The organism is Rhodopirellula sp. MGV, from assembly GCF_002251265.1.
Taxonomy (GTDB): Bacteria; Planctomycetota; Planctomycetia; order Pirellulales; family Pirellulaceae; genus Stieleria; species Stieleria baltica_A.
In genome coordinates this window covers 57,672-115,342 of the sequence record NZ_NPDI01000002.1, presented here as the reverse complement: position 1 = coordinate 115,342, position 57,671 = coordinate 57,672, and the positions used below count along the sequence as shown (strand labels likewise).

At 55.6% G+C, this 57,671-nt stretch carries 48 protein-coding genes (2 of these 48 cut by a window edge); 34 read left to right on the top strand and 14 right to left on the bottom strand.

What is annotated here, in order from left to right; genetic code table 11:
* The 7 genes from CGZ80_RS01375 to CGZ80_RS01330 all read left to right on the top strand — a co-directional run.
* On the top strand, positions 1–11 hold the 3' portion of the coding sequence (locus CGZ80_RS01375; RefSeq protein ID WP_094410983.1) for a head maturation protease, ClpP-related. 739 nt of this gene lie to the left of the window's left edge; 11 of the gene's 750 nt are visible here — the last part of the coding sequence; its start codon lies beyond the left edge, outside the window; the stop codon is at positions 9–11.
* A gap of 337 nt (positions 12–348) precedes the next feature.
* Positions 349–2,871, top strand: a complete 2,523-nt coding sequence (locus tag CGZ80_RS01370) for a tape measure protein (RefSeq protein ID WP_094410982.1) — start codon at positions 349–351, stop codon at positions 2,869–2,871.
* Positions 2,868–3,242, top strand: coding sequence for a hypothetical protein (locus tag CGZ80_RS01365; RefSeq protein WP_143543687.1), 375 nt, complete (start codon positions 2,868–2,870; stop codon positions 3,240–3,242). The genes CGZ80_RS01370 and CGZ80_RS01365 overlap by 4 nt, the downstream gene beginning before the upstream one ends.
* A 1,047-nt stretch (positions 3,243–4,289) precedes the next feature.
* The gene (locus CGZ80_RS01345; RefSeq protein WP_143543686.1) at positions 4,290–5,069 is read left to right on the top strand and encodes a hypothetical protein; all 780 of its coding nucleotides are present in this window, start codon (positions 4,290–4,292) and stop codon (positions 5,067–5,069) included.
* 114 nt (positions 5,070–5,183) lie between these two features.
* Positions 5,184–5,699: a hypothetical protein gene (locus CGZ80_RS01340; RefSeq protein ID WP_094410976.1), complete on the top strand. Its 516-nt coding sequence runs from the start codon at positions 5,184–5,186 to the stop codon at positions 5,697–5,699.
* A gap of 413 nt (positions 5,700–6,112) precedes the next feature.
* A complete protein-coding gene (locus CGZ80_RS27475) occupies positions 6,113–6,361 on the top strand; it encodes a hypothetical protein (protein ID WP_143543685.1) in 249 nt (82 codons plus the stop codon).
* 43 nt (positions 6,362–6,404) lie between these two features.
* Positions 6,405–7,061: a hypothetical protein gene (locus tag CGZ80_RS01330; protein WP_143543684.1), complete on the top strand. Its 657-nt coding sequence runs from the start codon at positions 6,405–6,407 to the stop codon at positions 7,059–7,061.
* Positions 7,062–7,466: 405 nt separating this feature from the next.
* On the opposite strand, the gene CGZ80_RS01325 is transcribed toward CGZ80_RS01330, so the two are convergent.
* On the bottom strand, positions 7,467–9,044 hold the full coding sequence (locus CGZ80_RS01325; RefSeq protein ID WP_094410973.1) for an anthranilate synthase component I family protein: 1,578 nt from the start codon (positions 9,042–9,044) through the stop codon (positions 7,467–7,469).
* A gap of 155 nt (positions 9,045–9,199) precedes the next feature.
* Between CGZ80_RS01325 and CGZ80_RS01320 the strand changes: the two genes are divergently transcribed.
* The gene (locus CGZ80_RS01320) at positions 9,200–9,778 is read left to right on the top strand and encodes a class I SAM-dependent methyltransferase (RefSeq protein ID WP_233148160.1); all 579 of its coding nucleotides are present in this window, start codon (positions 9,200–9,202) and stop codon (positions 9,776–9,778) included.
* A gap of 47 nt (positions 9,779–9,825) precedes the next feature.
* Here the strand turns inward: CGZ80_RS01320 and tsaD are convergent, their stop codons facing one another.
* A complete protein-coding gene (gene tsaD, locus CGZ80_RS01315; RefSeq protein WP_094410972.1) occupies positions 9,826–10,848 on the bottom strand; it encodes a tRNA (adenosine(37)-N6)-threonylcarbamoyltransferase complex transferase subunit TsaD in 1,023 nt (340 codons plus the stop codon).
* A 105-nt stretch (positions 10,849–10,953) separates the two neighbouring features.
* On the opposite strand from tsaD, the gene rpsL reads away from it, so the two are divergent.
* From rpsL to CGZ80_RS01285, 6 genes are all read left to right on the top strand, one after another.
* Positions 10,954–11,319, top strand: coding sequence for a 30S ribosomal protein S12 (gene rpsL / locus CGZ80_RS01310; protein ID WP_094410971.1), 366 nt, complete (start codon positions 10,954–10,956; stop codon positions 11,317–11,319).
* Between the two features lie 74 nt (positions 11,320–11,393).
* The gene (gene rpsG / locus CGZ80_RS01305) at positions 11,394–11,870 is read left to right on the top strand and encodes a 30S ribosomal protein S7 (RefSeq protein ID WP_094410970.1); all 477 of its coding nucleotides are present in this window, start codon (positions 11,394–11,396) and stop codon (positions 11,868–11,870) included.
* Positions 11,871–12,048: 178 nt separating this feature from the next.
* The gene (fusA, locus tag CGZ80_RS01300; RefSeq protein WP_094410969.1) at positions 12,049–14,145 is read left to right on the top strand and encodes an elongation factor G; all 2,097 of its coding nucleotides are present in this window, start codon (positions 12,049–12,051) and stop codon (positions 14,143–14,145) included.
* 5 nt (positions 14,146–14,150) lie between these two features.
* Positions 14,151–14,747, top strand: a complete 597-nt coding sequence (locus tag CGZ80_RS01295; protein WP_094410968.1) for a DUF456 domain-containing protein — start codon at positions 14,151–14,153, stop codon at positions 14,745–14,747.
* A gap of 219 nt (positions 14,748–14,966) precedes the next feature.
* Positions 14,967–15,665, top strand: a complete 699-nt coding sequence (locus CGZ80_RS01290) for a LuxR C-terminal-related transcriptional regulator (protein WP_094410967.1) — start codon at positions 14,967–14,969, stop codon at positions 15,663–15,665.
* 219 nt (positions 15,666–15,884) lie between these two features.
* Positions 15,885–16,709 (top strand): hypothetical protein, encoded by an 825-nt coding sequence (locus CGZ80_RS01285; protein ID WP_094410966.1) that lies wholly within the window; start codon positions 15,885–15,887, stop codon positions 16,707–16,709.
* Between the two features lie 16 nt (positions 16,710–16,725).
* Here the strand turns inward: CGZ80_RS01285 and CGZ80_RS01280 are convergent, their stop codons facing one another.
* Positions 16,726–17,436 carry a YggS family pyridoxal phosphate-dependent enzyme gene (locus CGZ80_RS01280; RefSeq protein WP_094410965.1) on the bottom strand — a complete coding sequence of 237 codons (711 nt, stop codon included), beginning with the start codon at positions 17,434–17,436 and terminating at the stop codon, positions 16,726–16,728.
* Entirely contained in the window at positions 17,433–18,329 is an 897-nt protein-coding gene (locus CGZ80_RS01275; RefSeq protein ID WP_143543683.1) for a hypothetical protein, read from the bottom strand. Before CGZ80_RS01275 ends, CGZ80_RS01280 begins: the two co-directional genes overlap by 4 nt.
* A gap of 199 nt (positions 18,330–18,528) precedes the next feature.
* Here CGZ80_RS01275 and CGZ80_RS01270 point away from each other — a divergent pair, with 199 nt between their 5' ends.
* The 5 genes from CGZ80_RS01270 (at position 18,529) to CGZ80_RS01245 (ending at position 23,487) form a co-directional block, all read left to right on the top strand.
* On the top strand, positions 18,529–19,485 hold the full coding sequence (locus tag CGZ80_RS01270; protein WP_158222501.1) for an RHS repeat domain-containing protein: 957 nt from the start codon (positions 18,529–18,531) through the stop codon (positions 19,483–19,485).
* Complete coding sequence (locus CGZ80_RS01265; protein WP_094410962.1) at positions 19,475–20,119, top strand: hypothetical protein; 645 nt, start codon at positions 19,475–19,477, stop codon at positions 20,117–20,119. Before CGZ80_RS01270 ends, CGZ80_RS01265 begins: the two co-directional genes overlap by 11 nt.
* Positions 20,120–20,696: 577 nt before the next feature.
* Positions 20,697–21,707, top strand: a complete 1,011-nt coding sequence (locus CGZ80_RS01255; protein ID WP_094410960.1) for an RHS repeat domain-containing protein — start codon at positions 20,697–20,699, stop codon at positions 21,705–21,707.
* Complete coding sequence (locus CGZ80_RS01250) at positions 21,704–22,528, top strand: hypothetical protein (protein ID WP_143543681.1); 825 nt, start codon at positions 21,704–21,706, stop codon at positions 22,526–22,528. The genes CGZ80_RS01255 and CGZ80_RS01250 overlap by 4 nt, the downstream gene beginning before the upstream one ends.
* Before the next feature lie 629 nt (positions 22,529–23,157).
* Complete coding sequence (locus CGZ80_RS01245; protein ID WP_143543680.1) at positions 23,158–23,487, top strand: hypothetical protein; 330 nt, start codon at positions 23,158–23,160, stop codon at positions 23,485–23,487.
* An 828-nt stretch (positions 23,488–24,315) separates the two neighbouring features.
* Here CGZ80_RS01245 and CGZ80_RS01240 read toward each other — a convergent pair.
* Positions 24,316–25,236 carry a rhodanese-related sulfurtransferase gene (locus tag CGZ80_RS01240; RefSeq protein ID WP_094410957.1) on the bottom strand — a complete coding sequence of 307 codons (921 nt, stop codon included), beginning with the start codon at positions 25,234–25,236 and terminating at the stop codon, positions 24,316–24,318.
* Between the two features lie 13 nt (positions 25,237–25,249).
* Complete coding sequence (gene tpx / locus CGZ80_RS01235) at positions 25,250–25,765, bottom strand: thiol peroxidase (RefSeq protein WP_094411033.1); 516 nt, start codon at positions 25,763–25,765, stop codon at positions 25,250–25,252.
* A 257-nt stretch (positions 25,766–26,022) separates the two neighbouring features.
* Here tpx and CGZ80_RS27805 point away from each other — a divergent pair, with 257 nt between their 5' ends.
* The 3 genes from CGZ80_RS27805 to CGZ80_RS01225 all read left to right on the top strand — a co-directional run bounded on the left by CGZ80_RS27805 (position 26,023) and on the right by CGZ80_RS01225 (position 29,879).
* Positions 26,023–28,170: a cytochrome c3 family protein gene (locus CGZ80_RS27805; RefSeq protein WP_158222500.1), complete on the top strand. Its 2,148-nt coding sequence runs from the start codon at positions 26,023–26,025 to the stop codon at positions 28,168–28,170.
* Between the two features lie 47 nt (positions 28,171–28,217).
* Entirely contained in the window at positions 28,218–29,033 is an 816-nt protein-coding gene (locus CGZ80_RS01230) for an ABC transporter ATP-binding protein (RefSeq protein ID WP_158222499.1), read from the top strand.
* 78 nt (positions 29,034–29,111) lie between these two features.
* Positions 29,112–29,879, top strand: coding sequence for an exodeoxyribonuclease III (locus CGZ80_RS01225; RefSeq protein WP_094410955.1), 768 nt, complete (start codon positions 29,112–29,114; stop codon positions 29,877–29,879).
* Positions 29,880–29,882: 3 nt separating this feature from the next.
* Here CGZ80_RS01225 and CGZ80_RS01220 read toward each other — a convergent pair whose 3' ends face one another.
* Positions 29,883–31,151: a hypothetical protein gene (locus tag CGZ80_RS01220; protein ID WP_094410954.1), complete on the bottom strand. Its 1,269-nt coding sequence runs from the start codon at positions 31,149–31,151 to the stop codon at positions 29,883–29,885.
* A gap of 125 nt (positions 31,152–31,276) precedes the next feature.
* Complete coding sequence (locus tag CGZ80_RS01215; protein WP_094410953.1) at positions 31,277–31,486, bottom strand: hypothetical protein; 210 nt, start codon at positions 31,484–31,486, stop codon at positions 31,277–31,279.
* A 3-nt stretch (positions 31,487–31,489) separates the two neighbouring features.
* On the opposite strand from CGZ80_RS01215, the gene CGZ80_RS01210 reads away from it, so the two are divergent.
* Together CGZ80_RS01210 and can are read left to right on the top strand one after the other, a co-directional pair.
* On the top strand, positions 31,490–33,352 hold the full coding sequence (locus CGZ80_RS01210) for a redoxin domain-containing protein (RefSeq protein ID WP_094410952.1): 1,863 nt from the start codon (positions 31,490–31,492) through the stop codon (positions 33,350–33,352).
* A gap of 125 nt (positions 33,353–33,477) precedes the next feature.
* Positions 33,478–34,125: a carbonate dehydratase gene (gene can, locus CGZ80_RS01205; RefSeq protein ID WP_094410951.1), complete on the top strand. Its 648-nt coding sequence runs from the start codon at positions 33,478–33,480 to the stop codon at positions 34,123–34,125.
* Here can and CGZ80_RS01200 read toward each other — a convergent pair.
* The gene (locus tag CGZ80_RS01200) at positions 34,106–35,347 is read right to left on the bottom strand and encodes an AGE family epimerase/isomerase (protein WP_315851395.1); all 1,242 of its coding nucleotides are present in this window, start codon (positions 35,345–35,347) and stop codon (positions 34,106–34,108) included. The genes can and CGZ80_RS01200 overlap by 20 nt on opposite strands.
* 201 nt (positions 35,348–35,548) lie before the next feature.
* Between CGZ80_RS01200 and CGZ80_RS01195 the strand changes: the two genes are divergently transcribed.
* Entirely contained in the window at positions 35,549–36,013 is a 465-nt protein-coding gene (locus tag CGZ80_RS01195) for a hypothetical protein (RefSeq protein ID WP_094410949.1), read from the top strand.
* A 7-nt stretch (positions 36,014–36,020) separates the two neighbouring features.
* Here the strand turns inward: CGZ80_RS01195 and asd are convergent, their stop codons facing one another.
* Together asd and CGZ80_RS01185 are read right to left on the bottom strand one after the other, a co-directional pair.
* A complete protein-coding gene (asd, locus tag CGZ80_RS01190; protein ID WP_094410948.1) occupies positions 36,021–36,914 on the bottom strand; it encodes an archaetidylserine decarboxylase in 894 nt (297 codons plus the stop codon).
* A gap of 49 nt (positions 36,915–36,963) precedes the next feature.
* Complete coding sequence (locus CGZ80_RS01185; RefSeq protein WP_094410947.1) at positions 36,964–37,395, bottom strand: Fur family transcriptional regulator; 432 nt, start codon at positions 37,393–37,395, stop codon at positions 36,964–36,966.
* Positions 37,396–37,742: 347 nt separating this feature from the next.
* Between CGZ80_RS01185 and zigA the strand changes: the two genes are divergently transcribed.
* The 4 genes from zigA (at position 37,743) to clpB (ending at position 46,101) form a co-directional block, all read left to right on the top strand.
* Positions 37,743–38,996, top strand: coding sequence for a zinc metallochaperone GTPase ZigA (gene zigA, locus CGZ80_RS01180; protein WP_094411032.1), 1,254 nt, complete (start codon positions 37,743–37,745; stop codon positions 38,994–38,996).
* Between the two features lie 216 nt (positions 38,997–39,212).
* A complete protein-coding gene (locus CGZ80_RS01175; RefSeq protein ID WP_094410946.1) occupies positions 39,213–40,853 on the top strand; it encodes a sulfatase in 1,641 nt (546 codons plus the stop codon).
* Positions 40,854–41,287: 434 nt separating this feature from the next.
* Entirely contained in the window at positions 41,288–43,228 is a 1,941-nt protein-coding gene (dnaK, locus tag CGZ80_RS01165; protein WP_094410944.1) for a molecular chaperone DnaK, read from the top strand.
* 197 nt (positions 43,229–43,425) lie between these two features.
* On the top strand, positions 43,426–46,101 hold the full coding sequence (gene clpB / locus CGZ80_RS01160) for an ATP-dependent chaperone ClpB (RefSeq protein ID WP_094410943.1): 2,676 nt from the start codon (positions 43,426–43,428) through the stop codon (positions 46,099–46,101).
* A 116-nt stretch (positions 46,102–46,217) separates the two neighbouring features.
* Here clpB and CGZ80_RS01155 read toward each other — a convergent pair whose 3' ends face one another.
* Positions 46,218–46,928 (bottom strand): low molecular weight phosphatase family protein, encoded by a 711-nt coding sequence (locus tag CGZ80_RS01155; RefSeq protein ID WP_233148159.1) that lies wholly within the window; start codon positions 46,926–46,928, stop codon positions 46,218–46,220.
* A 323-nt stretch (positions 46,929–47,251) separates the two neighbouring features.
* On the opposite strand from CGZ80_RS01155, the gene CGZ80_RS01150 reads away from it, so the two are divergent.
* The 4 genes from CGZ80_RS01150 (at position 47,252) to CGZ80_RS01135 (ending at position 51,808) form a co-directional block, all read left to right on the top strand.
* Positions 47,252–48,178, top strand: a complete 927-nt coding sequence (locus CGZ80_RS01150) for a glycosyl hydrolase family 18 protein (RefSeq protein WP_094410941.1) — start codon at positions 47,252–47,254, stop codon at positions 48,176–48,178.
* A 40-nt stretch (positions 48,179–48,218) separates the two neighbouring features.
* Positions 48,219–49,079 carry a ThuA domain-containing protein gene (locus CGZ80_RS01145; RefSeq protein ID WP_198953601.1) on the top strand — a complete coding sequence of 287 codons (861 nt, stop codon included), beginning with the start codon at positions 48,219–48,221 and terminating at the stop codon, positions 49,077–49,079.
* A gap of 15 nt (positions 49,080–49,094) precedes the next feature.
* Positions 49,095–50,960 (top strand): glycoside hydrolase family 9 protein, encoded by a 1,866-nt coding sequence (locus CGZ80_RS01140; protein ID WP_094410939.1) that lies wholly within the window; start codon positions 49,095–49,097, stop codon positions 50,958–50,960.
* A gap of 62 nt (positions 50,961–51,022) precedes the next feature.
* Entirely contained in the window at positions 51,023–51,808 is a 786-nt protein-coding gene (locus CGZ80_RS01135) for a ThuA domain-containing protein (RefSeq protein ID WP_094410938.1), read from the top strand.
* 116 nt (positions 51,809–51,924) lie between these two features.
* Here CGZ80_RS01135 and CGZ80_RS01130 read toward each other — a convergent pair whose 3' ends face one another.
* Together CGZ80_RS01130 and CGZ80_RS01125 are read right to left on the bottom strand one after the other, a co-directional pair.
* Complete coding sequence (locus CGZ80_RS01130) at positions 51,925–52,377, bottom strand: hypothetical protein (RefSeq protein ID WP_094410937.1); 453 nt, start codon at positions 52,375–52,377, stop codon at positions 51,925–51,927.
* A 174-nt stretch (positions 52,378–52,551) separates the two neighbouring features.
* Positions 52,552–53,793, bottom strand: a complete 1,242-nt coding sequence (locus CGZ80_RS01125) for a M48 family metalloprotease (RefSeq protein ID WP_094410936.1) — start codon at positions 53,791–53,793, stop codon at positions 52,552–52,554.
* 404 nt (positions 53,794–54,197) lie between these two features.
* On the opposite strand from CGZ80_RS01125, the gene uvrA reads away from it, so the two are divergent.
* Positions 54,198–57,671, top strand: the 5' portion of a protein-coding gene (gene uvrA / locus CGZ80_RS01115; protein ID WP_094410934.1) for an excinuclease ABC subunit UvrA. The gene runs 2,913 nt beyond the window's last position; 3,474 of the gene's 6,387 nt are visible here — the first part of the coding sequence; the start codon lies at positions 54,198–54,200; its stop codon lies off the right edge, out of view.

Genomic DNA, 57,671 nt, shown 5'->3' with positions numbered 1-57,671 from the left:
GCCGTCTCTAGCGAGTCACCCACACCAACCTTTCGCGGAACGGCGACCCGTAGTCGCTGGGCCTGATCGGGGCAGCGTCGTCACCGCAGTCGAACGGCGCTGTCCCTATCGCACACACCCCACCATGACCACCCAGGGGCAGCAGGGTACCGGGGGGGGCGTTTTTTTCTGGGGGTCGAATGGCCACGACCTATCGTTGGCCCTTTCCGTCCGTGCGTGCAGCAAAATGATTTTTTTGAGAGCAAGTGTTCACGTAGTTCTGACCCCCTTTTGACCCTGTTGAAACGAGCGGAATCGTAACGAAAAACGCCGGAAACCGCACAGAAAAACAAAAAACGGAATGAAACGATGACAAACCTGAATGCCCTAACTCTCCGCATCAATGCGTCCACCGAGGGCGTGTCCAACGCCGTCCGTGTCGTGCGTGGCGACGTGAGCCGCATCAATGGCATCTTGCGATCGACCGCGACAGCGAGCGACAAAGCCAAACAGGCCCAGGAGTCGCTTGGAAATGTTTGGCACACCGGGGCCATCACTGCGGAAGAGTACGAGCGAGGTTTGGCGGCAATCAACAAGCGATATGGAGAGCAGTCCGAAGCTTCTAAGCGGGTTGACCAGTCTTTTAACCGAATCAAAGGTCTGATTGCTTCGACGACTCCGGTTATCGAGACGGCTAAAGGTCAGTTTCGTGACCTGCACACGGCGCTACGCAATGGCAAGATTACCCAAGAGGAATACACACGGGCACTCGCCAAAGTCAAAGAAGAAACGAAGCGAGCGAAGGACGAAGCTTCGGGAGCAGCCGAGGCGGCACGTCGGCAAGAAGCTTTGCAACAGCGGGTGCAAGCGGTTCTCGATCGTGCAGCACCAGCGGCGCATAAGCTTTCCACGCAGATGCGCGAATTGAGCTCGGAGTACCAGGCGGGGCGGGTATCGGCAGCGAATTATCATCGCGCGAGTCAGATGCTTTCTGCCGAGATGCGGACCGCCGCGCAGGCGTCGAAACAGGCCCAGTTTGCGAACCGGCGGCAGTCCGAATCGTTGCGAGAGCTTGCCGTGAAGGCGGGCGTTGTGACGTTGGCCTATCGCGGCGTGAGCAGTGCTCTCGGGGTTTTCAAGCGAGCGGGATCAACTGCACTGGGCCTCGAACAGACAGCGATTCAATTCGAAGTCTTCACCGGTTCAGCCGAGAAGGCCAAACGAATCCTAAACGACTTGAAACGTCTCGACGCCGATTCACCCATCTATGGCCTGCCGGAGTTGCAGCGTGCGGCCCAAGCGATGCTTGCCTATGGAGTTCGCGCCGATGGCGTAACGAAGCGAGTAGGACAGCTTTCGGCGATCTCGGCTGGCAACGCAGATGCCATGCAAAGCTTGTCACTTGCGTATGCCCAGGTGACCGCCAAGGGCAAGCTTATGGGTGAGGAGGTCCGTCAATTCGTCAACGCCGGATTCAACCCACTTCAGCAAATCGCCAAAGACACTGGGCGTTCGATGGATGACTTGACGTCCGCGATGGCGAGAGGCGAAATCTCGTTAGCGATGGTTGAAACAGCGATGGATAACGCGACGAGCGCGGGTGGGCGATTTTTCGGCATGAACGAAAGGCTGGCACAGTCAACTGGTGGCGCAATCGCAAGGTTGCAAAACGTCGTCGAAGTCACCGCGATGGACTTCCAGGCGAAGTTTCACCCAGCGGTACGGATGGCATCAACCTCGCTGGCCAACTCGATCGAACGAACACGGGACTGGGCTAACTCGCTGAGCCGAGGACAGCGGAACATGATGCTGTTCGTCGGATCGGTTGGCCCTTCCGTTGTCGTCGTCAGCAAGCTCGTCACCGTCGTGCAGCGGATCACAGCAGCGGTCAAAAACTGGACGAAGGCTCAACTGGCCCTCAATTCCGTGCTGGGCCCAGGCGGCTGGGTCAAGGCACTTGGCGGGCTCGCACTTGCGGCGGGATCGGTTATCGCCATCGACTACGCTTTGGAAGCGACGACTTCGACGGCGGAGGAGTTCGCAGTGGCGACCGCGAAAGCAGAGGCATCACTTAAAGGTGCAGCGACCGCAGCGACGGCAGCAGCAAGAGCCCAGAACGCTTACACGACGAGCCGCGGTGGCGGGAATGACATCGAACGAGGCAAGCTCAATCGGTGGTTGCTGGAACAAGAAACAGCGAAAGCGAGAGTTGCGCAGTCCACGCTCGACACAATGGAGCGGGCGAACGACCTTTTGCGAGAAGAACAGCGACTTCGAAAGCTTTCCGAGACTGACCGTGAGCGTGAAAAGCTGATTGCCCAGGGGGCAACAAAAACGCAGTTGCTCAACCTCGCCCATCAGCAAAAAGAGCGTCAGGTTCTGCGCGAAATCGAGGCGGCTGAAAAACGCCGAGTAGAGCTTGTAAACAAGCAGCTTGACTTGACCAAGCAGCGACGGGACTCGATTCTCGGCGAACGCAAAAGCCTTGCCGACGAAGCGAAGCGGGTGGCCGAATCTGTTCGGAGCCCGATTCAGCGAATCACGGACGAGTTGACGCGGTTGGAGACCATGCGGCAGTCCGGTTTGCTCGATCAAAGGACTTTCAACGCGGCGGCGGGGAATGTTGCTAAGGATTTCCGCCAATCGCAAGAGATCAAAGTTGAGTTACCGCCGACGATTGGCAAAGGCAGTCGCGAAGAGTATCAGATGATCGCTAAGGCCCAGAACGCGGCGGCACAGAAGCAGGCGAACGAGCATACGCAAAGGATGGCCCTTGCCACCGCACACAAACAGGCGGCAGTCGAAGCAACAAAGGCGATCCACGAAAGCAACCGGCTGCTCAGTCGGTTGGAAGAAGCTATTGAGAGGCTGGACGTGGGGGGTTCGGTTTGAGCGGACTATCCATCGCTGCACCGCAACCGGAAACGTTTTGCTCATCGCGTTACAACATGATCCTTGAAGCGAACTATCTGGTTCGCGTGGCCCAGTGGAGCATCGAGGATGCTTGCGACCTGATTGGGATTCCAAGCGAATCGTTCTACGTCTCCACCGAGACGCGACTGCCGTACACGCCGACGCCTGACGAGATCGAAGAAGCGATCGCAGCGATACAACGCGGTGAAGCCGACATCGACGGCAGAGCCGTGAAACGCCGACGAGAGGATGCGGCGTTCCGAGAATGGAATGAGTCGATCGACGAGTACGACCTGGGCGGTGATATCGAAGAAGATCACTACACGATGCCGAGTTGGTTTCGCGGGTGATCCGAAGGTGAAAACCCTAAAGCTGCTTTAGGGTTTCGTGACGCGATGAAGAAGCCAGGCAGGCGGTCAGACCTCGGTGACAATGTAACCGAGGTTCCACAAGCAAAGGGCAACAGCAAAGCCTACACGTTGTCCCGTCGAAGTGCATCGCGGTGCAGGAGGCTAGGGCGAATCCTGCGATGAAGCAGGGGCGACCATCAAAGGAGTCTATCGAGAAAGGTAGCGACACTACCTTTTCCGGCGAGCGTGGTTCCGACTATCTGCTCCGCCGTCTTGCCCGTGATGGGTTCGATGAGTTGCTCGACGCTTTTCGTCGGTCAAGTGAAGGTAAAAAACCCTTCACCCGCCGAGGGTTTTAGCTCGACGTCACGGTTCACCCACGGAGGCGACCCAAACTAGAAAACTCTAGTTTGCATCTGGCGAGCGAAGCCCAGTACCGACTTGCGAAAAGACGACGGCCTGACCATCGGGTTTAACAACTCCCACCACGTCTATGGGAATCCCCGTCGACCACAAAGGCATCTAATTATGGGAATCACCATAAATAGAATCGCCGGTCGTGCTCGTGATCTTTACGAAGAGCAGGCCAAGGAGCGGATGATGTCGGGGGTTAACCAACACACAGACAGCCCTCCGGTAAATTTACCGGAGGGCTCAAAAGGCGATGCCCGTGACCAAGCCGGCAGAGCATTCGGCGTCTCCGGCAAGTCGGTCGACTTCGACCCTGACCACCCCGGCGGATCGAGCTTGACGTTTTCGAACCGATCAGGCACATTGTTGTCTCTGTCAGGCCGTTGCGATTGCTTCAAAACAATCACGACTTGATCGACCGGTTGTTCACCCCGGCGATGACGAAGCCTAAGTCTAACCTCTTGACGATCAGGAAATGATTCAGTCCAGCGATGCGTGGACGGTGCGCAGAGCACTGACCCGCAATTGTGCGGATAGCAAAGCCCCATCCGGTCGGGAGTTAGACCCCGGCTTTTGAAGCGTGTCGCTGGACTGAATCGTGCGCACTCCGAACCTGAGTGCAGGGAGCAAATCCCAGTGTCCCAAGTTACAACCACGCAACTTCACAAGTTGCCCGCCCCGTTCGTTTCCATCGCGACGGCGGCCCAGCAATGCGGCGTTCATCGTCGCGTAGTCAATCGCCTCCTCGATCGCGGCCAGATCACCGCCCATGCGGTTGAAGGATGGCCGCACCGGGCGATCCACCGCGATGACCTGCCGACGATCACACGATTGACGGCAGCCCAGGCCCACCGCGACGTGGTGCGAAGTGAAACGCCCACCGCGACACCATCGGCACGGTTAAAGGGGCTCCAACGCTTTGAACAAGCTGCGGAGTCGTGCGGAGTCGGCACCGGCACTTTGATGAACTTCATTCGTCGCGGTCAAATCAAGCCCGTGATGATCGCCAAGGCGTCTCACATCCGTGTGCGTGACTTCGATCGGATTCGGGAGCTCGCATTCGACCTGCCTGCCCCTGGTGATCCGACGCCGGAAGAAATCGCCGAACGTTGTCGTCTGGTGCGTCAACGTGGATGCAGTGCCGATGCAGACGTCGAATCTGACGTCCTTGCGATTCTCGCCAAGCGATCGCTGTCTATCACCGAGATCAAGACACGGTTGAGCCGCAAACAGGCGGACACCCGTAGCACGCTCGAGCGATTGGTGTCATCCGGTGCAGTCATCAAAAGCGATGGCCCGCTCACCCGGTACTGCCGTGCCGGTTCCGATTCGATGCTGGAGTCCGCCGACCAGATTCTTTGCCGGTTCAGGCAGCGAGCTTGCACGAAGTCGAGAAGACGCTGCGTTGCGGCGTAGTGCAAGGAGTCAGAATCCTGACACCTTAAATGTGTCCCATGGGGCACAAAACCAACTGCGCACAATTGTGCGCAAATCACCCAACAACAACCAATTCAAACAACTGATATTCCAATGACCACGATCACCGCACCAAAAGCAAAGAACAGAAGATCAATTCAATTCACCCGCGACCAACGCGATGAACGGACCCGCATTTACGTCGCCACGTCGATCAACACCATGCACGTCTACCGGCACAGCGGCGCACCACACTTGGGGCTGCTGGTCGGGCGATCGGTTTTCCCGATCCTCGTCGGCTGGATTCATCACCGCATGGTTGCACCGACCGGCGGGGCTGGAACGTCACTCAACGCCCAACTCGAATCGCTTTACTCTCGCGACATCATCGACGAGGTGACTCACCTTGCCCTGCGTCGCGCTGCAGCGGCCCTTGGCGAATTCGGTAGCGGGCGTGACTTGGCTGACGTCATGGCGGCGTGCGACCTCTTGAACGCCCTCACGAAGACCGAAGCGTTCAGGGAGGCGGAAGCGAGAAGACTTGCCCAGGCCCAGGAGGCGGCATCGAGAAGACCGAAGCTCCTTCGCTGGGCAACTGCGGCGTGTGCGTTGTTCGCATTCGCCCGGTAGACGTCCGAAATGTCCACAATTGTGGACAAACAACCTAACCCACCGCAGGCCGGTAGCTGGCGTTTCGACGCTGGCACCGGCTTGTGGGCGTAGCGGCTAAATCCGTCGACACCGGTCGACACTTCCCCTGTTTTTACGGGGTTTTAGCCGCAAGTGTCGACTGTCGACCACGGTCGACACTGGTCGACAGAAATTGAATCACGACGCTGGGCGGCTGGTAACTGTCACCCAGGATGGCCGAAGGCCGCGCGACGACATCACGCCTTGCCGGCCACCAGAAGTATGTGTATACCCTTCCACGCAATTGCCGGCAGTGTGACTTCCGACCCGGCAACATGTTTGCATGTCAGCGAAATGCAGTAAAAATGCACCACTGGCAGCTAGATCGTGCCCATCACCTTTTGGAGAACTTCATGTCGTACGAGATTAAGCAAAAGCTCATCGCTGCCGCAGAAGAACTGCTGGACCGAAAGTTAACACAAGCCGAGGCGGACGAACTTTACCGCCGCTTTGAAAACGCTTTTGGCTCAAAAATTGAGCGAGCGACACAGACTCTCGGCTTAACCACCAACATGACCCCTGCCCAGATTCGGGCAAAACGCGCTAGCGATGATAACTGCGATCGCGTTATTGGTGACTTGGAAAATGTCCTGAGGAAGTAAGTTCATGTCCGGCCCTTTCTGGGAAAAGCTAGGCGAACCAGGCTTGTTAGGGTTCCTTGCGATTGTTGTTTTTATCGTAACAGTCGCAGGTAACGCTTATTTGCTTGTTGAGCGATTTTACAAGCTTCTTCCGGAAGTCAAAAAACTGAACTCAGAGATAGCTTCTGCAGCGGCTACAACGCTCAAGATGCTGCAGGACAGCAGAAAGGAATACGACGAGCAGCTTGAGAAATTCACAAGTGCTGCATCGACAATGGTCCGAATCATCGAGCGACAGAACCAAAGCCCAAGCGACAGTGACGCGGCAGAGCTTGATGAAGCACGGGAACAGTGTTGTGAATTGTATGGCAAGACGGTCACGTCACACTTGCGGTATGTCGAATTCGAGCACCTATATCACAAAGGCTCAGCTGAAAACCTTCAAGACTTCATTTACGATGACCTGCGTGAAGACCTCGACCGCTTTATTCATCGACTAGCCGTCCTGAACTCACCTGAATTGATTTCCCGAATTGGCGAACACCGTACGCCCCTCAAGGTAAGCCGCATCACGGTAAAGCCCTACTACCGCCTTGCGAATTCACTGCCTGAGCAATTACAAGAAGATGCAAAGGAGCGAATTTGGAGCAGCCTTCGAAAGCTCTTTGAAGCAGGGGGCGAGGACTTCGATCAGCCAAAATTTCACCCAATTGCTCAATGATCCAGTAGCACTGATTGCGACTCACGCAAAAGTGACTACAACCGCTACAACCAAAGACCACAAACTACAACCGTTTTTCGCTTTTGGAGCGGTTGCCCTAAGTGCTGAAACGCGGGAAATACGGGGCTAAAGAAAATCCCGAAAGCTTTAAGAGTCAGTTGCTCTACCAACTGAGCTATAGGGGCGTTTCGCTTGGTGAGCGTTCCGGCTGGTTGTAGATGGGAACGCTCGCGATTGGTTGATGACGCTTGGTCATCGTCGCGTGGGCAAGTTGGATGATTTGCCTGCGACGGGCGAGGTTTTAGCAAATTGATGGTGCTCGCGGAAGTCGTTTCGGCAGATTTCCCGGCGCCCAGTCCGCTTCCCGAGCGACTCACCCGCGAAAACCGGCCTTTTACGAGCGTTTTACGCCCCGCCGGACTCGGACAGCTGCCGCTTGATGATCGAATACGGGCCTAGCGAACGGAGCATTCCCTCCGCTTTCGCCCAGGTTTCGGCCTCTTCGGCCGCCGGCTCGCTGCGTGCCGTGATGCCGCCGCCGACGGGTATTTGCAGCTGGCCGCCGGTTGCGGTGATGGTGCGAATCAGAATGTTAAAGTCTGCTTGCCCCGAACAGCTGATGTAGCCCATCGAGCCACAGTACGGCCCGCGCGGGTTGGGCTCCAGCCGGGCAATGATCTTCATCGCTTCGATCTTCGGCGCTCCCGTGATACTGCCGCCAGGGAAACAGGCTCGGAGACAATCGACAATGCTGGATTCGGGCCGCAAGTCGCCTTCGACAACGGACACCAAATGCTGCACACATTCGTACCGTTCGAGCTGGCAAAGCTGCGACACCCGAACGCTTTCGTCGGTGCAAACCTGCGAAAGGTCGTTGCGCATCAGGTCCACGATCATGATGTTTTCGGCGCGGTCCTTTTCACTGGCCAACAGCTCTTCGCCATACCGTCGGTCGACGGCTTCATCGCCCGTCCTTGGCCGTGTGCCTTTGATCGGGCGAGTTGACACGTGGCTGTCGCGGATTTGCAAAAAGCCTTCCGGGGAGGAACTGAGCACGTGAAAGCTGCCGCCGTCATAAAAGCCCGACTGCGGCGCAGGGTTGGCTTGACGAAGCGACAAATAAAGCTGCTCCGGCAAGACGTTCTCCGGAGCGGTCAATCGCTGGGCCAAGTTGACTTGGAACGAATCGCCATTGCGGATCCCAGCGACGATCTGTTCTACCGCTTCACAGAACTCGCCTTCGGCAAAGTTGCTGGTGATTGGCACGGTGTAAGTCTCACCTGTTTCGTTGGCTTGCGAATCGGGAGTCGCGGCCTCACACCATTCGTCGTTCAACAAGGCAAGGATTTGATCGCGGCGTTCGGATGCGTTCTGTGCGAGTTGCTCGGTCGACAAAGTCGGCGGTGCGTCTGCCAGATCGCCAGCGAACATGTCACGATCCCAGCCTTGGCAGATCAACCAAGCTCGATGGGTGAAGTGATCGATCGCGATCGTCCAGTCGAACACGCCGAACGACATCGCGGGCGTCGGCAAGTCGTCTTGTTGGTTGAGGTGGCAGGTCGCCAGTTCTTGCGGCTCGATCCAGCGTGACGCTTCGTAGCCGATGATGCCCACCAGACCGCCTTGGAATGGAGGCAGCGAATCCTCGCCGCTACAAGAGCCGTCCGCTTCGACCAGGCAGCGCGGTGTCAGTCGGCTGTCAGGTAATCGCGCGGCAAGCTGACTGAGTGCGGGCCAGGGATCGGGGTCGTCAACGTGTGCGACCAGTTCGAGGATCGGGTCGGCGGTCAAGAACGAGTAGCGCGCGTGCGGGTTCAGGTTCAGGCCGACTTCGGTAGCTTGCTTGTCTGCTTTTTCAGTTTCCGGTTCCCCAGCCGATGAATCCAACCACACACGCCGGCCGAGCGGAGCCAGCCGCTGAAAGATCGCGACGGGATCAAGTGGCTTGTCGAGCGAGGTGACGAGCTGGGTGACCGAGGGCATGCAGGAACCGGCTGAAAAACTTGCAGGAAAATCTGGTGGCGTTTGCCTATAGGTTGACGTCTGAAACGAATGTTCTCAAGTTGTGACCACGGCACCTGGGGTCACGCACGCCAGACTGGCCGCATCTAGACGCATTCCCATCGGTAGGCAAACGCTTGAAAGATTCGATCGCATTCCTGAAAGAGTTTGCCAAGAACCCCACCAAAGTCGGCGCGATCGCCCCGAGCAGCCCTGGCTTGGTCCAGGCAATGGTCGACAGTTTTGACTGGTCGTCGGTCCGCGGGGTGGTGGAGTTCGGACCGGGCACGGGGGTGTTCACCGAAGGCGTGCTCAAACGATTGCACCCGGACGCCAAGTTCGTGGCGATCGAACGCAGCCCCGAGATGGTCGCGATCGCACGGCAGCGTTGCCCGCAAGCAAACATCGTCGAAGACAGTGTGACCAACCTGGACGCGATCTGTGACGCGGCGGGCATTGGCGAAGTTGACGCGGTGCTGTGTGGATTGCCGTGGGCATCGTTTCCTGATTCGCTACAACGCGAAATCATGAACGTCACACTCAACCGCATGGCCCCCGGGGCACGTTTCGCGACGTTCGCCTATTGGCAGGGCGTCGTGCTGCCTGCCGGACGACGATTTTCGCAGCTCTTGCGTTCCAGCTTTCAAGACGTCGGACGTTCGCACACCGTGTGGCGGAATCTGCCTCCGGCGTTCGTTTACCGCTGCGTGAAATAAAGCCGCTTGAACACGTGGCTGCCGCGTTGAATCGCCACGTGTGACGACTAATAACCGCGTTGCAGCCCGGCGGTGATGTCGAGATCCAGTTCTGCGTATTCGCCACGACGGACTTTCTCCAGCGCGATCGCTCCCATCGCCGCGTTGTCGGTACACAGTTCTGGTGGGGCGATGACCAAACGGAAACCGTGCTTGTCGGCGGCGGCTTGCAATTGGCGACGCAGTTCCGGGTTGGCCGCGACACCGCCTCCGACGATCAAGTGCGATGTTTTGTATTCCTTGACCGCACGCGTGCTTTTACGGACCAGAACGGCGACGACGGCCGCTTGGAATGAGGCACAGATATCGGCTTTGGCTTGCTGGTCTAGGTGACTGGCCGAGACGGTTTTGGCAGGCGGTGGTGCGATCGTGTAGCGGACGGCGGTTTTCAGCCCGCTGAAACTGAACCGATAATCGGGTGCGCCGATCATCGAGCGTGGGAAATCGTGCGCCTTGGGGTTGCCTTGCTGGGCCAGTTTGCTGACGGCGGGGCCACCGGGGAACCCGAGGTCCAACATCGCGCCGACCTTGTCGAAGGCCTCGCCAGCGGCGTCATCGATTGTGCCACCGAGGTATTCGAGGTCGAGGGGACTGGTGCAGTGATAGAGACTGGTGTGCCCGCCGCTGACGACCAAGCCGATGGATGGATAGACCGCTTCCTCGCTGGCCATTTGGCAGGCGTACAGGTGAGCGTGCAGGTGATTGATCGAAACGAGTGGCTTTTGCCAGGCAACGGCCAAAGTTTTGGCAGCGACAACGCCGACCAACAAGGAACCGGCAAGTCCGGGACGGTCGGCGACCGCGATTGCGGACAAATCATCGACCGACACACCAGATTTAACGATGGCGGTGTCAATGACGGGCAGGATTCGTTCCAAGTGGGCCCGTGCGGCGACCTCGGGGACGACCCCCCCGAAGCGCTCATGCAAGGTTTCTTGCGTCGCGATACACTGTCCCAAAACGGCCCCGGAGTCGGAAATTACGGCTGCCGCGGTCTCGTCGCAAGTCGATTCAAGTGTGAGAATTGTCATACTGAGAGCTTACCGTGAATCAGGCCTTGACACCAACGGGATTGGCCCGATACTTGCACGCTTCGAAACACGGAAAACGTACGGAATAACTACCAATCCAACCTCATGCCAACGATCAACCAACTCGTCCGAAAACGACGCAAAACCAAACGCAGACAAAGTAAGTCGCCCGTTCTGGAGAAGTGCCCCCAAAAGCAAGGGGTGTGTTTGCAAGTCCGGACGATGACACCGAAAAAGCCTAACTCGGCTCTTCGCAAGATCTCGCGGGTCAAATTGAGCAACGGGAAGGAAGTCACGGTTTACATTCCCGGTGAAGGCCACAACCTTCAAGAACACTCGATCGTCCTGGTCCGCGGTGGTCGGATTCGTGACCTTCCAGGTGTTCGCTACCAAGTCGTTCGCGGAAGCCGCGACGCATTGGGTGTTGACGGCCGTAAGCGTTCACGCAGCCGTTACGGGGCGAAGAAGTAATTCTTTGCCAGCGTTCGCAAACGCATTCACAATTCACCATCCGACACAACGCAAACGTTTAGAAAAGATCTGATATGGGACGGATCACTGCAAGTAAGAAGCAGATGAAAGGTGACCCGCGGCACGGGTCGCTGTTGGCAAGCAAGTTCATCAACTGCCTGATGCTGGACGGCAAAAAAACCGTCGCACAGAAAGTTTTCTATGACGCCTTGGAAGAAATCTCCAAGCGTGATGAGGCTGAAGGCCAAGAGCCAATCGAAGTTTTCGAGCAAGCACTTGAAAACATTAAGCCCTACATCGAAGTTCGCAGCAAGCGAGTCGGTGGTGCGAGCTACCAGGTTCCAATGCAAGTGAACCGTGCTCGTCAGCAAAGCCTGGCGATTCGCTGGATTTTGGAAGCTGTTCGCAGCAAGAAAGGTCGCCCAATGCACCTGAAGCTGGCCGACGAACTGATGTCCGGCTTCAAGAAAGAAGGCGTTGCCTACACCAAACGCGAAAACACGCACCGTATGGCCGAAGCCAACAAGGCGTTCTCGCACTTCGCATGGTGATCGGTTTTCCGGTCACAACCCACGCGACACAACTGTAAAGACATTCAACCGCGACCTCGGCATCCCCATGCCGGTGTCGCGGTTTTTTTGATCCCAGACAATCGACCAACGCATTCGCCTTCGACATGGCGGCCTCGGTCCAATTCCTATTTCCCATCCAGCTCGCTGATCTGCCCTCATGTCCGCTGACATTACCAAACTGCGCAACATTGGAATCATCGCCCACATCGATGCCGGCAAAACGACGGTCACCGAACGGATGCTGTTTCTGAGCGGGGCGAAGCACCGCGTCGGACGCGTCGACCACGGTACCACCGACACCGACGACGATCCGGAAGAACAAGAACGCGGGATCACGATCTTCAGTGCCTGTGTGAAGTACCACTGGGAAAACCACAACATCAACCTGCTGGATACCCCCGGACACGTCGACTTTACCGCCGAAGTCGAACGCTGTTTGCGAGTCCTCGACGGCGCGGTCGTTGTGTTTTCGGCACGTGAAGGCGTCGAGGCGCAAAGCGAAACGGTGTGGCGACAAGCTGATCGATACCACGTTCCGCGGATCGTCTTTATCAACAAGATGGACCGCGAAGGAGCCGATTTTGAATCGGTCTTCAACGACATCGAACCGCGTTTGGGAGGACGCCCCGTCGCAATCGAACTGCCCGTGGGGCAAGGCCCGGCGCACGTCAACGATCCCTTCCGCGGTGTCATCGACTTGGTCGACATGAAAGCCCTGCAGTTCGATCCTGAAACCGAAGGCAAAGCGGTTACCGAGACCGAGATCCCCGAGGAACTGATGGACGACGCGCTGCTGTGGCGCGAACAGCTTTTGGAAACGATCTGCGAAATCGACGAACACGCCATGGCATTGGTCATGGAAGATCAGGAAATCCCCGTCGACATGATCCGCAAAGCACTGCGCAAGGGCTGCATCGACCAAACGATTCAGCCTGTCCTTTGCGGTTCAGCACTTCACGGCATCGGCGTTCAGCCGCTGATGACCGCGGTCGGGCATTACCTACCAAGCCCGCTCGATCGTCCGCCGGTTGAAGGCTTTGATCCGAAGAAGCCTGAGAAGAAGGAAGTTCGCAAGCCTGATCCAAATGAACCGTTCAGCGCACTGGTCTTCAAAATCCAACCAGCCAAGACCGGCGACAATTACTGGATTCGAATCTATAGCGGCACGCTGAAACAGAACTCGCGTGTTTACTGCCCCAACCGTGACAAGAAAGAAAACGTCGCGCAGCTGTGGCAGATTCACGCATCCAAGAAAGAACGCGACGGCCAAGTCGAGTCACTCGGTGCGGGTGATATCTGCTGTGTGATTGGACCACGCTTCGCGATCACCGGTGACACGTTGTGCGATACGTCGAAGGACCAGATCGAACTTCCAAGCATCAAGTTCGCCGACACCGTCTTGTCGATGGCGATCGAACCCGAGAACACGGGCGACCGCAAAAAACTGGAAGACACGCTGGACATGCTGCGACGCCAAGACCCGACCTTCAAGGCGGTTGATAACGAAGAGCTTGGCCAAACGCTGATCAGCGGGATGGGCGAACTGCACTTGGAAGTGATTCAGCACCGACTGACGCGTGACTTTGGTTTGAACGTCAAGTTCTATAAGCCGCGCGTAAACTATCGCGAGACGATCGGTGGCAAAGCGGACATCACCGGTGCATGCAATCGCCAGATAGGCGCGTCGCAAATGTTCGCACGATTGAAAGTCCGCGTGCAACCGACCGACGATCCGTCATCGGCGCCGCTGGTATTCGATCGTTTGCCGCCGGATTGCCCGCTGTCCAATGACGTGCGAACCGCGGCGATCCAAGAACTGCGTGACCGAGCGGAAGGCGGCGGCGTATTGGCCGGTTTCCCATTGTCGGGAATCAAAATCGAAGCCTATGACGCCGAAGTCCACGAAGAAGGCAGTGACGAAATCGCATTCCGCATTGCAGCGGGTGACGCGTTCGACAAGGCACTGCACGAAGCTGGCCCGGTTTTGTTGGAACCGGTAATGAAGGTTGAAGTCACCACGCCGGATGAATACATGGGCGAGCTAGTCGGTGACTTGCAACAACGTCGTGCCCTGATCGCGGCGACGGAATCACGTGGTGCGATGACAGTGATCACGGCAAACGCGCCCCTGAAGGAACTATTCGGTTACTCGAGTGCCGTTCGCAGCCTGAGCCAAGGCCGCGCCGGTAGCAGTATGGAACCGTTGGGTTATCAACCGGCGCCGAAAGAAGACCTCGAAGCGTTCCAGTACTAATCAACGTGATCCAACTCCCAACCGAATCAACCGCCATAATTGCCGAGGCATCGCTGATGACAGACATCGGCGTTCCGATTGCGGCAATGGGGTTGGTACTGGCATGCGTGGTTAGTTGGCTGACCAATTTGATCACATTGCCAGGCAACTGGATTTGCGTCGTGATGATTGGATTGTGGGTTTGGCTTGGCCCTGAATCAGGCCGGCTTTCAATTGGGCTGGTGACACTTGGCGTCACCTTTGCGATCGCGTTTTTCGGTGAAGTCGTCGAGTTCATGGCGTCAGCCGCTGGGGCCAAGAAAGCGGGTGCGAGTACCAAGTCGACGATTTACTCGATTGTTGGATCGCTCGCGGGTGCGATTTTTGGTGGGATCATCGGAGTGCCAGTTCCTGTCATTGGACAAGTGATCGCAGCCATCTTGTTTGGCGGACTCGGTGCGGCAGCCGGCGCGATGTACGGCGAGTGGACTGACGGTCGAGACTGGCGTGAAAACTGGACCGTGGGCAGAGCCGCATTCCTGGGCAAGCTGTTTGGGACGGTGGGGAAGTTCAGCGTTGGATTGATGATCATCGTCGCGACCGTGATCGCGCTTTGTGTTTAGTCTTGCGCTCATTTCGTTGAGACAGACACGCCGCCGGTGACTCCTCCTGGCACTGAGGTCCTCTGAACTCACGTCAACACCCCTCCCTAGAGCCACACGCACCTTCTGGAGAAAGCGAAAGGCGTTTTTTTCGCAAATGTTCCGTAGCTAAGCGGCGGGATCTGGCCATCAGCATTGCTCCTCCTTGGTAGAGAGAAAGCCTGCCGATTGAGGAATGCCATGGCATACATTGGAGCGACATCAGATCTGCCACGAATCACCGACTTCGTGGCCCCAATCGTCTTCTTTTCGCAAGACGCCACCGGTGTGATCACATTAGTCAGCGACTCGGTCCAGGAAGTTCTCGGCTTCCATCCGGATAACCTGATCGGTCGACCACTAACGGCGATCCTAAATCCGGATTGCCAGATCAATGAGTTCGCGGGCATTGGCAGCGACAGTCCGTCCACTCATGTCTTGATGAGCGTGATTCGTGCGGACCGCCAGTCGCGGATCTTGTCAATGCGACGCAACCGCGTTGTCCCCAGCGACCTCGAAGTCCGCTTTCACAATATCGTGATCGACGTGACCGACGAAGTCCGCCAGTTCCAAACGATGAGCACGCGGCTGCAAACTCTTAACGCGATCGACAAACGCCTGAGTGAACAGGAGCACCAGGTTGCCGAGCGCATCGTGATTGGAATGTTGAACCGCGAAATTGCGGACGACTTGAAAGTTTCTGAACGTACCGTCGACCGACGCCGCGCGTCCATCATGGAACACTACGGTGTCGACTCTGCGGCCGAACTGGTTTCGCAACTTGCCGAGCAGTCTTTGCTGAAGACGCTTTTACAAACGGCCAGCCAGTCGAGTTGGCGGAACGCAAGTAACGCGCACCAATTGTCGCCTGGCGTCGCACAGCTTAGCCGCAGCGCCTGACAAACTTAGAATCGCCAGCGTTTTTTCGACGATACTTTCACGTCCAGTCTGCGGATTGGCGTGGATTGATCTGGATATCTCTTGAGACGAGTTTGCGGTAAAACAGAGCGAACTGTCGGACAGACGTCGTATGGCATTTCTGTCAGCGCCGAATTCTCTGTCTACGCCAGATTCACGGCACAGCAAACTCTCGATTACCTCGTGAAGGGATTCGTCTCGATGTCAAACGCATTTGAACCTCAATTTACCGATGAGCCGGTCCAAATCCAGCGTTCTGGCACCGGTAAAGGCTGCCTGATCGGCTGTCTGATCGCAGGGGGCTTATTCGCCGCCGCTTGTATCTGTGCCGGTGTTGGGGCGTGGATGTTTTTCACCAACGTGCGTGATCAATACACATCGACCGAACCAATGGATCTGAAAACGGTTGAGTACAGCGACGAAGAGATGAAGACGCTGAAGAACCGCATTGAAGGATTTCGACAAAAGCTGAATGCTGGTGAGACGCCCGAACAAGATCTCGAATTGACGGCGGACGATATCAACGCATGGATCTCGGCAGACGAGAAATTAAAAGGCAAGGTATTCGTACGGATTGAAGACGATCAGGTCCGCGGTGACGTCAGTATGCCGCTGGACGGGCTGCCAATGGGATCGGGCCGATATTTCAACGGCTCGGGAACATTTGATGTGTCGATGGAAAACGGCGAGCTGAACGTTCGGATGCAAAAGGCCGAAGTCAACGGCGAGCCAGTTCCCGAACCCTTTATGGAAGGTATGCGTGGCGAGAACTTGGCCAAAGAGTTCAGCAAGCAGCCGGAAAACGCGGAGTTCCTCAAGAAGTTTGAAGACATCAGCGTCAAAGACGGCAAGTTCATCCTGCGAGCGAAACGTGACACCGGCGAGAACGATGAATCGGTTTCGCCCAACGAAATAGAAGCATCTGTTGAAGCGGAAGACGACACGGAAGGCAGCGATGAAACCCCAGCAACGGATGCTGACACATCATCGGATACGACTGAACCAGAGCCAGCGACAGCAAGTTAGCTCGAAGGCCGCTCGGTCAATGTTTTGCCAGACGCGGCACGCCTTCGAACAATGCCGATCCGATGCGAACCAAGGTCGCACCGGCGGCAATTGCTTCGGGGTAATCGCCGCTCATTCCCATCGACAGTTCGGGAAGTTCCAAGCCCAAGTCGCTTTGTAAGTCATCACGCAGTTTGGCAACTTCGGCGAACTGTTTCCCGGCTTCGTCAGCTTCGGTCCCCCAGCCTGCCATCGCCATCAACCCGCGAATCCGAATCGCGTCCCATTTCTGCAACGTGGCGAGACGTCGGACCTCATCGGGTGGCAGCCCGGTCTTTGCTTCATCACCACTGATGTTGACTTCCAGCAAGACATCCGTGGTACGGGATTGCAGCTTCGACTCATCCTCGATTGCCAACAACAAACGCTCGCTATCGACCGAATGAATGAGCGGCGAATGCTTGAGCAAACGCCTTACCTTATTGGTTTGCAGGTGACCGATCATGTGCCACTGAAAATCTTGTGGCACGACAAGGGATTCTGCTTTTTGCCAGAGCACCTGCGGCCGATTTTCGCCCAGGTCACGGCAACCCGCATCGACGAGACATTGCGTAGTAGGAGCGTCGACGTACTTAGAAACGCCGACCAAGCGGACCGAGTCTTGGGGGCGGCCAGCGGACCGAACCGCTTCGCCCATTTCAGTGATCACGTTCTGATAGTTGACTAGGATCTGTTCGGAGACATTCATGTCGATTCTTCGTTTCCTTCGACAACGATCAATTGTTCCCAGCTTTGATCGTGAGCTTGAAAGCGGGCTGCAAAAAAGTCGGTGATCATCTGCTTGCCGAAGAAGGATCGGGGACCACCTTCATGAAGCGAGCGATACAGGATCCATTGTGACGTGCCACATTGAATCCGAAAGGACGCGGCGGCTGATCGCGGCAGCGTGTTCAAATTTTCTCCGACGGCCAACTGTCGCCAAGTGCGCCGCGACTGGAACCGCTTCTTTGCGAGATCGATCCAAAGGGGCGAATAGAGTTGCCCCGAGGCGCTATCAGAAAGCAACAAATTGCCTTGGTTGGTCACCGTCAGTTTTTGGGCACTTCGGCTTGTCCGCCATTCATCAGCCTGGAGCGGCAATAGCAAAGCCTGTGGCGAGTCATGATGCAGGAACACTTCATTGACATCGTCATCGGGTTCACAGCGGACGTCATCGCAAACCGGCAAGCGGGCGAAGTATTCGATCTGACGGTTGGCGTTGTCAGGCTCGCCTAAATAGTCTTGCTGAATCACTGCGTCGGCGAACATGCAGCAACGGTCTTCCCGTAGCAACGCGATTTGTCGCTGCACCGAAAACCCGAGCTCGTACGCTTGCTCGAACTCGAGATAGTGGACGTCTTCGTCGCTGTACTCGCACGTGAGCTCCCAATCCGAACCAGGAACGAGCGACTGCCCATCGACGACCAATTCACATTCGAAATGCCCCGACAACAATGCTGATTTCCCGGTGGCCAATTCCAAGTGCATGTCTTGGCCGTGGTAGCGGACAAACACACGGCCGCGCCGAGCATCCCAATCGGGCAGCATGCAGGCCAGCTTTGCATGCTCGTGATGCAGCATCGGGTCGGGCAGGTTTGCCATCCAGGTTAGTCGCCGTGACGTACTCTGTTTGCCCAGCAACGCATCCAGCGCGGGCTCGAATGTCTCCCGGTCAAATTCCGTCGCCTGTTGCAACAGACCACCGGCGCCGAAGTCGGACGCGAGTTGACTGTCTGGACGCTTGCCTTGTCACGAGGTGAAGGAAGTAACGCTTGGACCGCTACCACAGGTTCGCATGCGAATGGTTCGCGACGAGTCGACATCGGCGCCGGTGGCGTCTTACATCGACGAACCGGTCATGCGGTCAGGAAGCGGCGGCAACAGGTACTACCATCGCAACCAACAGTACAGCATCACCGCGCTGACGGATTCGTCGGGTACGATCAAAGAACGCTATGCCTACGACGCCTATGGCAATCTGTCGGTGTTCGATGGGAGCGGGACGGCACGTACGGCGACGGCCGAGGGCAACCGCTACACCTATACCGGCAGGGAGTGGGACGACGAACTGTCGCTCTATCACTATCGGGCTCGGATGTACGACCCGATGTGCGGGCGGTTCTGCTCCAGAGATCCAATTGGGTTTCGCGGAAGCGCGCACAACTTGTACCAATTCATCGACTCCGATCCGCTTGCAAGTACCGATCCATCTGGCCTTGTTGCGTGCAAATGCCAGGTTACGTTCTCGGCGAACCTCTTTTACAAAAAAAAGGGTAAGTGGGTTCCTGATGACCCCGCTTCAATTGGTCCGTATACCGCAGGCTCAAAACCGTTCTTTGGAGTGGCCACTTGTTCGCTTGCAGCGAAGACTACCGTTTACGGAAAATCTGCATATGGACTCAAAAAGGGCGGAGTAGCTCTTGGTAAGTTTGACCAAAAGTTCGACATTTCCGTTTCGGTCACTTGCTACAAGAAACCATGTCCGTGCAATCATCTCACGGTCGACGCATCTTTGACAAATCTAGATTTCTGGTTTGTAGATGCAGTGAATAGTTGGGGGAAGGGAGTCGGAACATATATTTACGGAGGCTTATTTAGTCCGAAACCTGCAAACTTCCACTTGTCGTCGATCGTTGGACCTGCGCCGAATCCAGTAGGCGCGGATTGCACTGACACGATCAAAGTGCCGATTAGCGACGGACTTCCGCTTGTTTACGGTGTTTCTGGAAATGTTACGGTGGTAATAAATGTTTTCTAAACTGACTCTTTGGTTTGTCATTGGATGCTCGGCGGTGAGTTGGTGCACGACCGCGAAAGCAGAAGATCAAGCCATTCTGGTATTGACAGTGGATCCCTTCGAATCGGCGAGAGCGAAACCGCCCGATGAGATTTTTGGGCGATGGGAGAAAAACGTGCAGAGTCCTGACGGTTTAGGGTCTGTTAAGCTTCTTGTTACCCCAGGGCCAGACAATCTTGTTTCGATTCGGCTTGAAAGTATCGCATGGTCATTGGATTTTTGGGTGTCTTTCTACAGGTTGGAAAGAACGACTATTGGTGTTGCACAAATTGCATCTTCTACCTCGGATGCATTTCATTTACGGTACACTCACCTGCCCGCTGTTCATGTTTTAAAGATTTCAGCAGAGGGCGAGGAGCTTAAGATTGCTGCCAGTAACAAACGGGCAGTCGATGATTTGCACGGTGACAACGTTATGACCGTTTCATTGTCGGCGGGTAGGGTGTTGTTGGCAGGCGAAAACAGTGATGTTGAAAAGGCTTTGAACAGGAGTCTTTCCGCAAATTCCTTTTCGGAAGCGACATTTACGTTCGTTCGGGAGAAATCAAACAGGACGGCGGGAGTTTCGGAGAAAGGACCGGGTGAATCGGAGTGAAGCGACGCTTCAACAAACGAATGGCCAATTGGTGCCACTCAAAAACTTGATGCGTCGTGACGCGAACAGCGATGGAAAAGGAAAAAGGTGTCAGGACTCTTAAAAGAGGATTCCGGCTAATTTGCGGATGATGCCACCCACAAAACACGACGGAGTCAAGTTAGCTCGTCGGTAGCCGATCGGTCGCGATAGCGGTATTGCCACCTCAATACCGGACGGGATGCTTGCACTGCTGGATCAGATCACCCTCGCTAAGTCGATTTGGGCAACAGTCTGCTACAATCTCGGTACCTGCCGTGCAAGAAGATAAACAGGCGCGGACGCAATATCACTTGGCTCGGCGTCGAGGGAAATGAGCTATTCTTGCAAAGGTGATCGCCAGGCTGTCTGTGTCGGTGATAGCGAGGTGTAGCCCAGGTATAGCACCGGCGAAATTTATGAAAACAGCGTGTTTTGCCGTGCGAACCGCTGCGACAGCAGCTTTCAACCAGGATTGGCACTGGACCTTGTTGGTCATAGACGAAATTTGAGAACTCGATAGAAAGCTCGAAAATCCAGCATCGGCTAAACTGGTGTAATGGTCGCGCTCAATTCATCCAACCGAAAACCAATTCGCCGAACAGGCAGCGACGCCCCCGTCGTTCGCGCAACCAATGGTGGGCGGTACTACCATCGCAACCAACAGCACAGCGTCAATGCGCTGACTGATTCGTCTGGTGGGATCGTTGAGCGGTACGCCTATGATGCCTATGGCGGATTGTCGGTGTTCGACGGGAGTGGGACGGCACGTACGGCAACGGCCGAGGGCAACCGCTACACCTATACCGGGCGTGGGTGGGACTCTGAATTGTCGCTCTATCACTATCGAGCCCGGATGTACGATCCGATGTGCGGGCGGTTCTGCTCCAGAGATCCAATCGGGTATGAAGCTGACGATTCTTTGTATCGTTTTGTTGGCAATAGGCCACTCATTATGGTTGACTTTGACGGTTTGCAGGCGGTGCAAGTTCTCGATGAAGGAACGGGCAATGAGAGCGGGTGCACAGCAGGGGAGAATGCATGCATCACCGATATAAAGAATCGAGTTAAACAGCTGGTTCAACAGCGAGTCGCAGCAGGTGGAAGCTGTTTCGTACCTCACCGACCAAGCGAACGCGAACTCGAATGCCGGAAGAACGTGGATCAGTGTCTTTTAAATACGATTGATAAAATTTCGTTCGAGTGCCGAACGGACACCCCATGCAACAAAGATGCGTATCGAGCCGTGGAACGACGCTCGTACGTCAAAGGAAAAGACGAAGTCCGTAAAAAGAAAGACTGTAAACCAAGGCAGAAGGACTACACGGTTTTCCCTGATCCCGTTCTTTCAGAAAGCAAGATCATCTTATGCGTCAGCTCGCCAGGAAGCAGCGGTGCATGGCCTCGACGTTCGACAGACATTGTTGTTTGGTGTCGCAATGCTGGCTTGAGGCGTGATCTTGCCCGCACAATTGCACATGAGATAATGCGCAATTGCGTTGGAGATCACATGAACACACCAGGGGATTGCCCCGCTCGGACGTCCGGATGCAGGTATCCTTGGCAATGACTTCATTCGAAACTGCGGGAGGTAAGGCAGTGCTGAAAAATGTTTGCATTTGTGCGTTTTTACTAACTGGGCTTGTTGAAATTGGCCATAGTGATGAGCGGTCACCAGTAGTTCCAGTTCGATATGAACGGAAGGAAGGTAAGAGATTTGTTTGTGCGCAGCCTTCTTCCCTTGCTCAGAAAGCTGGAGATGCAACGCTATTCGTTGCAGGAACGAATGCGAGGATTAACAGCAACCAAACGGTATTCGGAGATGTTGAGTCGTTCGACCTCGAGGACGGATCTGTTGTCTATTTGACAAAGTTTTCGTCGGCATGGCTTTGCGATCGAGACAAGGTTGACTTGGTCGTTAAAACGAAATTGCGAGCAAAGTTCTGGCACTTTGATTTGGCAAGAAGGCGTCTTGTGCTTACCGCTGGTGTTGATGAACACTCTCGCGACTTCGCCGTGCGAATTGTTTTAGAGGATCAGAAATTAATGGGTGAGCTGAACAAGCAACTCGCAAAAATTGATAACACTGAGCTAGGCAAGATCATTGCGGATGGGCAGATAGTGCCAATCTACGACGAAGCGGTTGGGTGCTTGAAGTTCACGGATGCAAATGGCGAACTTTTTGAACTGCCACTACCTCAAGGGAATGCGAAAAATCCAAGTCGGAATGCTTCTGTTTGGGTTCCGTTGCAGCGTCCGCTTCAGGTTGACGCCACCTATGAAGTGGATGGGACGCGCGGCAACCAAAGCGATGACACGAAGTCATCAGGCTGGATGCCCGCCACTCTTGACGACCGCGCATCTTTGGTGAATGCAGGACAGGCCAGATGATGCCGCCCACAAAACACGACAAGGGCAAGTCAAATTGTCGGTAGCCGATCGCTCACGATTGCGATGTAGCGGCCTCAACACCGAACGGAAAGCTTGAATTGTTGGATCGGTTCGCACTCGCTGAGCCAAATTGAACATCAGTCTGCTAAAAACACGATGCTCGCATGGCAAGAAGAGAACGGGCGCGGACCCAACACCACTTGGCTCGGCGCCCAGGGAATGAGCTATTCTTGCAATGGTGATCCCTAGGCTGTCCGTCGGTGATAGCGAGTTGTAGCCCACGTACAGCATCGGCGATAGATACAAAAAGCGCGTGTTTTGCGGTGCGAGCTGCTGTACTAGCAGCCTTTGACTAGAATTGGTACTGGACCTTGTTGGACTTAGACGACGCCTGAGACCTCGATAGAAAGCTTGAGAACCCAGCATCGGCTAAACAGGTGAAATGGTCGCGCTTAACCCATCCAGCCGAAAACCAACTTCCCCTACGATCGACCACGCCTCCGTCGTTCGCGCCGGCAATGGCGGGCGGTATTGCCATACAACCCGGAGCTAGAGTGGACGAACGAATAATTTTCCTTCAAGAATTGTGTCAAAGAATAGGCATAGTTCGGAATTGCGCATTCGATTTGGTGTCCAGAGATGCCGACTGGGATTTGCGAGTTGGCCCTTTCCAATACTTTCGCATCATTCATTCAGAAGAACTCGCCGAAGGCCCTGTCCTTTGGTCGAGTGTCGTACTGACGGCACCTAAGACCCTGCTGAAAGAACGATGCAGGCACATCCCAGTGACGCTGCTTCATTTCTTTGAGAATGGCGAAAGCATTGGCGGGGCGACAATTGACTGGAACTCCGCGAACACAATCTATGCGATTGATGAAATTGCATATCAGAGGAGGTTTGATCCTGACGATCGAAGTGTCAAGAAAGCCATGATGAAGATGAAACTGGCAAATGAATAAGAAATGAAACGGTGTCAGCACTCTTGAATGGGGCGTTCAGCGGCGGACGCAGCACTTGACTGTTGAACCAGGGCAACTTCTGCCGCAACCAAAGGGGCGATTTGCCTTTCCGATTGATTAGTTTGGCGGCAACGGTTACTACCGCCAATCAATAGGGTGTGATCCATCGGGCTCAGCGATGCGGACAATGTCCCTTCGGGTGAGTTTGTTTCGTCCATATCCGGCTCCGTTGTGTTCGCTCTCGTATCTCTCATGATTCATGCGTGCCTTGTCACAACCGATCACTCGTGGCGCGCAGGTCCCATCGCCGGCGTTTTACCTCAAGCCAGTCAGCACGGAAGAGGCGGGGAGGGAAAAATGAAAAACAGCAGTCGCGGAACTGCGAGAAGCAAAAACAAGGCCGCAAGAATTCGACCGGGGATGCTTCTGTCGCGACGTTCGACTCAGTCCTCTGCACCGACAAACTCTCTGATGACGCCGAAGTCCATATCGTGGGCGTGCGAAGCAGTGATCGAAGGGTATGGATGTCGCGATGGGGAATTCGCACCGCCGGCCCCTCCGGGGCGAATGCATCGTTGCGTGTTCATTCTCTTGGGGCTCCCGCCCCAAGCTACCAACGAAGGCTCCTCTGGAGCCAAGACAGCATCTGCTCGGGGCTGCCACTCCGAGCTACAGACGCAGACTCCTACGGAGTCAAGACAACGACGCATACGGCAAATTGCCCGTGCATCGATTAAAGCTATGAAGATTCACATCGCCGAGGACGCGGCGAGACGCAGAGTATTCCATCAATCGCCCTAGAAAAGCCGATCAAAAATTGACTCGGCATTAACGTTGGTAGCCTTGCCGGTCCCACATCTCTTGGCGTTCGGCAAAGCGACGTTTGCGTTCTTCGGAGATTAGATTCGCGCAGTTGGGGCACTGCACTCCGGCGATGTAGTCGTCGTGTTGCTGATCTTCGGCGCTGACCGGCCAACCACACGCGAAACACATCACATGCTTGCCTTCGGCGAGACCGTGGCCGACCGAAACGCGGTTGTCGAACACGAAGCAATCGCCTTGCCACAGTGACTCTTCTTCGGGAACGGTTTCCAAGTACTTGAGGATTCCGCCTTTGAGGTGATAGACCTCTTCGAAGCCTTTTTGTTTCAGCAGCGCGGTCGACTTTTCGCAGCGAATGCCGCCGGTGCAAAACATCGCGACTTTCTTTTGCTTCGACGGGTCGAGGTTTTGATCGACGTACTCGGGAAATTCGCGGAACGACTCGGTATTCGGGTTCTGGGCCCGCTCGAACGTTCCGATCGAGACCTCGTAATCGTTACGGGTGTCGATGACCACGACATCCGGATCGCTGATCAGCTTGTTCCAATCTTTGGCATCGACATAGGTCCCGACCGTGTGGTTGGGATCGATACCTTCGACACCCATGGTGACGATTTCTTTTTTCAGCCGCACGCGTCGGCGGCGGAAGGGCTGCGTTTCACAGTAGGAATACTTGATGTCGACTTCCTTGAACTGCTCGAACGAACGAACGTGATCGAAGAAAGCATCGATCCCTTCGCGAGGTCCCGCGATGGTGCCGTTGATCCCCTCGCTGGCCAGTAGCACCGATCCTTTGACGCCGTGCTGGTCCAAGACCTGTTCGAATCCGGGGCGATAGGATTCAAAATCGGCAACGGCGACAAAGCGGTAAAAGGCCGCGACAGTGATGGGCAGCGATTCGTTCGTTTGAGAGATTTCGTTCGACATGATTCCGATGTGATTACAGGAGCATACGCAGTGCAGCCATCGCGGTTGCGTAGTCGGGTTCCTGGGTGACTTCGCTGACGATTTCCTTGTGAGCGACTTCGCCGTCGGCGTTCAGGACGAACACAGCGCGGGTCAAAAGCTTCAATTCTTCGATTTGCACGCCCCAATCGGTACCGAACGCATGCGTCTGATAGTCGCTGGCGGTTCGCATTTTGATGTCCTCTGCGCCACAGAATCGGGCTTGTGCAAAGGGCAGGTCGCGGCTGACGGTAACAGCGTTGATCTTGTCGCCGAGTGCCGCGAGTTCTTCATTGAACTTTTTAGTTTGAACGGCGCATGTCGGAGTATCCAGACTTGGCACGATGCTAACGATGGAAGGTTTCCCCTTCAGGTCAGCAAGCGTCAGCGTTTGGATGCCGCCTTCGGCATAGTGCAACGCAAAGTCGGGTGCCGGGGAGCCGACTTCCAGAGCCTCACCGGCCAAAGTCATCGGGTTTCCTTTAAAAGTAATGACACCTGTCTGAGTCATTTTGCTTCCTGGGGTGAATACATTTTCGGTGGAGAATTGCCGATCAATTGCTAGGCTATCGAGCCAGCCAGGGTGTTGCACCGGCACGTTCGTAATTATGTTCCCGAACTTGGCGTGCGTGAATGGGGGACAGTTTGAGCCTATCCAGTCTCAACCGACTCCCCCAAACCGACGCGACACGCCAACACGCCGCAAACGCACGGCCCGACAGGCTGCCGACGTGGCTGAATGCCGATCTTTCCATTTTTGAACCAAATATGACGATCAAACGCCGCCTCATTGCCGCCCTCTTTTTGGCTCTCCTGGTCACGGGAAGCCTACTGACGTCGCCGGCCAATGGTGCTGGTGGGTCGAACTACGCCCACAGCGACGGTAACGCACGGTTCCTGCACCACATCCACCTGTACGACGCGGCGGACCAACGGATCGATCCCGAATCGACCACGCCCTATTCCAGCGTCAAAACCTGCGGGCGCTGCCACGACTACAACGCGATTTCGCACGGCTGGCACTTCAACGCGTTCATGCAAGAAGCAGGTAAAAAATCCAGTACGGGACGCGAAGGCGAGCCTTGGATTTGGACCGATCCTCGCACCGGAACGCAACTACCGCTCTCCTATCGCGGTGGCAAGCAAACCTTTGACCCAGGCGACCTCGGCATCGACAACTGGGCGATGACAAAACAGTTCGGCGGACGCTTGCCGGGCGGCCCAATGGGAATGGCTCCTGAAGCGACCGAAGAAGAATCAGCCGAAGACAGCAACGAAGGCGAAGCAGACGCGGAAGCGAAGGGCGAAGAAAAGACATCGCGTTGGCCGTTGACCGGTTCGTTAGAAATCGACTGCATGGCTTGCCACGGTGTCGCCAGCTCGTACGACTTTAACCTTCGTCGCGAGCACATCGCGAAAGAAAACTTTGCATGGGCGGCAACCGCTGCTTTGCACATCGGTGAAGTCGACGGGGATGTCTCGCGTTTGAAAGACGGCTCCGATCCGACCGACGAAGCGATCCAGAAAAAGATGCCCAAGGTCACCTATGACGGACGCAAGTTCGCTGCCGACGGCACGGTGTTTATGGACCTAGTCCGCGCACCAGATAATAACTCGTGCTACCAGTGTCACAGCCAACGCACGTTGGACTCGCACGGCATCGAATCACGTTGGACGCACGACCAAGACGTTCACTTGCGTGCGGGAATGAAGTGCGTCGATTGTCACCGCAACGGGCTGGATCACCACACCGTCCGCGGCTTCGCTGGCGAAGTTCACCCCAGCGGCCAATCGATGACCTCGCTTTCCTGTGCGGGCTGTCACCTGGGTACCGAGTTCGCCAATCATTACGGCCCCGCCCAAACAGAAACCGATGCGGAAGAAGGCCATTCGCACAGCAACAGCGGTGAGTTTGCCTCGCTTGATCAACTGCCCGGACGCTTGGGATCGCCAATGCCAGGCCACGCGGGACTGCCCGCACTGCACTTCGAAAAACTGTCGTGCACCGCATGCCACGCCGGTCCGATTCCACGCGACGAAGCACTTGGCATGATGACTTCGCTAGCACATTCGCTTGGCGAAAAAGCTCACCGTAGCGGCGCCGAACTGCCTCGCATCCAAGGCCCCGTGTTCTCGAAAGGTCACGACGGAAAAGTGTACCCACATCGCGTCGTTTGGCCGGCGTATTGGGCGACGGTTGTCGACGACAAATTGCAACCGCTCGCGCCAGAACAGGTCTACGACATCACTCGACGATCGTTGCGTGTCCGTAACGACTTCATCGAAGAGATCCTCGAGCCAAAGCTCAAGAGTTCGGACCTGAAAGAGCTGCTGGGTGAAGATCGCTACAAAACCGATCCCGAGGAATACACCGACGAAGAAGCCGCCAAGGTCAACGAGGCGGTTCAAAAGGCGGGCAAGGCCGAGTTTGACGAAAAGGTATACGCGGCATTAAAAGCGATCGAGAAGGAAACGGGGGCCGGACAAGCGGTCTATGTTTCGGCCGGATTCGTGTACGCCGCCGGCGACGAAGAAGACACTGTTAAAACGATCGAGGTCAAAGACACCGAAGCGATCGACATGGTGCAGTGGCCGATCGCGCACAACGTTCGTCCTGCGGGATGGGCACTGGGTGCAAACGGATGCGTCGAATGTCACCAAGACAACGGCAAACTGTTTGCCAGCACCGTAACGCCAACCGGCCCTGGCCCCGATGACGGTGAAGCGGTCACGATGGCCAGCTTGCAAGGTATCGACGCCGACCAACGGTTGACATGGAATCAACTGTTCCAGAACCGCGCGAGTTTCAAATATGTGATCGGCGGATCGATCGTGCTGTTGGTCATTGCGATCGTGCTCGCCCTGGGAATTTTGCTCGGTCGCATCGGATTGAAAACCTCGGCACCGACAAGCTAACCTGTCGAGCGTTCCCCGTTTCGACACCAACTTGCGTTGTGTTTGCCGTGTCCCCATTGATCATGCTTCGCGACGTGACCGTACGTCGCGAACAAACCATCATTCTGAATCAGGTCTCGACGACCATCCCGCGGGCTCGCCACACGGCGATCTTGGGGCCAAACGGCTCGGGTAAATCGTCGCTGCTGAAATTGCTGACACGCGATTTTTATCCGTCGATCGACTCCGAAGGCCATCAAGGTGACGTCCAAATCCTCGGGCAGCGCAGCTGGCAGGTTCACGAGCTGCGCCGTTCGATGGGTATCGTTTCTCCTGCACTCGATGCAGAATTTTCACGCGGACGAACCGGCCGCATGACAGTCGCCGAAGCAGTCGCCAGTGGCTTCACCGCGACACGTTTGAAAGAGTTCGGGCCGGCGATCACATCCGAAGTTCGCGAGGCCGTCGACCATGCGATCGAAACGGTTGGCATGCAGAGCTTCCGCGACAAACCCGTCGAACGACTTTCCACTGGCGAACGCCGCCGGACGATGATCGCGCGAGCAATCGTCCATCGTCCCGCGATCTTTGTGCTCGACGAACCGACCGGCGGACTGGACATGACCGCCAAGGCAAAGTTCCTTGAAATCATCGACTCAATGACTGGCCAGCAAGAGATCACGCTTGTCCTGGTGACGCATCACCTTGATGAGGTTCCGCCGGCGATGCGGCATGCGGTTTTGCTTGACCAAGGCACGATCGCGTTCGATGGGCTGAAACAAGACGCGTTTACCGACGAGCGAATTTCGTCGCTGTTCCGATTGCCTGTCGCAATCGAGTGCGATTCACGCGGTTGGTACGATGTCCGCATGCGTCGCGATTAACCGCAAGGCATTCCAGAGACCGCCAAGCTCACCGAATCGAACGCGACACCCAAACTCCTATCGCTTATCAAACCACCTATGAAACTTTCATCCTGGAACGTCAACGGAATTCGCGCGGCAATGGACAAGGGCTTCCGAGCCTACGTCGAGACCGAACAACCGGATGTGTTGTGCTTGCAGGAAACGAAAGCGTCAGCGGATCAGGTCAACACCGAATGGGCGACCGAACTGGGTTACCACCTGTACTGGAACTCCGCCGAAAAGAAAGGCTACAGCGGCACGTCGATCTGGTCCAAACAAAAACCCACCAAAGTCCACTTGGGGATCGGTCACAGCGACCATGACTCCGAAGGCCGCGTGTTGACGGCGACCTATGACAAGTTTCACCTCGTCAACGTCTACACGCCGAACGCCCAGCGAGGTCTTGCGAGACTTGATTATCGCCAGCTCTGGGACGTCGCGTTTTTGGACTATGTCAAGAAACTCAATCGCCGCAAACCGGTGATCTTTTGCGGGGACGTGAACTGTGCCCACCGAGAGATCGACTTGGCGAACCCCAAGGCCAATCGCAAGAATGCCGGATTCAGCGATGAAGAGCGAGCCGGATTGGACAACGTCTGCAGCGCCGGCTTCGTCGACTCGTTCCGCCACTTCGACGACTCGCCCGAGAAGTACACCTGGTGGACTTATCGGATGAATGCCCGTGAACGGAACATTGGGTGGCGTTTGGATTACTTTTGGGTCGCCAAACGCTTCATGGACCAAATCGAATCAGCCGGAATCCGCGCCGACATCCTGGGATCGGATCACTGCCCAGTCGAGCTGTTGATCAAATCCGACGCGTGATCGCTACTGCATGCGAAGCTCGGTTGTCATCCGCTGGAATTCCTTGCGAATTTCATCGTTGTTGAACTCACGCAAGCTGGGCACCTTTAGTTTCATCAACGCTTCGAAATCGCGGCGGCCGGTGCTCATCAACTTTGCAACATCGCTGGACAGCTTCACGGTGTCGTAAGTGTTCATTGCGGTGGCAAGGTTTTTCTGTGCACGCTTGTTTTCGACCGCGATCTGCTCGGCATTCTGTTTCAGGAACTCGATGTAAAGCTTCGCGGTGCGGCGTGTCAGTTCATTGGATTCGATATTGCCTTTGAGTGTTTCCGCATCGCCGCCATCAGCCTTGATCAGCGTCTGGGCTTGCTTGATGTTCTTTCCGGCCTGAACGGAAAAACCTTCGAGCTTCGGGATGTAGTCTGCGTTGATGTCACGAATGAACGTCTTTTGAATTCGGTCCATCACGTGGACCAATACGACGTACATGCCGTAATATCGCTTCGACGTTTCCAACGCTTCGCCGCTTTGCTCGGTCAGTTCTTGCAGCTGGGTGGTCAGCTGTTTGATGTTGTCAAAAACGACAGCCATCGAAACGATGTCGTCCCCGGAAACGGAAGACAACAAAGACTCCACGCCCGCTTCATCGACTTCGACGCCGATTTTGGAAAGCTCGCCAGCAAACGTCACCTTCAATTGCTTGAGATGTTCTTGCTGGTTTTCGATCGACTGTTGTTCGGTTTTGATCTGTTCGTCAATCGCTTCTTTGGACAGTTCGAACGGGTTGACCTTTTCGATTTGCGACTGGTCCTTTGCCCAGGACGCACTCAAGCGTTGGCGTCGATAGTCGGCAATTTTTTCCTGCGAGTTAACGATCGCGTCGTTGGCTTCGCGGATCTGTTGTCGGTAATCGCTGACTTCGGAAATACTGAGCGCGACGATCGCTTCATCGAGCAACTCATTGATTGCCGCAGAGTTAGACTGCTTATCGGTGCGAAATGGGATCGCCGAGCTGTCTGGCAGTTCCGCATGTTGATCGACCAGCGTGCGTGCTTCTTCCAGGGTTGGCAGCACGTTCTCCAACAAGCGACCAATTCGCTGCTTGGTGTTTTGGTCACGATCCTGTTGAAGATCACCAGGCGTTTCGGCGGCCGAAACGCTGGCCAATTCGACGGCCGTGGTGTTACCTGTCACATTCGTCGAACCTGAATTCAGGTACGGGATCTTGTCACAGCCTGCCAGGGAAAGCAGACCGATCGAGACGGTGGAAAGGATGGATCGCCGGATCATATGTATCGTATTTCGTCAGAGACGTCGGATTCACAACAAGCAGGACGCGACAAGCAGAACTATGGACGCCTGCGTCGGGAACATCCCTGTATTGTAGGGCACAAAATCGAATGCTCGAGGGCGCGTCAGCAGGCCGCCGAATCCCGGCTGGCGACGTCTTGATTGTTCTGGCGACAAACGTTTAGCAGTCTGAGCCCGAAACCGTCCAAGAAATTGAATAAATCCGTCGCCAAGAAACGTCCGTTGGGGTGCCAGCGGTCCGCTTTCACCCAGGACTTGATAAGCTGACGCATCCCCCCGACCGGTTTCCATCGCCCGTTTTTTACGGAATCCATTCGATGAGTCTTCGACACCTTCTGGCATTCGCTTGCTTTGCCACAACGCTCGCTCAAGTTCACGCAGATGAGCCTGCTGTCGAACCGGGACACAATCTGCTCGCCGATCATTCGCAGGGCGAAGTCGGGCAGACGCTAATGGGGCTCGCCTGGAACAACCTTGACGGCGAAGCAACCTACCTGAAGGAAGCGACCAAAGACGGCCCGGCGGTGTTCGTGTTCACGTCGACCGTGTGTCCACTTGCCAAACGCTACACGATGCGGCTGCGTCGCTTGCAAGATGACTTTGCCGACAAAGGCGTGCATCTGTTCGCGGTGTTTTCTAACAGCGACGAAACCGACGAAGGCATCGCCGACTATGCCCAGAAAGCTCAGTTTCCGTTCCAATCGATTCGCGATGTCAACGGATACCTGGCCAAGCGATTCGGCGCAACGATGACGCCGCAAGCGTTTGTTGTCGATGCGAACGCGGTGATCCGATACCGCGGCGCGATCGACGACAACCGCTATGAGAATCGCGTCCAAACAAAACACCTGCGCGACGCTCTCACGCAACTCGTCGCGGGCGAACCGGTCGCAACGACAAGCACTTCGTCGATGGGTTGCAGCATCCATCTGGAGTCAGTCACCGAAGACGACCAAGTCACCTACGCTGGGCACATCGCACGGTTGTTACAGGACAATTGCCAAGGTTGCCACCGCGAAGGCCAGATCGCACCGTTCGCATTGGAATCGTATGACGACGCGGTCCGCTGGAAAACGGAGATCGCCGCCTACACCAAAGCTCGCGTGATGCCGCCATGGAAAGCCGCCCGAGGGATCGGGCACTTCAGCAACGACCTGAGCCTGAGTGACGAAGAAATCGCATTGATCGGACGCTGGGCCAACGAGGGAACCACACTCGGCGATGAGCACGACCTGCCGCCCACGCCGCGGTATGCGGACGTCTGGGAACACGGCACGCCGGACTTGGTCGTCGAGATGCCCGAACCCTATACGATCGCTCCGGAAGGCGAAGACGATTACCGGCACTTCATCATTCCCTATGAAGCCGATGTCGATCGCTTTGTCGAAGCGATCGATGTGCAGCCCGGAAACCGCAACACCGTTCACCACGTGATCGTGTATGTCGACACCAGCGGTCGTGCGAGAGAATTGGACGCTGCCGATCCCGGACCGGGCTACACGCGATTCGGCGACGTCGGCTTCGACCCGACCTCCGTCCTCGGCGGCTGGGCCCCCGGCATGCAACCCACGCTCACGCCAAAAGGCAGCGGACAATGGTTGCCCAAGAAATGCGATATCGTGGTCCAAGTCCACTATTACCGCACCGGTTTCGAAGAACAGGACCAGACCAAATTCGGGCTGTACTTTTCCAAAGCCGAGCGTCCGGTCCCGACGCGGATGGAAGTGGCGATCAACCACCGCTTTGTCATCCCACCCGGCGAAACAAGCTATCCGGTCAAGGCGCAGTGCCGCATCCACCAGGATTCCTACCTCTACTCGATCATGCCGCACATGCACTTGATCGGCGAAACGATGTCCGTCACCGCAACGCTGCCGGACGGACAAACGCTTCCGCTGATCAAAATCAATGACTGGGATTTCAACTGGCAAACCATCTATCGCTACAAAGACCTGCACTACCTGCCCGCCGGGACGCTGGTCAGCGTCGAAGCGACATTTGACAATTCCGACGCGAACCCCAACAACCCAAACCATCCGCCAAAGCCGATCGGCTGGGGCGAAAAAACGACGGACGAAATGTGCATCGCGTTTCTCAGTTTGGTGCTTGAATCGGAATACGATCCGGAATCGAAAGGCCGCCGGACTGAGCGATTGACGTCACAGTTGGAATCGCGGTAGCCCCGCATTCGCCCCCCCATTCGTCGGTTGCCACAGCCCGACTGACGAATTCGCACGCTTTCGAGTACATTGCCGCAGTTGTCACGACGCATTCCTTTAACTGACACTGCAGACAAGATTTATCGATGCGACTACTGCCCCAGCTCATTGAAAACAATCGCAAGTGGGTCCAAAGCGTTAACGAAAGCGACCCCGACTTTTTCGACAAGCTTTCCAAAGGCCAGAGCCCCGAATTTCTGTGGATCGGATGTGCTGACAGCCGAGTCCCCGCCAACCAAATCCTAGGTCTGTTGCCCGGCGACGTGTTCGTCCACCGCAACATTGCCAACGTGGTTGTCCACAGTGATTTCAATTGCCAAAGCGTGATCGAATTCGCCGTCAACGTGCTGAAGGTTAAACACATCATCGTGTGTGGCCACTACAGCTGCGGCGGCGTCAAGGCGGCCAGTCAAAATCACCACTTAGGTCTGATCGACAACTGGCTCCGCCACATCCGCGACGTTCGCCAAAAGCACGACTCGGTCTTGCGAGCGATCGAAAACGAAGGCGAAATGATCGATCGCCTTTGTGAGCTGAACGTCGTCGAACAAGCCTACAACGTCTGCCACTCAACCGTGGTCCAAGAGGCCTGGGAAAGCCGCCAAGACTTAGCCGTTCACGGCTGGATCTACGGCATCGGCGACGGCTTGCTGAAAGACCTCAACGTGACGATTACCGGCCCAACCGAAATCGCCGAAGCGTACCGTGTCGCGATCAACCAGAATCTCGCTTAGAGTTCTCGTGACCATTTTGCAGCATTTGCAAACACATCAATTGCATCCGTGGAATGTGGTAGGGCCCTTTCCACATGTTGCCCTTGATTCGTGAACTGACGCTGCCGTCACGTCTTAGGTATCCGTAGCACTCGCCGCATTCTGGATCGGGAAAATGCTTGTGAAACCAGTCGTGCACTTGCTGGTGCCACGCCGCGTATTTTGAGTCTCCGGTTAAGCGATAAGCCATCAGTGTCGCCACGATGGCTTCGCATTGCGGCCACCAGAATTTCATGTCGTGCCAGTATTCTTGAACTGGCAAACCGTTGACATCGACGACGCAAAAAATCCCGCCGTGGATCGGATCCCAACCGCGTTGCCACATCCAATCGAGCATCCGGCACCCCGTTTCGATCAACTGGCGATCTCCTTGCAGGTCGCCTTCACGCATCAGGAACCAAGCCGTTTCGATCGCATGCCCCGGGTTTAACGAACGGCCTTCGAAGTGATCGACAATGTCGCCGTTTTTGCCCACCGTTTCCATCACACAACGGATTTCGGCTTTCAGAAAGTGATTGCAGATTTCATCGACATAACGAGAAATCCAAACAGGACCTTCGCTGTACCCGATCGAAGAGATCAATTCCCGAGCGCTCGAGATCGCAATCATCGGAAATGCCAAACTCTTCATTGGTCGAATCTTCGTGTATTTCGGGTCGCCTTTTGATGGACGAATCCGATGACGAACGAAACGTTCGAAACACTCGATCGCTTTGCTTGACCAACGGTCGTCACCAGTTGCCTTTGCCAATTCGGCAAATGCCATCGCCGCGAACGCTTCCGAATAGGCATAGCGACGCTTACGAATCGGCCGCCCCTCGCGAGTGACATGAAACCACATCCGACCGTCAGAACGATCGAAGCAATGCTTTTCCAAAAACGTCGCACCATGGATGGCTAGCTGTAACCAACGTTCGTGGGGATGAACGTTGTTATAGAGCTCACCTAGCAACCACGTAAAACGTCCTTGTTGCCAGACCGATTTATCCGTATCGATGACGGTCCCGTCCCGATCTAAGGCTGTCATAAACCCGCCGAATTCCAGATCAACAGAATGCTTGATCCAAAATGGCAATGAATCCTCATACAAACCAACACGGTAGGCGGTGATCAACGCGTTGCGTTTTTCGCCATCGAATTTCATGGTCTCGGGTGTGCTCGCGATCGAGTGCAGAAGAATCAAAGTATACGCCTTTAAACGCGTAACCCGCCCGTTTGGCTACTCCGGTAACCTGAGATTTGGGTAAACGATCACAATCTGACGGCAAGTCCCCCAACAAGACGTGACACCGCCAACCAAACAGATATTCGAGCGCCCACAAACCGAAGAAACGCTGCCTTGTTTTGAGAGAACTTTTCTTCGCAATCTCGGACGAAACCTGACATGACCCAACTGCGATGCCTGCCGAAAGGAATCTGCTCGTGGGACTACCGGATTTCCGGACCACAGGTTGCTGCGGAAACTCAGTCGAAGGTCTTTTGCGAAGGCGGATCAATCACGATTGACGGCTACGAATTAACCGTTCAAAAGCGTGGGATGTTCAGCGGGCACTGGACGCTGTTCGATCACAAACTCGAACTGGTCAATGCAGAACGTGAATCGATGTGGCGATGGGTGCTAACCATTGAATCGCCGGACCATCGCTATCGATTCAAACCCTCATCAGCGTTCAAACGGACTTTTATGCTTGAACGCGAATCCGGCGAATGCGCGACAACGATCGCTCCTGACCACGCATTCACACGACGCGCGACGATCACGCTACACGACCAGGATGTCGAGACTCCCGTCGCGTTGTTCGCGTTTTGGCTCGCGGCTCACTTTTGGCGTCTTCAAGCGAGCAGCTAAGTGGCAGCTAGCTTAGGGAACCCGCGTGGTCGCCCATCTTGGCATACAGTTCGCATTGGTTGCCGGACTGCTCAACCAAGTCCTCGTCAAACTGAACGCGTCCCGGCTCGAAGATCGTAATCGTCGATGAACCGCCGAAGCGGAAGTAGCCCTTCTCGTCGCCTTTCTGCACCGCCGCGTTTTCGGCATAGGTCTGACGAATGCTGCCGACACAGGTTGCTCCAATTTCCAATTGCAGAACCGTTCCAAAGTGATCGGTTCTCAGCTCGGTGATCGTGCGTTTGTTGGTCGCCAAGATCTGGATGTTCTTTCGCAGCGCGATCGGATTGACCGAGTACAACGGTCCGTTGATCAAACGACAGGGGCCAGCTGTTCCGGCACAGGGAAAATGAAACCGGTGGTAATCGGTCGGACAAAGCCGCGAGAGCAACAAACTGCCGCCACGATAACGATCCGTCAACGAATCATCATCCAGCAGCGTCGCCAGATCAAACATCTGACCTTTGATGAACAGCCCGCCGGCTTGCGACAGATCGGGAACACACAAGTGCCGCCCGTCCGCCGGAAAGACAAACCCGTCCGAGGCCGAATCGATCGGACGTGCTTCCGGGCGAAGCTTGCGTGCGAAGAAGTCGTTAAAGCTTTCGAACTGCTCTGGGGCTTTGACAAATTCATCCGCGTCCAAGCCATATTTCATGATGAACGGAGCGACGCGTTCGCGAGTTTGCGGCTGATCCATTCGCCAACCATACCAGTGCGAAAAGAACGCACGTCGAACGACGGTGGCAAGAGCGAGTCGACCTGTACGTGTCCCATAGGTCCAACGCAACGCTTGATCGCCATAAACCAACTCGGTCCGATACTGACGCGAGTAGCGATCAAAATAAACAATGTCATCCATGCGTGAGTCGAAATTACTCGCGGCGAGAGAGCAGGGGGCGGAAACGAAACTATTTGCAGCTATTGCAACGACCGCGAAGCAAGATCTCCGTTACTTCGCCAATCGCTTGACTGGCACGCTCACTGGCCGCGGTCAGCTTGACGGTGTCGAGACAAGAAACGGTCCCACAGACGGTGCAAAGAAAATGCGGGTGCGATTCGGCATCACTTTCGCCGGGGCCAATCTCTTCGAATCGATACACATGATCGCCAAGCTCAGTCCGACGCAGCAACCCCGCCTCGGTCATATCATTGAGATTGCGAAAGGCCGTCGCCTTATCGACGCCGTCGACCGCCAAACGATCAGCCACCTCGGCATGAGTCAGCGGTGAATCCGCTTCACGCAACATCTGCAGCGTCGCCAATCGCGCTGGCGTGGCACGCAAACCCGCTGCCCGGATGGTGTCCTTGATGGAATCAGTCGAGCTCGGGGAGTCGTTCATAAAGACTGCAATGCGATGAATTCTTGGCGAATCGTCAGGGCGATTTGAAAGGACACGCGCTGCCCTTCATCAGCAAATATTCCGCAAAACATTTGCCACGCCAAGTCTATGACCGCCCAAATTGAGGGTCAAGTGCGGCGTCCTCGACGAACCTCACACATGCAATTCTTGTGCATTTACTCATTGAACCGAACCGGGACACCGATACAATCGCAACGCACATGCAACTCTTGTGCATTTAAAAAGATCACACGCTATCCATGTCGACGAACACCTGTCAAACACGGGCGAACCTTTTCGTCGGCGATTTCACGCGTTTGCCAGCACCCGCCAACTATCTCACGCCAATGAAACTCGATCCCTCTATCACTCGCCTCCCCGTCACCGTCTTGTCCGGATTTCTAGGGGCGGGCAAAACGACTCTGCTCAACCATGTCCTCGCCAATCGCCAAGGCTTGCGGGTCGCGGTGATCGTCAATGACATGAGCGAAGTCAACATCGATGCGGCACTCGTCCGCGATGGCGATGCGAATTTGTCGCGTACTGACGAACAGCTGGTCGAAATGAGCAACGGATGCATCTGCTGCACCCTTCGAGAAGACTTGTTAATCGAGGTGTCCAGATTGGCCAGGGAAGGCCGCTTTGATTACTTGCTGATCGAATCGACTGGCATTAGCGAACCGATGCCAGTCGCCGAAACGTTTACGTTCGAAGACGAAGAGGGCAACAGCCTGTCACACGTCGCCGAACTCGACACGATGGTAACCGTGGTCGACGCAGGCAACTTTCTGAAGGACTTTGGTTCCTGGGACGACTTGACCGACCGGCAGATCGGACTCAGTGAGGAAGACGACCGCAACATCGTCGATTTGCTGGTCGATCAGATCGAGTTTGCCAACGTCATCCTGCTCAACAAAACCGACTTGGTCTCACCGTACGAACTCGAACAGCTCGAACAAATTGTCCGTCGGCTCAATCCCAAGGCCGATATCTTGCATGCGAGCGAAAGCCGCGTGCCGCTCGAAAAAGTGATGGGAACCGGCCGATTCCAACTCGGCGAAGCTGAAGCGATGCCCGGTTGGCTTGCCGTGCCGCGTGGCGAAGAACAGACCGAGACCGAAGAGTACGGCATCAGCCACTTCGTCTACCGAAGCGAACGCCCATTCCACCCGCAACGACTCACGCAGGTACTCGACGAAGAATTCGACCATGGCTTGTTTGCCGGTGTCCTGCGCAGCAAAGGCCTGATGTGGATCGCTTCGAGGAACGACTGGGCATACGACTGGTCGCAAGCCGGTTGCTCGATCCGCATGACACCAGCGGGATTCTGGTGGGCGGCCGCACCGCAAGACGAATGGCCCGATGATCCAGAAATCGTCTCATCGATCCAAAGCAAAATGAAGGGTCCCTACGGCGATCGTCACCAAGAACTCGTCTTCATCGGCAACGGAATGGAACCCACGCGAGTCACCGAGATTCTGGACAGTTGCCTGTTAACCGACCTGGAGTACGTTCAAGGACCTGAGCTTTGGAGCAATTTTGAAGATCCGTTGCCGGCGATTGAATTCGCCAGCGAAGATGACGAGACGGCTGCCGTCTAACCATAACGAAACCGCTAGAATGACCGTCATTGATTTCACGGCGATTGACTGCGTAACAGCCAGCTGATTTTCGATTGTCGCCTTTCGCTCCGCGAAAGTAGCGTTCTCTGCTGCTCCTTTCACGGAGCAGGCGGCGGCATGATGAGAGAACCAATCTGAAAATCGAAAGGCTGTTGATTGATTGCCATTGATTAGTCTGCCCGCAAGAGAGTCACGATGCAGCGTTTTACGTTTGTGATCACCACGTTCGTACTGATCGCGGGCAACTGCTTGATCAGTCCCACTGCGAAAGCGGAAACGGCAAAGCGTCCGAACATTGTGATGATCTATACCGACGATCAATGTTTCGCTTCACTCGGCGCAACGGGTAACTCAGACGTTCGCACGCCGAATATGGATCAGCTAGCCGCTGACGGAATTCCATTTCGTCGGCACTACAACTCGACCGCGATCTGCATGGGCAGCCGAGCGTCGGTGCTGACGGGGATGTACGAGTACAAGACCGGCTGCAACTTTGACCATGGGCCGATGTATCCGGAACTGTTTCAGCAATCGTATCCGGTGCTGCTGCGCAACGCAGGCTACCGGACCGGCTTTGGTGGCAAATTCGGGTTCGCGGTAACGGAATCGAAAAGCGAAGCCGATGGTTCGTACGATGTCTTGCCAGTCAACCAATTCGATTCGTGGGCCGGCGGGACAGGACAAACCAACTATCAAACGGCCAAGAACAAATACTTGGCCAAGTACGCCGATCGCTATCCGCATTCGACGCGTGCCTACGGCGCATTCGCCACAGATTTCATCGGCGAATCAAAATCGGATGCTCGTCCGTTCTGTTTGACCCTGTTCTTCAAAGCACCGCACCGTCCGTTTACCCCAGACCCGTTCTTCGATGAGGTCTATCGCGATGTCACGTTTTCGAAACCAGAGAACTACGGTCGTGACGCTGCGCAACACCTGTCCAAGCAATCGCGTCTCGGTCGGCAGTACCTGACCTTCTTTCATGACATGGGCTTTGATCCGAAACGTTATCAAGCGACGATGCGAAAGTATCACCAACTGATTTACGGAGTTGACTATGCGATCGGAATGGTCCGCCAGGCTCTTCGCGATCAGGGTGTCGAGGACAACACCGTCATCATCCTCACAAGCGACAACGGATTCTTTTGCGGCGCACATGGCATGGGTGGAAAAGTGCTGCCGTATGAAGAAGGCTCGAAGGTCCCATTGATTGTTTATGACCCGCGCGACACATCAAACTCACCATCAACCAACTCGCGTCAGTGCGACGAATTGACGATGACCACTGACATCGCACCGACAATCTTGGATCTCGCAGGGCAAGCGATCCCCGCACAAATCGATGGGCGTAGCTTGAAACCCTTGCTCGTTGATTCAAACGCTTCGCTGTCCCGCGAGAGCATCCCGCTTTTTCAAATGTGGGGCGCACCGCCAACATTTTCGATGTCCGTCGTGACGCAGAAATACAAATACGTCTACTGGTGTTTCGGGGGCGGAATGGAACCTGCGGAAGAGTTGTTTGACTTGAAATCCGATCCGTTGGAAATGGTCAACATCGTCGGCGATCCGAAACACCAGGATCAGCTTGCTCGGTTGCGACAGCGATACGCCGAACAGCTGAAGCACCTCCAAGCAAACGCAGTCGACCGCCACGACTACCGCCCGTTCGCGACGCTGCTCGATCCCGCGATCGAATGGGATGCCAAAGCACCACTGGTGACTGAGCGCATGTGGCGACATTCACGAGCATTGGCCAAGCAGTTGGGAGTCGCAGAGCAAGGGATCGCGGGCGACCAATCGTTCGACTTTGACCAAATGATACGATCCGCCCAATAAGTACGACAGGTTCGGTTCTGCTGGCGAATGTCGCACGCCTGACGTGCCTGAAAGCCGGTTGAAAACGCACGTCTGTCAATCTGGCACCGGGCGATCAGGCTAGGATTTCGCCGTTTTTTGGTGACTGCCAGAAAAGCAAATTTGGCCGGTCCAAACGCAAAAACACGCGTTTCTTCCCGGCAAGAGCTGAACTTTTGTTGGCAGTGAATGCGTGATGCCCCGGAATCTGACAGCGGATTCGGCAACTGGCACGCTCTTTGCTTTCTCCCCACATCGACTGCAAAGCCGGCGAAATCGACAGGCCAGTGTGGCCTGGAGAACTCGCCGAAACGAATAGAAAACGCCAACTCAAGCGACCAGCGAAATCGGCCTCCCCAGTAGGCCGTCGGCGTACAACCAAAGTCGAATACCAACGTTCACGGAGAACAAATTCAATGGCTCAAGGCGAAAAGATTATCGGCATCGACCTCGGAACGACCAACAGCGTGGTCGCGATCATGGAAGGTAGCGAGCCGAAGGTCATCCCAAACGCGGAAGGCAACCGACTGACCCCCAGCGTCGTCGCGTTCACCGACAAGAAAGAAACGATCGTCGGCGAACCGGCTCGACGTCAAGCTGTCACCAACCCACAGCGCACCGTTTACTCGGCCAAGCGTTTCATGGGTCGTCGTCACAGCGAAGTCGAATCCGAAGAAAAGATGGTCCCCTATGGCGTCAGCGGGGCGGCCAACGAGTACGTCAAAATCAAAGTTGGCGACGAAGAGTACACCCCTCAAGAAATCTCGGCGAAGGTCCTTCGCAAACTGAAGGAATCGGCCGAGTCGTACTTGGGACACAAGGTCAACAAGGCGGTCATCACCGTACCGGCTTACTTTAACGATGCACAGCGTCAAGCGACCAAAGACGCCGGCCAAATCGCCGGTCTCGAAGTCGCCCGGATCATCAACGAACCGACCGCTGCAGCGTTGGCGTACGGCCTGGACAAGAAGAAAGACGAAAAGATCATCGTCTTCGACCTTGGTGGTGGTACCTTCGACGTTTCCGTTTTGGAAGTTGCCGACAGTGGTGACGAAGAAAACGAAAGCCGCGTCTTCCAAGTGATCAGTACCTCGGGTGACACACACCTCGGTGGTGACGACTTTGACGAAGCGTTGATCAACTACGTTGCCAACGAATTCAAGAAAGACAACGGCATTGACCTGCGTAACGACCCGATGGCACTTCAGCGGCTCCAAGAAGCCTGCGAAAAGGCCAAGAAGGAACTGTCGACGCTGCCCGAAACCGACATCAACCTGCCCTTCATCACGATGGACCAAAGCGGTCCAAAACACTTGACGATGAAGGTCACTCGCAGCAAGTTCGAAGAACTGATCGACGCGCTCGTTGAACGTTGCCGTCGCCCCGTCATGGACGCACTCGAGCAAGCCGGTTACTCGCCAAGCGAAATCGACGAAGTCGTCTTGGTCGGTGGTAGCACCCGAGTTCCTAAGGTTCGCGAAGTCGTTAAAAAGATCTTCGGCAAAGAGCCACACCAAGGCGTCAACCCAGACGAAGTGGTTGCGGTCGGTGCGGCGATCCAAGGTAGCGTTCTGGCTGGCGAACGAACCGACGTTCTGCTGCTGGACGTGACACCGCTGACCCTCGGTATCGAAACCGAAGGCGGTGTGATGACCGCTTTGGTCGAACGCAACACAACTGTTCCGGCCGAAAAGAAGAACGTGTTCAGCACCGCTGCCGACAGCCAAACCGCTGTCACCGTCCGCGTGTTCCAAGGGGAACGCAAGATGGCCGCGCACAACCGACTGCTGGGTGAGTTCGACCTGCAAGGCATTCCGCCGCAACCGCGTGGGGTTCCGCAAATCGAAGTCAAATTCGACATCGACCAAAACGGTATCCTGAGTGTTTCGGCCAAGGAACTGAAAACCGGCAAAGAAGCATCTGTCGAAATTAAAGAAGCGGGCGCTCTCAGCGACGACGACATCGAAAACATGCGTCGTGATGCCGAGGCAAACGCCGAAGAAGACAAACGACAGTTCGAACTTGCCGAAGCCCGCAACAAGGCCAACCAACAAGTTCACCAACTCGAAAAGGAAATGTCGGAGCACGCCGACAAGTTGACCGACGCCGACAAGGAACCCTTGAACAAGGCGATCGAAAAGGTCAAAGCGGCATCCGGAACCGACGACGTCAACGCGATCAAGCAAGCGACCGAAGAACTCGAAACCGCCGCCAAGGCGTTCAGCAAAGTCTTGTACGACAAGACCGCCGCTGCGGGTGAAGCGGAAGCCGCCGATGCCTCGGGTGCCGCCGGTGCGGCAGCAGCCGACAACGACGATGACGACGCGATCGACGCCGACTTCGAGGTCAAGAGCTAACGACGCCTCAACGTCTTTACCGAACGTCTCACCGGCCGATGCAGGTCGGCCGGTGAGCTGATTCAGACGGGTGACACGTCGCCCGTCTTTTTTTACGCACTGACGGAACCCTTAACCAGCTACGCATTACTTTACTGAACTCGATCGACCACCGAAGGAGCATTCCCCTCAGGCGGCCAAACGCAGGAGCATCCGAGATGACATTCCGATTCGATAAACTGACCACCAAAGCCCAAGGATTGATCGCCGAAGCGCAAGGCCGAGCGGCGTCCGCAGGGAATCCCGATATCACCTCGCTGCACTTGCTCAGCGCGATGCTGGACGAAACCGACGGCATCACCGGTGCGTTGTTGGAAAAAATGAATGTCGATTCGAAGCAGTTAACCGAACTGACTCGAAGCGAACTCGACAAAACACCCAAAGTCACCGGTGGACGCCAACCGAACGTGTCCAGCGAGTTGCAGTCCGCGTTCAACGAAGCCGCCACCGCTGCGGAATCGCTCAAGGACGAATACGTCGCGACCGAGCACCTGTTGCTTGGCCTAGCCAAAGCCAAAACGAAAGCACAAAGCTTGCTGTCGTTATGCGGCGTCAGCGCCGACGACGTCTTGAAAGCCGCAAGCGAAGTCCGTGGCAGCGCTCGCGTGACCGATCAAAACGCCGAGGAAACCTACCAGGCCCTACAAAAGTATGGCGTGGACCTGACCGAATTGGCCGCACAGGGCAAACTCGATCCCGTCATTGGCCGCGACAACGAGATCCGCCGGGTGATCCAAGTTTTGTCACGACGGACAAAAAATAACCCGGTTCTGATCGGCCAACCCGGTGTGGGTAAAACCGCGATCGCGGAAGGTCTGGCGCTACGGATCTTCGAAGCCGATGTGCCGACCAGCTTAAAAAACAAACGTGTCATCGCGCTCGACATGGGAGCACTCGTTGCGGGTGCGAAATTCCGTGGCGATTTCGAGGAACGTTTGAAGGCCGTACTGCGTGAAGTCAAAGACTCCAACGGTCGCGTCATCTTATTCATCGACGAGTTGCATTTGGTTGTCGGTGCCGGCAAGGCCGAAGGGTCACCCGACGCGGCAAACCTTTTGAAACCGGAACTGGCCCGTGGCGCACTCCGCTGCGTCGGGGCCACAACGCTGGACGAATACCGCCAACACATCGAAAAAGATGCCGCGTTGGAACGTCGATTCCAACCGGTCTACGTCGAAGAACCGACCGTCGATGACACGATCGCGATTCTTCGCGGGTTGAAGCCACGTTACGAATCACACCACGGTGTGCGGATCACTGACAGTGCACTGGTTGCCGCGGCCACGCTTGCCAACCGCTACATCACCGATCGATTTTTGCCCGATAAGGCGATCGACTTGGTCGACGAAGCGACCAGCCGATTGGCGATGGAAAAAGAAAGCGTGCCGGAACCGATCGACCGCATTCAGCGTCGCTTGCGACAGCTGGAACTCGCCCAACGTCAGCTTGAGGATGAGGACCAGGATGACGTTTCAATCGTCGCTAGCCGTGAAGACATCCAATCGGAAATGGACGAACTCAGCCGTGAACTGGTCGATCTACGTGAGCAATGGGAAAGCGAAAAGATCGGTCTCGAAGGCGTACAATCGATTCGCCAAGAAGCTGAAACGCTGGACCACCGGTTTGCGACGTTGGATGCCGAAGCGAAACAGACCCAACTGCGTGGCGAGAACCCTGAAGCGATCTATCGTGAGATGCTTGAGGTCCAATCGCGACAAAAGGAACTGCGGTCGAAACTCGAAGAAATCGAACGTCGTGACGCGTCGGCTGATGCCGAAACTGAAAAGCCCGAGCATCACCGCCGGTTGCTGCGCCGCGAAGTCACTTCTGACGAAATCGCCGAAGTCGTGTCGCTGTGGACCGGAGTCCCGGTCAATCGAATGCTGGAAACCGAACGGGCCAAACTGTTGGTGATGGAAGAACGCCTGCACCAGCGTGTGATCGGACAAGACGAAGCCGTCCGTGCGGTAAGCGACGCGGTCCGCCGCAGTCGCAGCGGACTTGCCGACCCGAATCGCCCGATCGGTTCGTTCCTATTTCTTGGTCCTACCGGTGTTGGTAAAACCGAGCTCTGTAAAGCACTCGCCGAGATCATGTTTGATGACGAACATGCGATGGTTCGGATCGACATGAGCGAGTTCATGGAACGGCACAGTGTCGCACGAATGATCGGCGCTCCTCCGGGGTACGTCGGCTACGAAGAGGGCGGAAAGCTGACCGAAGCAGTTCGGCGGCGGCCTTACACGGTGGTCCTGTTGGACGAAATCGAGAAGGCTCACCCGGATGTGTTCAACATCTTACTTCAGGTGCTCGATGACGGCCGATTGACAGACGGCCAAGGTCGCACGGTGAACTTTGCCAACACGGTGATCGTGATGACCAGCAACGCCGGAAGTCAAGAGATCCAACGCATCGCGGCAGAAAATGGATCCGAAGATGAAATGCATGAAGCGGTCCAAGAGGCTCTTCGTGCGCGATTCTTGCCAGAGTTCCTGAACCGAATCGATGACATGGTGATTTTCAAGCCACTCGATCAAGCCGAAATCCGTCAGATCGTCCGGCTGCAACTAGATCACCTAGCAAATCGTTTACGGGAAAACGGCTTGAACTTGGACGTCACCGACGCGGCTCTCGACGAAGTTGCCAAAGTCGGTTACGACCCGACCTATGGTGCTCGGCCGCTGAAACGTGTCATTCAACGTGAAGTTCAAAACCAGTTGGCAACGGCTTTGCTGAAAAGCACCTTCCCAGAAGGTAGCACGATCGTTGTCGATCACGACGGACTGAATTTCACGTTCAGCACCCGAAACGAGATGCAACCGGTCAACGTCTGATCGGTTGCAACATCGAATCGCCGGCAAAGTGAATGCGTTGGCCTTCGGTCGAAGGTCAACGCAGGCCACGATTTCCAAGCGGCTACCAAAGCATCTGCCTTGGTCTCTGACCTTGGTCACTCGGCAGCGTTCACGCGTTTTGCGACTTCACCGACAATGTAAAACATTTCCTGCGCGATCTGAAAGCAGCGTTCATCGTATCGATCACTTTCTTCGCTAGTGTTGTCGGCGACCTTGGGGTCTTCATAGTGCAGTGGATAGCGGGCGTCACTGCCGACCACGATGGGACATTCTTTATCAGCATCCGAACAGCACATCATCGCGATGTACTGCGACGTTGGGTTGCCTTCACCGTGATAGACCTTCGAAAACACCCGCATCGGTTCAGTAGCTTCGGCGCATTGGACCAGGTAGACGGGATTCGATTCTGGTCCGGTCGCGACAATCGACAAACCGGCGCGACGTAGGGCTCGCACCGTACGGATGTTGCAAGCGGTCGCTTCGGTGCCGCCGGAATAGGTCGCGATTTGTGGCAAACCGTAGTGTTCCGCCGCGACTTGGAACCAAACCTGTCCGAGGTGACTCCGTCGCGAGTTGTGCGTACAGATGAAGTTCAAACTGACTTTGTCGTCCGACTGGATCCGGGCTGTGACATCCTCAACGATCGTGTTCAAGAACTCACGCCGTGCAGCGGGAATTTGCGCGGTCGACGCTGTTACACGATCAACGAAGGGCTGAAGTGGTTCGATCAGTTCTGCCGTCGAAGTGACAACGAGTTGGGTATGGGCAGTCATGATGGCAGCGAGCAGTAAGAACGTTCGAATCATTACGGGACCTGGGTAGTCAACTTGTCTTCTGCCGCCACTATAGCAAATCCAAGTCACCGTCGACGTCGTCGTATTCCGGGCTTTGCTGCCCTATTTGCAATGTCGATTCTGCAATTGCAATCTCCCCCGCCAACTTCCCAGCACGGTTTCTAAGAACCCGCTCGCCACCCCAGTTCAGTGGTTGCGACGACAAGATCACCGAACAATACTCTCAGCTCCCTGAACACAGAACTCAAGCCGCGTCAATCGACACTGCTTGGTGTTTCCCGCCCCCACTTCTAGGAACAGCCGCTTTGGTTCCCCACCTTCGAATCGCATTGTTTATGTTGCTTGCCGTTGCAGTCTTTCAGCGACCGGCCAAAAGCGAAGACCATTATGTCGTCGGATACCTGATGTTCCGCGGCGACGTCGCACAACTTGAACAAAGCAACGCCCTGGACAAGTTAACGCACCTGAATCTCGCGTTTGCCAACCCACGCGAAGACGGCACCTTTCGTTTGCCAGCCAACTTAAACGAGTACGTCGAAGCGGCGCACAAGGCCAATGTGAAAGTACTGATTTCGATAGGTGGTGGCAGCGCGTCGGAGAACAAGTCGATGCGTCAACGCTACTTCGACTTTATCGCCGATGACCAGCGTGACTCCTTTGTCGAACGTTTGGTTAACCTTGTCAAATCGAACCACCTCGATGGCTTGGATGTTGACCTGGAAGGCCCCGCCATTGGTGAGGACTATGGCAAATTCATCGCGGCTCTTGCATCGAGATTTCACGGCGAAAATCTGCTGCTGACCGCAGCACTTTCTAAAGGCTATGGTGGGTCATCGGTCCCAGACGAATCGCTTCAGCAATTCGATTTCATCAACGTGATGGCCTACGACGCGACGGGATCCTGGGCACCAAACAATCCCGGTCCGCACTCGTCATTCGAATTCGCCAAGTCGAACACCGAGTATTGGCTCAAGCGAGGTTTACCCAAAGAGAAGCTTGTGCTTGGCGTTCCGTTCTATGGTCGTGGATTCAACAAAGACACCGGCCATCACACCTATCGCACCATCGTTCGCGATTTTCCCAACGCACACGACGTCGATCAAGTCGGCGATGTCGTTTACTACAACGGCACAAAAACGATCGAGGCGAAATCGCAGTATGTCAAAGACAACGGACTGAAAGGCATCATGATCTGGGAGATCAGTCAGGACACCAACGACGAACACTCTTTGCTAGGAATTATCAATCGCACCTTGAACTAATCGCCCGCGATACCGCTGACAACCAACCAAGAGTTTTACGATGCCTCACGCACCACGTTTCCATCGCCACATGCTCGCGGTCGCGGCACTATGCCTGATCGGAATCACGGTTTCTGGCAAAGCGATCGCCCAATCGGACGATTCACCGAGCTTTAAAGTGATCGCGTTTTATACCGGTACCTCGGATCAAGCGCACATCAGTTTCGTTGCCGAAGCGAAAGAGTGGTTCGCCAAGATGGCAAAGCAGCATCACTTCAAATTCGAGCACACCAATGACTGGAGTCGCTTGACGAACGACGAGCTATCCAATCGTGACCTGGTCGTGTTTTGGGACACTCGCCCCGAGTCACCCGAACAACGAAAAGCGTTCGAAGAGTACATGAAATCGGGCGGCGCATGGATCGGTTTTCACTTCGCCGCGTTTGCGTTGACGCCATCAGCCTACCCGCAGGATTGGGATTGGTATCACAACGAGTTTTTGGGTTCCGGCCAATACGTTAGCAACACGTGGCGTCCGACTTCAGCAGTACTGCGTGTCGAAAACAGTGACCATCCCGTCACCAAGGATCTGCCGGAGACGTTCGACTCGTCGCCCAACGAATGGTACCGCTGGGAACTTCCGCTGCGGGAAAATGCAGACATCAAAGTGCTCGTATCGATCGATCCGAAAAGCTTTCCGCTCGGCACCGGTCCGAAGCCGCACGAGATCTGGCACAGTGGCGATTACCCGGTTGTCTGGACCAACACCCGTTACCGCATGCTGTATCTAAACATGGGGCACAACGACATCGATTACGCCAACAATTCCAAACGTGACTTGTCACACACGTTCGGGAACGAACATCAAGATCGCTTGCTGATCAACGCGATCGAATTGTTTAAGAAATCATCATCACAGTAAACCGAATCTCGCAACATGCTCGACACCCGCATTCGCGTTTTGAAATTCGCGGTCATCTTTGTCGCCGCACTGGCTGTGTTTCAGACGGCCAACGCACAAGAAGAAAAGCTGCCAGAGCCGCGTTCGGAACTCGCGAACGTCGTGATTCATGTCAACCAAGTTGGCTATGACATCGACGCACCGAAGTTCGCAGTGATTGAATCGAAAGACAAGCTTGCCGCGGACACATCCGTTCGAGTGATCTCGACGTCGGACACCACCACACCGCTTTCGATCCAACTCGGCACTCGACAGTCCATCGATGAATGGTTTGCCGGACGTTATTTCTATCGCATTGATTTTTCGCGTTTGAATGAAGCCGGCAACTACCACATTCAGGTCCGCGGAGAAAAAAACGAATGGAAGTCCACGTCGTTCGACGTCGCCGACTCCGCCATTTCAAATGTGTCGCTGCCGGCGATCATCGACTTCTTTCAGCACCAACGTGCGAACTCGCCGCAAGAACTTAATGCCGACCAACACTTGTTGCTGTTTGGGTCGGATGACAAACGCGTCGACCTACATGGTGGCTGGTGTGACGCATCCGGCGACATCAGCAAGTACTTTTCGCATTTGGCGTACACGAACTTCATGACGCCCCAGCAAACGCCGCTGGTCGTGTGGTCGATGGTCAACGCGGCGGAATCGGCCGCTCCGAAATTAGACGAGTTGCAGATTGCCGAAGCGATGCGAGACGAAGCCCTCTACGGCGCCGATTACCTGCGTCGATCTCTCGCGGCCGAGGGATACTTCTACATGACGATCTTCAGTTACTTCAAAAAAGATCCTGAAGAGCGTCGCGTGGTTGGGTTGCTCGCCAACAGCAAAACGACTTCGGATTACCAAGCGGCATTTCGCGAAGGCGCCGGACTTGCGATCGCCGCACTTGCCCGGATTTCGACTTGGCAACGCGATCGCGATTTCACCGCATCGGAATACCTCTACAGCGCCGAACGAGCGTTCAATCACCTGCAAACCCATAACTTGGAATACGCAGACGACGGCAAAGAAAACATTATTGACGATTATGGTGCATTGCTTGCCGCGACCGAACTGTGGATCGCGACGGACAAACCACAGTATCGTGACGCCGCCAGGAAACGAGCCACCAACCTGGCCAATCGTCTCAGCGAAAACGGCTACTTCATCGCCGATGATGACTCCCGTCCGTTCTGGCATGCTGCCGATGCCGGATTGCCCATCGTCGCTTTGGTCCGCTACCTCGACCAAGAAACGGACAACGCATATCGATCGCCAGCGATCGCAACGATCAAAAAGGCCATTGATGCTCAGCTGAAACTCACCAACGCGGTCACGAACCCGTTCGGATACCCTCGCCAAACGTTCCGCGTCAACGGCCAGATTCGCGAAGGCTTTTTCATCCCCCATGAAAACGAAAGCGGTTGGTGGTGGCAGGGCGAAAATGCACGACTCTCGTCACTTGCCACCGCAGTCATCTCAGGCGGACGCATCACCCATCCCGGCGACGGCCCCTACGGAATTTCGCCCGAATTGGGACAGTTCGCTTCCACCCAATTGTCGTGGATCCTCGGCGCGAATCCCTACGACATTTGCTTCATGTACCAGTACGGACATCACAACGTGCCTTACATGGAATCGATGTTCGGACACGGATCTGGCAAAGGAGGAATCTCCAACGGAATCACCGGAAAAGACGGACGCGATGACGGATCGGGAATCGACTTTCGCTTCCACGCTGGCGGCGATGAGTGGCGATGGACTGAACAGTGGATCCCGCATTCGGCGTGGTACCTGCAAGCCGTCACCGCGATCTCGTCATCCGCGCCGAAACGTCCGGCGGTCACGCGTGACACACCTTAGCCCCCAAAGTCTGTTGCGTCCCGATTGAGACGCCTGCAAGTTCAACGACGAAACGACCAACAATGAAAACACATTCAACCCTACTCGGCCTGGTGGTTGCATTGCTCCTGGAGTGCACCTCCATTGCACATGCAAACGATGTGCAACCCGCGTTTCGTGTATTGGTTCTGGCGGAGAAAGGCGATATCCACGAACCCTTCGTCGACGCTGCGGTGTATTGGCTGAAAGGTTTTTCGAAGGAACAGAATTTCGAATTCGACTTGTACGAATCACCGAAAGGTTTCGACAAAGAATTGCTTTCCAAGTACGACGTTTTTTTGCAACTGAACTATCCGCCGTATCGCTGGAGCGATGAAGAAAAACGAGCGTTCGAAGATTACATCGAACAAGGCCGTGGTGGCTGGGTTGGGATGCACCACGCCGCGTTGTTGGGCGAATTCGACGGTTTCGAAATGTGGAATTGGTTTTCCGAATTTCTAGGCGGCATTCGCTTCAAAAGCTACATCGCTAAACGAGTGACTGGAACGGTCCATGTCGAACAAGCTGACCATCCGTGCTTCAGCGGTTTGCCAGCCGAATTCAAAGTCGACGAAGAAGAGTGGTACACGTTCAACCAAAGTCCATGCAAACAATCCGCCGTGCTGGCGACGGTGGACGAGGATTCATACCAGCCGTCATCCGACATCAAGATGGGTGACCATCCGGTGGTCTGGTCTAACGACAAAGTCAAAGCGCGCAACGTGTATTTCCTGATGGGGCATCACCCAACGATCATGGAAAACGAACACTTCAAACGGCTACTCAGCAATTCAATCTTGTGGGCCGCGGAAACGGGCAAAGGCCAATAGATGACGCGTTACAAATGAAAAACAGCCGGCTGATTTTCAACCGGCTGCTAAGGCGTCGTATCGATTGTCGTTGTCCTGTCTGGAGGTCTGGCAGATGACCTCCTCCAGGAAGATGACTACTCTTTCTTGGGCTCGACTTTCGCGAAGCCGTTTTTGAATGCCTTGTCGCTGTAGACCAGCTTCAACTTTGCGGCATCGTCTTTTTCGCCTTCCACTTTGCCTTTGCAATTGTTGCAGCAGAACGCGACCTTGGTGCCTTCGATTTTAACGGCGGTCGATTCATCAATGTCACCACCGCTCAACGGGCACGCTTTCTGTTCGTACTGATGAGTGCTGACCAGTTGCAGGTTTGCTTTCTCGGTGAATGGCTTGCTGTCTTTGGCAAATTTGCCGGCGCAGTTATCGCAGCAGAAATACACTTTGCCTTCTTTGTAGTCGGCAGACTTGTCGGCCTTAGCGGCTCGGGGTGCGATCACGCATTTGACGCCTTCCAGATTGACTTCACCCGCGACAACCGTAGCAGCGGCGACAAAGAGAACTGCGAATGCCGAGGCAATGTACTTTTTCATCTGGCTTTCCTTTCGGGAGATGGACCGGGGACGTGTCATTCAATCCTGATGGACCCACCACAACGGTGGTCTATCTATCACCATAGGCAATTGGACAGTCACAAACCAATGGACAAAGCGATGACGGGGGTGAATTTCGCAAGAAGTCGTAAACTTTTTGTTCTGACGTCTGTTTCACGCCATGACTGCATCAATTCGCTGCGAGATCCCCGGATGCAGCCAACTTGGGTTCCTCGCCCCTTCACAGCCTTCGGTCACTCGCACGAGCGCAGACGACAACGTCCGGCCGGCGTCCTCCACCGTGTCTGGCAGTTCTGACCCCGGCCATGACAGCGATGGTGCCAACTGGCATGCCGCCGCGTCGGCGTCATATTCGCAGTAGTAACTGACCTGCCGCAGAATCAACACGGTCGCCAGCAAACTTAGTGCGTTGCCGAGAATCGGCCCCCAAGCGACCAAGTCGCTTCCTGGCAAAAAATACTCCAGTCCGCCCTGCATCATGAATCCCAGAATCCATGCTGGCGCCAACGCGACCACACGCAACAACGCGTGTTTGCGACGTGCATGTGCGACCTCATGAAGCACGACCATCGCCACTTGGGCGCGACTTAGATCGCGAACCAGCCGGTCGGTGACGAACAACACTTGGAACCGCCCCAGGAATCCAGCCATCATCGCGTTGTACGATCGACCGCGTGTGTCCCACATCACCAGCTTGCATTTAGAAAGCCCGGCGGAGTGAAGAATCTGATTCATCCACGCTTCCATCGATGGATCAATTTCGCCACGCGGAAAAACTCGTTTGACCAACAACGGCATTCCGAAGACACCCAAGCCGATCATGGTCGTTGCTAGAATCCAGCCGCGTGCGAGATCCGATAACGGTGCAAACGAAATCGCATCAACGAGCGCCAACATCACCAGAATCGGTATCGTGATCCAAGCCAACGATGACCTCGCCACTCGCACCATCCATTTCAGCGGTTCGGTCCAGCCCGATGAAGCCACACCCAAGAATCTCGCAAAGCGATACTCCGCTGCCCACAACGCAGTGACGATGGCCAACATCGGGGTCAGCAACCACAACGATTGGAGCGTGATCGAGCGTTTAACGATGGCAAGATCTTCGGCACACCGCCCCCAGCCAAAGCCGCCCAGGCACAAGGCAATGATGGCGATCGAAAACCATCGCAGGCACACCGTTTGACGCTCGAACCAGTCCCATCCGGTATCGACATTCAAGTCGCCTTTTCGAATCAAGTCGGTGACCATCCGCACGGACAGAAAGCACATCACCCACCAGACCGCGACAACGGCCGCAGAAAACATCAGCGAGCGTTCGACGTCAGGTGACTCACCCGGTACCGCCCCAAAGCTGAGCGAGATGACGACGGCGAGGAAGTAATAGAGCTGCACAGACTAACGCTCGGACGAGGGCTCGGCTTGGACACTTTCATTCGACAATTTGCGACAGCCCCCCGGCAAGGGTCTAGGTTATTTCGACGTCAGAATCTCGCCGTCAGTTGTTGACCATTTCGCAACAAATTCGCTGTGCGACGTTGGGATTGTGACAGCATTCTCCCAAGCTGCCGGTGCGGAGTCCGAGGAGTGCGTCGAAACACGATTCTGGCACCGATTTTTGCACGTTCGAATCAGCCATTTCGCAGTGACGCAAGTCACCGATTTCGCAGTGACGCAGGCAGATTCCAGAGAGGGGTGACAATTCCCGATTCGGCCTGTGGGCTGACCCTATCCTGGCCAGACCGGTAAACTGGTTCAAAAGGACTGACGTTAAACCCAGAATCACCGAAACAGACCGAATGTCGACGACCGAAATCAAGGTCAAGGGTGCCCGCGAACACAACCTTCGAGATGTCAATCTGACGCTCCCCCGCGGTGAACTGATTTGTTTCTCAGGAGTCTCCGGCAGCGGAAAATCATCGCTCGCCTTTGACACGCTTTACGCCGAAGGCCAGCGGCGATACGTCGAATCGCTGTCGAACTATGCCCGCCAGTTCATGGGCCAAATGCCGAAGCCCGACGTGGATCTGGTTAGCGGCCTGAGCCCGTCGATTTCGATCGCCCAAAAGTCGACCGGTAACAACCCACGCAGTACCGTCGGAACGATCACCGAGATCTACGATTTCCTGCGTGTCTTGTATGCGCGTGTGGGAACGCCGAATTGTCCGAACTGCGAAGTCCCGATCACGGCACAACCCGCCGACGCGATCACCTCGCGAATTCTTGATTGTGATCCGGAATCCGATGTCTGGATCATGGCGCCAGTCGTCCGCGCACAAAAAGGCGAATTCAAGGACCTGTTCGAAGACCTGCGCAAACAAGGCTTCACACGAGCGCGTGTCGATGGCGAAACCATCCGGCTTGCCGACCCACCACCGCTTGACCGCACCCGACGCCACGATGTCGAAGTCGTTGTCGATCGGATCGGAGCAGACACGCGCGACCGTGGCCGCATCCAAGAAGCCGTCTTGTTGACGCTCAAACTTGGCGACGCTTCGGTGATCGTGTCGTTGTCCGAGATCAACGCCGAATCGGCAGCGGTACCGCGCGAAGACATCCTCTATTCATCGCGATACTCGTGTCCCTCATGTGGCGAAAGCTTTCGGCCGCCATCACCACAGCTGTTTTCGTTCAACAACCCACAGGGCATGTGCGAAGCCTGCGACGGGCTCGGTCACCTTTACACGTTTATCCCCAGTCGCATCATCCCGGACGACAGCAAGTCGATTCGCAACGGCGCGATCACGTTGCTGGGAAAATGGGGCGAGATCGGTCGCTATCGTCGGCATATCTACAAAGGCTTTGCCGAAGCGATGGACAAAGCGTTGGAGCTGGACGCCGGCACGATGCTGCAGACGAAGTGGCGTGACCTTCCCATCGAGGCCAAGAAGCTTTGGCTGTGGGGAAGCGATTCGACGTATGAACTGACCTGGCGAGGCGGACGTCGCAGCCGCAAGTACAGCGGTTCATTTGACGGTTTCGTCCCAGAATTGCTCGAACGCTATCGGACATCCAAGAACAAGATGCAGCTCAAGCATCTGGAAAAGTTCATGGACACGATTGATTGCGTCGACTGCCACGGCAAGCGATTGAACCGCCAAGCCAGCGCGACGACGATCACCAGCGCCAGCCCCGCGTTCGCCGACAAGCCGGCGTATTCGCTGCCAGAGTTGTGCGACTTGTCGATCGATCAGTTGCACGAGTTTTTCGTTGACCTAAAGCTCTCCGAAACGGATGCCAAGATCGCATCGGAAGCTCTCAAGGAAATTCGCACCCGAGTCGGATTCCTGCTGGGCGTCGGCCTGAATTACCTGACACTTTCACGCACTGCACCGACGCTTTCTGGTGGTGAATCACAGCGGATCCGTTTGGCCGGGCAAATCGGCAGCGGCTTGGTCGGCGTGTTGTACATTCTGGACGAACCGTCGATCGGTTTGCACGCTCGTGATAATGACCGCCTGATCGAAACGCTGGTGCGTTTGCGTGACGCGGGCAACACGCTGATCGTTGTCGAACACGACGAAGACACGATGCGTGCTTCGGACCGAATCGTCGACTTTGGCCCCGGCCCCGGTGTGCGTGGGGGCAAGATCGTCGGCATCGGCTCGGCAGACGAACTAGGCGAAAAACCCAAAAGCGAAACCGGCAAATTCCTGTCCGGAAAAAAGACGATCGAGGTCCCCGAACAGCTTCGCCCGGTCGATCATGAACAACAGCTGACAGTCCACGGGGCGACGTTCCACAACTTGAAAAACGTCGACGCCACGATCCCGTTGCAAACGGTGACCTGCGTGACCGGTGTTTCGGGAAGCGGCAAGAGTTCGTTGATCGGTGGCATCCTCGAACCGGCTCTTCGCAACGCACTCAACGGTGCCGAATCAGATGTCGGTGACCACGAATCGATCAGCGGACTGGAACACCTCGACAAAACCATCGCGATCGACCAATCGCCGATCGGACGAACGCCACGTAGCAACCCGGCGACATACGTCAAAGTCTTCGACGAGATCCGCAACTTGTACGCCAAATTGCCCGAAGCCAAGACGCGTGGCTACACGGCAAGCCGGTTCAGTTTCAACGTTGACGGCGGACGATGCGCGGCCTGTGACGGCAACGGCGCCAGCAAGTTAGAAATGGACTTCTTGGCTGACATCTGGGTGACCTGCCCGGTCTGTGCCGGACGACGCTACAACCGTGAAACCCTGTCGGTCGAATTCAAAGGGGCTTCGATCGCAGACGTTCTGGAAATGGACATTTCCGAAGCGTTGAAGCTGTTCAAGAATGTTCCCAAGATCGCCGAGAAGCTGCAAACGCTTGTCGATGTCGGACTGGAGTACCTGAAACTCGGCCAACCGTCGCCAACGCTCTCTGGTGGTGAAGCACAACGGATCAAGCTGTCACGTGAGCTGAGCAAAAAAGAAACCGGACGAACGCTGTATGTCCTGGACGAGCCCACCACCGGGTTGCACTTCGCAGACATCGAACTGCTGCTAAAAGTGATCCAGGGGCTAGCCGATCGCGGCAACACCGTCGTCATCGTCGAACACAACTTGGACGTGATCAAAACGGCCGACTATGTGATCGATCTCGGTCCCGAAGGTGGCGCTGGCGGCGGCACGATCGTTGCCGTCGGCCGCCCGAGTGATATTGCGAAATGCAGCGAAAGTCACACCGGCGCGGCACTCGCCAAGGTCATGGACATTCGCCGTCCAAAGAAAAAATCGAAACCGACAACACCTGCTGCCGACGTCGAACTCGCCCCGCCCAACAAACAAAGCAAGACCCACCTGACCGTCCACGCGGCACAACAGCACAATCTGAAATCCGTCGACGTGGAAATCCCCCGCGATGCGATGACAGTGTTCTGCGGTCCCAGTGGCAGTGGCAAAAGCTCGATGGCGATGGACACGATCTACGCCGAAGGACAGCGCCGGTATGTCGAATCGCTTTCCTCGTACGCTCGTCAATTCATCGGCCAGGTTCAAAAGCCCAAGGTCGAACGCATCGACGGGCTTTCTCCCGCGGTCGCGCTCGAACAAAAGAACCTCGGACACTCGCCGCGAAGTACCGTCGGGACCGTCACCGAAGTTTACGATTACCTGCGTATCTTGATGGCCCGGTTGGGCACGCGGCACTGTCCCGATTGCGAATGCGAAGTCGGCACCCAAACGCCGGACGAGATCACCGAAAAAGTCCTCGCGATGCCCGAGGGCACGCGTGCATTGCTGCTCGCGCCGATCGAAGTCGTCGCCGGTGAAGCATCCAAAGACACC

Coding starts and splice junctions, on each gene's coding strand:
- CGZ80_RS01370 (WP_094410982.1), top strand. CDS start 349: ATGACAAACCTGAATGCCCTAACTCTCCGCATCAATGCGTCCACCGAG.
- CGZ80_RS01340 (WP_094410976.1), top strand. CDS start 5,184: ATGACCACGATCACCGCACCAAAAGCAAAGAACAGAAGATCAATTCAA.
- CGZ80_RS27475 (WP_143543685.1), top strand. CDS start 6,113: ATGTCGTACGAGATTAAGCAAAAGCTCATCGCTGCCGCAGAAGAACTG.
- CGZ80_RS01325 (WP_094410973.1), bottom strand. CDS start 9,044: ATGCCCTCGGTCACCCAGCTCGTCACCTCGCTCGACAAGCCACTTGAT.
- tsaD (WP_094410972.1), bottom strand. CDS start 10,848: ATGACAATTCTCACACTTGAATCGACTTGCGACGAGACCGCGGCAGCC.
- rpsL (WP_094410971.1), top strand. CDS start 10,954: ATGCCAACGATCAACCAACTCGTCCGAAAACGACGCAAAACCAAACGC.
- rpsG (WP_094410970.1), top strand. CDS start 11,394: ATGGGACGGATCACTGCAAGTAAGAAGCAGATGAAAGGTGACCCGCGG.
- fusA (WP_094410969.1), top strand. CDS start 12,049: ATGTCCGCTGACATTACCAAACTGCGCAACATTGGAATCATCGCCCAC.
- CGZ80_RS01290 (WP_094410967.1), top strand. CDS start 14,967: ATGGCATACATTGGAGCGACATCAGATCTGCCACGAATCACCGACTTC.
- CGZ80_RS01285 (WP_094410966.1), top strand. CDS start 15,885: ATGTCAAACGCATTTGAACCTCAATTTACCGATGAGCCGGTCCAAATC.
- CGZ80_RS01280 (WP_094410965.1), bottom strand. CDS start 17,436: ATGAATGTCTCCGAACAGATCCTAGTCAACTATCAGAACGTGATCACT.
- CGZ80_RS01275 (WP_143543683.1), bottom strand. CDS start 18,329: ATGGCAAACCTGCCCGACCCGATGCTGCATCACGAGCATGCAAAGCTG.
- CGZ80_RS01270 (WP_158222501.1), top strand. CDS start 18,529: ATGGTTCGCGACGAGTCGACATCGGCGCCGGTGGCGTCTTACATCGAC.
- CGZ80_RS01265 (WP_094410962.1), top strand. CDS start 19,475: ATGTTTTCTAAACTGACTCTTTGGTTTGTCATTGGATGCTCGGCGGTG.
- CGZ80_RS01255 (WP_094410960.1), top strand. CDS start 20,697: ATGGTCGCGCTCAATTCATCCAACCGAAAACCAATTCGCCGAACAGGC.
- CGZ80_RS01250 (WP_143543681.1), top strand. CDS start 21,704: ATGACTTCATTCGAAACTGCGGGAGGTAAGGCAGTGCTGAAAAATGTT.
- CGZ80_RS01240 (WP_094410957.1), bottom strand. CDS start 25,236: ATGTCGAACGAAATCTCTCAAACGAACGAATCGCTGCCCATCACTGTC.
- tpx (WP_094411033.1), bottom strand. CDS start 25,765: ATGACTCAGACAGGTGTCATTACTTTTAAAGGAAACCCGATGACTTTG.
- CGZ80_RS27805 (WP_158222500.1), top strand. CDS start 26,023: ATGACGATCAAACGCCGCCTCATTGCCGCCCTCTTTTTGGCTCTCCTG.
- CGZ80_RS01225 (WP_094410955.1), top strand. CDS start 29,112: ATGAAACTTTCATCCTGGAACGTCAACGGAATTCGCGCGGCAATGGAC.
- CGZ80_RS01220 (WP_094410954.1), bottom strand. CDS start 31,151: ATGATCCGGCGATCCATCCTTTCCACCGTCTCGATCGGTCTGCTTTCC.
- CGZ80_RS01215 (WP_094410953.1), bottom strand. CDS start 31,486: ATGGATTCCGTAAAAAACGGGCGATGGAAACCGGTCGGGGGGATGCGT.
- CGZ80_RS01210 (WP_094410952.1), top strand. CDS start 31,490: ATGAGTCTTCGACACCTTCTGGCATTCGCTTGCTTTGCCACAACGCTC.
- can (WP_094410951.1), top strand. CDS start 33,478: ATGCGACTACTGCCCCAGCTCATTGAAAACAATCGCAAGTGGGTCCAA.
- CGZ80_RS01195 (WP_094410949.1), top strand. CDS start 35,549: ATGACCCAACTGCGATGCCTGCCGAAAGGAATCTGCTCGTGGGACTAC.
- asd (WP_094410948.1), bottom strand. CDS start 36,914: ATGGATGACATTGTTTATTTTGATCGCTACTCGCGTCAGTATCGGACC.
- CGZ80_RS01185 (WP_094410947.1), bottom strand. CDS start 37,395: ATGAACGACTCCCCGAGCTCGACTGATTCCATCAAGGACACCATCCGG.
- zigA (WP_094411032.1), top strand. CDS start 37,743: ATGAAACTCGATCCCTCTATCACTCGCCTCCCCGTCACCGTCTTGTCC.
- CGZ80_RS01175 (WP_094410946.1), top strand. CDS start 39,213: ATGCAGCGTTTTACGTTTGTGATCACCACGTTCGTACTGATCGCGGGC.
- dnaK (WP_094410944.1), top strand. CDS start 41,288: ATGGCTCAAGGCGAAAAGATTATCGGCATCGACCTCGGAACGACCAAC.
- clpB (WP_094410943.1), top strand. CDS start 43,426: ATGACATTCCGATTCGATAAACTGACCACCAAAGCCCAAGGATTGATC.
- CGZ80_RS01155 (WP_233148159.1), bottom strand. CDS start 46,928: ATGATTCGAACGTTCTTACTGCTCGCTGCCATCATGACTGCCCATACC.
- CGZ80_RS01150 (WP_094410941.1), top strand. CDS start 47,252: ATGTTGCTTGCCGTTGCAGTCTTTCAGCGACCGGCCAAAAGCGAAGAC.
- CGZ80_RS01145 (WP_198953601.1), top strand. CDS start 48,219: ATGCCTCACGCACCACGTTTCCATCGCCACATGCTCGCGGTCGCGGCA.
- CGZ80_RS01140 (WP_094410939.1), top strand. CDS start 49,095: ATGCTCGACACCCGCATTCGCGTTTTGAAATTCGCGGTCATCTTTGTC.
- CGZ80_RS01135 (WP_094410938.1), top strand. CDS start 51,023: ATGAAAACACATTCAACCCTACTCGGCCTGGTGGTTGCATTGCTCCTG.
- CGZ80_RS01130 (WP_094410937.1), bottom strand. CDS start 52,377: ATGAAAAAGTACATTGCCTCGGCATTCGCAGTTCTCTTTGTCGCCGCT.